The organism is Stenotrophomonas sp. YJH_SMC_12-1, assembly GCF_059370935.1.
Window position 1 is genome coordinate 1 of record NZ_JCAFUD010000008.1, and the last position, 56,558, is coordinate 56,558.

Here is a 56,558-nt window from a genome sequence, read left to right on the forward strand (position 1 = left end):
ACTGTCGAAGGCGGGGTGGGTCCGGTTGCGGGAGTGTCCGCGGCATGGATGCCGCGGCCAAGCCCCCAAGGACGGGTTTACGGCGTCTCCCGCAACCGGACCCACCCCGCCATCCCTCAGGAAACCAGCTTCTGCTGTTGCAGTTGCTGTTGCTGTTGCTCTGGATCGTAGCGGGTGCAGGGCGCAGCCCTGCCGTACACCTACCCCCTGGCCATTGCCTGCCACCACTGCGACAGCAGCTCCGGCCTGCGCAGGCGCTCGCGCCACCAGCGCAGTGCGGCGCCATCCTCTCCGGTGCGCCAGGCCAGCCAGAAGGTCTCTTCCGGCTTGTGTTCCTCCACCTCGCGGATCACCAGCTGGCCACGCGCCACCGCAGCGCGTGCGCACGGCTCGGGCAGGAAGCCGAATCCCACGCCTTCGCACTGCAACTTCAATTTGCTGGCCATGTCCGGCACCGTCAGCATCTCCTGCCCCATCAACAAGCCGACCGTGCGCGGCAGCAGCCTGCGCGCGGAATCAGAGACCGCGATCGCGCAGTGCTCGACCAGCTGCTCGCGACCCAGCACACCCGGCACTGCGGCCAACGGATGACCGGGCGCGACCGCGAACACGAACTCCACCGTGCCCAGCGGCTCGACCACGTAACCACCGCCACTGGGGCCCTCGCCCGGCGCGCCGACCAGCAGGTCGGCACGGCGGTCCAGCAGGGCCTCCCAGGTGCCGGACAGGGCCTCGCCGATCAATCGCAGCCGGGTCGGTGCCTCGGCCTCGCGAAACGCGGCGATGTCCGGCCCGAGCAGCCAGGTCGGGAACACCGAATCCACCGCCAGCGTCAGTTCGGTCTCCCAGCCCGACGCCACCCGGCGCACCCGCAGTTCCAGCTCGCGGGCGGCGCGCAGCAGGTGCCGGCCTTCGTCCAGCAGCGCGCGGCCAGCATCGGTCGGCTCGGCGCGCGGACCGACCCGGTCGAACAGCTGAACGCCCAGGTCCTCCTCCAGCTTGGCCACGGTGTAGGAGATGGTCGAGGGCACCTTGTGCAGGGCTTTGCCGGCGCCGGCAAAGGAGCCGCGGCGGTCGATGGCATCCAGGATCTGCAGGGCATCGAGGCTGAGCTTGAGCATTCGAATTTTTCGATGATGGCTGTCAAAACTATCCGTTTTTCAAACCCAAGGCGCAAGCGGATACTTCTCTCCAACGGGGAAACAAAGCGGCTGCCAGCCCACCCCGCCCCATCGAAACCATCGAACAAGGAGATTCCATCATGCTGCAGATCCGCAAGAGCGCTACCCGTGGCCTGGCCGAGCATGGCTGGCTGTCCTCGCGCCATACCTTCTCCTTCGCCAACTACTACGACCCGCGCTACGTCAGCTTCGGCCCGCTGCGGGTGATCAACGAAGACAAGGTGATCGGCGGCCAGGGCTTCGGCACCCACGGCCACAGCAACATGGAAATCATCTCCTACGTGCTGGGCGGTGCGCTGGAACACAAGGACTCGATGGGCACCGGCTCAGTGCTGCGCTACGGCGACGTGCAGCGCATGAGCGCCGGCAGCGGCGTCACCCACAGCGAGTTCAACCACTCGGCCGACGAGACCGTGCACTTCCTGCAGATCTGGATCTTCCCGGACACCGAGAACATCACGCCGTCCTACGAGGAGACCCACTTCGCACCGGAGACCAAGCGCGGCCAGCTGCGCCTGATCGCTTCGCCGGACGGCGCCGACGGTTCGCTGCGCATCCACCAGGATGCCCGCATCTTCGCCACCATCCTCGACGGCGGCCAGAAGCTGCACCATGCCCTTGGCAACGGTCGTGGCGCCTATGTGCAGGTGGCCCGTGGGCAGCTGCAGGTCAACGGCATCACCCTGGAAGCCGGTGATGCGCTGCAGGTCAGCGACGAAGCCCAGCTGACGCTGGAAAACGGCAACGATGCCGAAGTGCTGGTGTTCGACCTGCCGCTGTAACCACATCGCCCGCGATGCTGCAGAGCATCGCGGGCGCATCTGCGTCAGAACCTGTAATTCAAGCTCAACCGCACGTTGCGCGGCTCGCCCCAGGCGTAGGTGCTGTACCAGTTGAAGATCGTGTAGTAACGCTTGTCGAGCAGGTTGTTGACGTTGACCGTGGCCGACAGGCGATCGTTGAACTGGTAGCGCGCCATCGCATCGAGCAACCAGTACGGCTGCGTGCGATGCACCACCTTGGCCCGCGTGGCCGGGTTGGTAATCTCGCCGAAAGTCGAATCCTGCCAGCGTGCGCCACCACCCAGCGTCAGCCCCTGCCAGGCGCCACGCAGGCGGTAGCGGGTGTGCAGGCTGAACTGGTTCTCCGGTTCCAGCGTGGTCACCTTGGTGCCCGCCTGGCGGGCGATCTTGTGGGAGAACCCACCCTGCACCTGCCAGCCCTCGGCCAGCTGACCCGACATTTCAAGCTCGAAACCCTTGGTGCGCACGCCCATCAAGGTGCGGTAGGCATCCTGGCCATCCGGTGTCTTGCCGCCGGTGGGCTGAGCGAAGTTGTCCTGATCAAGCTGGAACAGCGCCGCACTGGCATTGAGGCGTCCATCGAAGAACTCGGCCTTCAGCCCCATCTCGTAGCTGCGGCCTTCGAGCGGATCCAGCGCCTTGCCCTGCTCGTCACGCTCGCCCTGCGGCTTGAAGATGGTGCTGTAGCTGGCATACACCGAGTAATGCTCGCCGAGGTCGTAGACCACGCCGGCATAGGGCACATGGACGCCGGTCTCGCGCGTGTCCGGCGAGCGGTAGCTGGCCAGGCGGCTGCCGACGATCAGCTTCAACGGATCGGCCACGTCGAAGCGGCCAACCACGTACAGCCCGTTCTCACGGGTCATTTCATTGTTGTCATAGGTGCGCTGCCACTGCGGTTCGGCAATGTCGCCATTCCAGCTGCGGTAGTCCGGCACGGTATCCGGGAAACCCGCCTGAGGGCCGTAGCCGGTATTGGTCCAGCGCTTGCGCGAGGCACTGCCACCAACCACCAGCTCATGCTCGCGGCCGAACAGGCCGAAATGCCCACTCACATAGAAGTCGGCGGCATTGCTGACGGTCTTGCCGACGTACTTGCCGAGCCACAGGCTGACGCCCTCGCCGGTCAACGGATCGGGATTGCCGGCGGCGGCACCGGCCAGTGCGGCGTCATAGCCGTTGACCTGATGATTGAGCTGCAGCTTGGCAATCCAATCGTTGGCGAACGTGTGCTCCAACGTGGCGAAACCGGTACGCACGTACTGGCGCCAGCCGGCCCATTGCGCACCATTGTTGAACGAGCGCGGCATGCGGTTGAAGTTGCCGGCGCTGTCCAGCAGCGGAATGCCGCCCCACGTGGAGCCTTTCGGGTCGCTGTCCATCACGTCGCCACCGATCGACAACAGCGTGCGTTCGCCCAGATCGGCTTCCAGCACGGCATAGCCGACCTTGCTAGTGCGCTGGTAGTTGTCCAGGTTGGAGCGCTTGTCTTCCCAGGCACCCACGGCACGGCCACGCACGCGGCCATCGGCAGTCAGCGGGCCACCCACATCGAGCTCGGCGCGGTAGTCGTCCCAGCGGCCGACACCCAGCGAGGCACTGCCGGCGAAGTCCTTGCCCGGCTTCTTGCGCACCAGGTTGATGGTCGCACCCGGATCGCCCATGCCGGTCAGCAGGCCGGTCGCGCCCTTGAGCACCTCGATGCGGTCGTAGATGGCGGTATCGCTGAGCGTGTTGCCGGCGGAGTACGCCGAGTTGCGCGACATCGGAATGCCGTCGTACTGGAAGTTCTGGATCGCGAAACCGCGCGCGTAGTACTCGGTGCGTTCGCTGTCGTAGGTGACGATGCTGATGCCGGGGGTCACCCGCATCACGTCGTCGATGCCGTGCAGGCCGAAGTCATCCATCTGTGCGCGGGTGATCACGCTGATGGTCTGCGGGGTCTGCCGTGGCGTCAGCACCAGGCGGGTCGCGGTGGCAATGGTGCCGGGCGTATAGGCGTCGCTGCCCTCGGTGATGGTACCGAGCAGGTTGGCGGTGACCTGTACGGTCTGCAGGGTCTGTGATGCAGGCGCCTGCGAATCCTTGGCTGGATCCGTACTGGACTGCGCAACAGCAATACCGCTGCTGCCCAGAGCAGCGATCAGCACCCCACGGGCCAGCGCCTGCGGCAACGCGCGGCGACGCGGCAAGGGGGACGGCGTATGGACAACAGGCACAGGCAGCACGACGGGACCTCCACGATAGGGTGGGATCCTCTGGCGGCGGCTGGAGGGAAGAGAGGGACGCGGCCGGACAGCCGCGGCGCAGGAGTGTACTCCCCTGCGCCGCGGCTGTCGTGCGGAGTGCTGGCGCGGGATCAGCCGCCGATGGCGGCGCAGGCCTCCAGGATCAGCGCGGTCACTTCCTTCGGCTGCGAAGCCAGCGAGGCATGGCTGGCATCCAGCTCCAGCAGGCGCCTGGGCTGCATCCTTGCGGCCATGGCCTTCTGGTTTTCCGGCGCGATCATGTGGTCGTGGCGGGACAGCTGGTACCAGCTCGGCATGTGCTTCCACGCCGGGTCGCTGACCGCATCACCGAAGGTGCTGGCCAGCGGTGCCTTCTGGGTAACGGCCATCACCCGGCCTTCGTCCTCGCTCAGATCCTGGCAGAAGCTCTCATGGAACTTGTCCGCACGCAGCCACAGGTAGCCATCACTGTCAGGTGCCAGGTTCGGCGCCGCCTCCGGCAGGTGCTGCTGGGTGATCCCACCGGGACTCTCGCCGGCATCAGGCGCGAACGCGGCGATGTAGACCAGGCCCTTCACGTTGGGCTCGTTACCGGCCTGGCTGATCACCGCGCCGCCATAGGAGTGGCCGACCAGCAGCACCGGCCCGTCGATCTGCCGGATCATTTTCCGGGTGCGCCCTGCGTCGTCGGCCAGCGAGGTCAGCGGCAGTTCCACCGCCTGCACACGGTCGTGGCCGTTGCGATGCAGTTCCAGGATCACCTTGGCCCAGTGTGCGGCCCCGCCCCAGAAGCCATGGACGAGGAGGATGGTCGGTGTCGTGCTCATGTAGAGGTCTCCGGCAGCGGCCGGCGGAATGCAGACCGTGCAGCCACTGTCCGTGCGTCGCGTTAATCGCTGGTGACGCAATCGGGTCACTGCAATCGTATGCGTCGCCCGATGTCACGCATGGCACTTGCCGAGTCAGTCTGAAATCGTTTTCATGGCTGTTCCCTGGAGCTTCGCATCGCGCATGACGCCTTCATCCCCCCGTGCCCAGCAGCACGCCACCCGCGCCGCCTTCTTCATTCCCGGATTCGCCACCGCCGCATGGGCGCCGATGGTGCCCTACGCCAAGGCCAAGGCCGGGCTGTCCGACGCCAGCCTCGGCGCCGTGCTGCTGTGCCTTGGACTCGGCTCGCTGCTGGCGATGCCGTTGGCGGGCGCGCTGACCGGGCGGCTGGGCTGCCGCCGGGTGATGGTGATCACCTGCGCGATGATGCTGTGCGCCCTGCCCTTGCTGGTGCTGGCGCCCTCGCCGGTGGCGCTGGGTGCGGCGCTGTTCGTGTTCGGCGCCGGCGTCGGTGCGCTGGATTGTGCGATGAACATGCAGGCGGTCGCGGTCGAGCGCGACGCCGGGCGCGCGATGATGTCCGGCTTCCACGCCTTCTACAGCATCGGTGGCTTCGTCGGCGCCGGCTGCATGACCGGCCTGCTGATCCTGGGTACACCGCTGTGGCTGGCCGCGCTGGTTTCGGTGACGGCACTGCTGCTGGTCGCGGTGCTGTCGGCGCCGCACTGGCGCCCGCAACGGATCCTGCACGACGGCCCACTGCTGGCGCTGCCGCACGGCGTGGTGCTGTTCATCGGCGTGCTGGCCTTCGTGGTGTTCCTCGCCGAGGGCTCGATGCTGGACTGGAGCGCGGTGTTCCTGGCCGAAGTGCGGCAGGTGCCGCGTGACCAGGCCGGCGCCGGCTTCGCGCTGTTCACCCTGGCGATGACCGCGATGCGCCTGTTCGGCGACGGCATCGTCGAGCGCCTCGGCCGCACCCGCACCCTGGTCTTCGGCGGCATCACCGCCGCAGCAGGCTTCACCCTGTCCACGCTGGTGCCCTCGTTCCCGGTGGCGCTGGCGGGGTATGTACTGGTCGGGCTGGGCTGCGCCAACATCGTGCCGGCACTGTTCTCGATGGCCGGCCAGCAGCGGGTGATGCCGGAGAGCATCGCCATCACCGCAGTCACCACGCTGGGTTACGCCGGCATCCTCGCCGGCCCGGCAGCGATCGGTGCACTGGCACACGGCACCAGCCTCGGCTTCGCCTTCCTGTGCGTGGCCGCGCTGCTGCTGGGCGTCGCGGCGTCTGCCCGCTCGCTGGCACGACGGGTGGCCTGACAGAAAAAGGGGACGGAGGGGATCAAGTCGTTTATGGCCCAGCTGTGCGGGAAACGACTTAATCCCCTCCGTCCCCTTTTTTTCAGCGGTGGGCCAGCCACTCGGCCTGGGCCGGCAGCTGTGGGGCCGGACAGGCGCTCTTCGGGTGGTGCTCATCGCGCGCCATCCAGTCATCGACCACTCCGGCCAGCAGGTCCAGCCGCAGCGGCAGTGTAATGTGGTCCTCGCCGCGCATCTCGATGTAATGCGCGCGCGGGTTGGCCTGGGCCAGTTCGCGGCCCTGGCTGACCGGAATGTGCTGGTCGCCCTGGCCGTGCAGCAGCAGCACGCAGGCGCGGGTATCGGCCAGCGCGCGCGCTACATCCACGCGGTCCAGATCGACGTCGATACGGCGGCTGGCGGCGGCGATCACCTGGTTGATGTCCTGGCCGCCGTAGCGCCAGCGCGCGTACGACGCCATCGCCTGCGCCTTCAGGCCTTCCGGCTGCAGTCCCATCAGGTGCGGAATCATCGTGCGGATCGCCACACCGGCATTGGCGAACGATTCCATCGCCACCACCCCTTCCACCTGGTCGCCGAGTTTGTCGGCGGTGAATACCGCTGTGGCGGCGCCATAGGACACGCCGAACAGGTACAGCGGGCCGGTTACTTCACCACGGGCGCGCAGCTCGCCGATCACATCCACCACATCGTCGGATTCATAGGTGCCATAACCCGACGGCCCGGTACCGGACTGTCCATGATTACGCAGGTCGAGCGTGACCACGCGGTAGCCGGATTCGGCCAACTGCAACGACCACGGCAGCATCGAATCACCGTTCATCATCCAGCCGTGCAGCAGCACCACGGTACCGCGCGGTGCCTGCGCGCGGAACGGCTGCGGTACTGCCAGGCTCAGGCCGGTATCCAGCGGCAGGCCGTTCTCGTGGCGCTGCGGCAGGTAGTGGTAACGCGCGCCGTAATCGCCAGGATCGAACACACGCCAGAAGATCGGCACGCCATCGCGGCCCGGCGCGAAGCCGTGGCGATTGGGCAGTTCGGCGATGGCCGCAGCAATGCGCGGACGATCGAGCAGGGTCGATACGCCACCCGGCGCGATCAGCCGATCGGCGAGCGAGGTGGACGAGGCATTGATCGAGGACGAGCATGCAGCCAGCCACAGGCCGGCGCACGCCAGCAACAACAGCAGCAGGCGCTTCATGGGCAATCGGGGAAAAGGTGCGACAGCGTGGCAGGTTAGCGACGCGCGCGTGGGCCATCTATCGCGCATGGATGACGGCTTGATGACAACGCAGGAACGATTCAGCTTGGTGTACAAGCTGTATCTGTTCAGTCATTGATCCGGATCAATGAACGCGCGCGCGGGATTGCCCACAGTGCCGCCATGCGCACCTCGTTCAAGCTCGCCATTGCCCTGGCCGCCACGCTGGCCGCCGCCTACGGCGTCGCCCGCACCACGCCCTACTGGTTCGCACCGCGACAGGCCGCGCAGGTCGACATCCACGATCCGGCATTGATCGCGCAGGGACAATACCTGTCGCGCGCGGCCGACTGCGCGGCCTGCCACACCGCGCCCGGCGGCAAGCCGTTCGCCGGTGGCCTCGGCATGCAGACGCCGATGGGCACGATCTACTCGACCAACATCACGCCCGATCCGGACACCGGCATTGGCGCCTACGACTACGCCGACTTCGAGCGCGCGGTGCGTCGCGGCATCCGCCATGATGGGCAGCCGTTGTATCCGGCCATGCCGTACGCCTCGTACGTGATCGCCAGCGACGCCGAGATCAAGGCGCTGTACGCCTACTTCATGGGCTCGGTGCAACCGGTGGAGCAGAACAACGCCGACAGCACGATCCCGTGGCCGGCCAACATGCGCTGGCCACTGGCCTGGTGGCAGCTGCTGTTCGCACGCCCGCGCACGTTCAACCCGGATCCGTCGCTGGATGCCAGCCAGCAGCGCGGTGCCGAACTGGTGGAAGGCCTGGCCCACTGCGGCGCCTGCCACACACCACGTGGCCTGGCGTTCCAGGAAAAGGCGATGGCCGATGATGGCAGCCGCCAGTTCCTGTCCGGCTCGGTGCTGGAAGGCTGGTACGCGAAGAACCTGCGCAATGAATCGACCGGCCTGGCCAGCTGGAGCGAGGGCGAGATCGTCGATTTCCTGCGTACCGGCCGCACCGATCGATCGGCGGCCTTCGGCGGCATGGCCGACGTGGTCGAGCACAGCACGCAGTACCTGTCCGACACCGACCTGCTGGCGATGGCCCGCTACCTGAAGCAGCTGCCCGCCCGCGAAGGACGCAGCGCACAGTGGTCGCCCGGTACCGACACCACCACCGCCGCACTGCGCAGCGGCGACTACCGCGTGGCAGGTTCGCTGGCCTATGCCGAGCACTGCCAGGCCTGCCACCGCGCCGACGGGCGCGGCATGCCGCGCGTCTATCCAGCCCTGGCCGGCAACTCGATCGTGTTCGCCGATGACCCCAGCTCGCTGGTGCAGGTGACCCTGATCGGCGGCCGCACGCCGCATACCCCGCATGACCGCATGGCCTTCACCATGCCCGGCTTCGAGCAGCTGCCAAACGCGCAGCTGGCACAGATCCTGACCTTCATCCGCAGCAGCTGGGGCAACCAGGCCAGTGCCGTGAGCGAGGTCGACGTGGCGCGCATGCGCCAGGTGGTGCCCGACAAGCCGGTGCACTACGTTCCGCAGGAGGCCGCACGATGAAACGTTCGCGCAAACGCTCCCGCCTGCTGATCGGCAGTGCGATCACCCTCGTGATGCTCGCCGGGGCCGGTACCCTCGCTTACCGTCATCTGTATCCGGACCTGGATGCCGCCGTGGCCAGCACGATCGATATCCTCGATGCGAAGGGCAAGGTGGTCGGGCACTACCATGCGCCCAGCGCCGAAGAAATCGCCGGGCTCGGCAATGCCGAATCGGTGATGCTCGGCCGCCGTATCCTAAACGAGACCGCACGGCTGCTGCCGGACAATGTCGGCAACGATCTGAACTGCAACTCGTGCCACATGGCCGAGGGCAAGCGGCCTTTCGGCAATCACTACTTCAATACCGGCGGCGGCGCCTATCCGCGCTACATGCCGCGTCCGGGCAAGGTGATCGGGCTGACCGAGCGCATCAACGGCTGCCTGCAGCGTTCGATGAACGGCAAGCCGCTGCCGGAGGACTCGCCGCAGATGCGCGCGATGCTCGATTACATGGCGTGGCTGAGCAGTCCGGTGCCAGAGGGTGCAAAGGTGGCCGCCCCCAGTGAGGGGCCGATCGACAGCACGCTGACCCCGGACCCGGTCCGCGGCCAGGCGCTGTACGCCGTGCAGTGCGCCGCCTGCCATGGCGACAACGGCGAAGGACGGCGCGACGCCGGCGGTGACATCGCCTTCCCGCCGCTATGGGGCGACCACAGCTTCAACATCGGCGCCGGCATGGCGCGCCTGTACAAGGCCGCCGGCTTCGTCAAGCACAACATGCCACCGGCGGTGACCCGCGAGCCGCCACTGGGCCAGCAGGCGATGCCCGACCAGGATGCGGTGGACATCGCCAGCTACTTCATCAACCAGCCCCGGCCGGACTTCGCCAACAAGGCCAAGGACTGGCCGCGCGACCCGAAACCCAAGGACGCGCGGTACTGACAGGCAGGCGGCCGGGGGCGTCGGCCGTCACAACACGGTTCCTGCATCTCTACGTCATGTCGATGTCATTGGTGCTGTCGACACTCGGGGGCTTCTCTCCCCCCAAGGTCCGGTATCGATGCGAACGATTGCGCGCTTTCCCCGTGTTTCGCTGCTTGCCCTGCTGATCGCCCCCGCGCTGGACGCCCTCGCAGAAGCACCGCAGGGCGATACGGGCGAAGCGCGCAGCAGCGATGCCCGCACCCTCGACCAGGTGCAGGTGATCGGCCAGGCCACCAGCTACGCCAAGACGTCGGTGCGCGCAGAAACACTGAACCGGCAGACGGTGATGAGCAGCGTCAACGACGCGCTGAACGAAGTACCCGGCGTGGTGGTCAGCGAGGCCGACGCCACCGGCTCGTCGGTGTGGGGCACGCAGATCAGCATGCGCGGGTTCGTCACCAATCGTGATACCCAGCAGATCGGCACCACCATCGACGGTCTGCCCAACGGCGGCTCCGGCTACGGCGGCGGCTCGCTGGCCAACCGCTACATCGACACCCTGGACCTGGAAACGGTGGAAGTCAGCCAGGGCACCGCTGACATCTCCTCGCGCTCGAACGAAGCCCTCGGCGGCACGCTCAACTTCCTCACCAGCGACCCGATGCAGGACAGCCGCCTGCGCTTCGTGGTCGGTGCCGGTGACAACGAGGCGCGCAAGTACTACGTGCGCTACGACACCGGCCTGCTCGGCGGCCACACCCGCGCGTGGATCAGCGCCTCCTCGTCGAAGGTGCACGACTGGATCGACGGCACCGGCCACGCCAGCAACGACCACATCGCCGGCAAGTTCATCACCGAACTGGATCGCTGGACGCTGACCGGCTACCTGTCCTACAACGACGCCGACGAGCCCGAATACACCAGCGTTTCGCCGACGGGCTTTGCCACCAATCCGGATCGCGACAACCTGGTCGGCACCCTCACCGGCATTCCGTATCTGGACCAGAACTACCGTTCCGGCTCGCGTGCGCTGCGCGAGAACACCTTCGGCTACCTGCGCGCAGCCTTTGACGGCGGCAATGGTTTCAAAGCGTCGGTGGCCGCCTATGGGCATCGCATGCAGGGCCGCGGTGACTGGCTGCCGCCGTACCTGGCGCAGGTCAGCGACGATGGCGCGGGCCGCCCCGAGTCGGAGTACCTCGGTGGCGAGACCGTGTACGGCGGCAGCAACCGCGGCCAGATCTTCTTCGTCAATCCTGATGGCAGCGCGGCACAGCGGCTGGCCAGCTGCACGCCACGGTTGGGCTTCACCGCCGAGTACGATCCGAACTGCTACGCGGGCAACGTGCTGGGCGCGCAGTCCTACCGCCACACCCACTACGACAACGACCGCATGGGCGTGACCGCCGACGTCGAATGGCGGCAGACCTTCGGTGCGATCGACAACACGATCCGTGGCGGCCTGTGGGTGGAGAAGCTGGACCGTTCGGCACGCCGTGACTGGCACCGCCTGCTCAACGTCGGCCAGGACATCGCCTTCGACCATCAGCCGTACTGGGTGCAGTTCGAGGACAAGTACAAGGTTGACGAGCAGATGTACTACGTCGAGGACGTGGCCCGCTTCGGCCCGTTCAGTGCCCGCCTGGGCGTGAAGCAGTTCTTCGTCGACCAGTCGCGCCGCCGCGTGATCGGTGCCAGCGAGCAGGTGAAATCCGATTCCAGGTCCGATCCGCTGCTGTCGACCGGCTTCACCTGGGCACCGGGCGTGGAAGGCATGGAGCTGTTCGCCGGCTTCTCGCAGAACTTCGCCGCCATTCCCTCCGGCGTGCTCGGCGAGACCGACCCGCAGCGCTTCCGCAACGTCGAACCGGAGACCGCCGACAACATCGAAGTGGGCATGCGCATCAGCCGCTGGCCGCTGACCGCCTCGGTGACCCTGTACAACATCAAGTTCGACAACCGCATCGTCTACCTTCCGGCAGGTTTCGTCAGTGGCATCGACTACCTGGGCGAGACCGACGGTGTCTACGAGAACTTCGGCGGCGTGGAAAGCAACGGCCTGGAAGCGGCGTTCGGCTACGGTTGGGACAACGGCTGGCGCCTCAACGCCGCCTATACCTACAACCGCTCCAAGTACCTGGGCAGCGGCGATGCCGCGCGCGACACCCAGCTGGGCATCGTCGATGGCGCCAAGGTGATCGGCCAGCCCGAACAGACCCTGGTGCTGTCGGCGGACTGGCAGGGCGAGAACTGGAACTTCGGCCTGTCCGGCCGTTACCTGGGCACGCGCTATCTCGACGCCGCCAACGTCAACAAGCTGCCCTCGGCCACCGTGTTCAACGCCAACATCGGCTTCGACCTGCAGGGGCTGTCGCCGCGCCTGAAGGGCATGGGTGCCAACCTGGTGGTGAGCAACCTCACCGATAAGCGGTATCTTGCGGGGGTGGACGGCCGCGACAACGCCTTCATCGGCGCCCCGCGCACCGTCGGCATCTCCTTCCGTGTGGACCTGTGAGTGAGCCCGTGACCGATATCGGCCGACGCCGGTTGTTGCAGGCCGGCGTTGCCGCCGGCCTTTCCCCGCTGCTGCCCAGCATCGCCCGGGCCGCAGCGATCGCGCCTGCGGCGCAGACGCGCAGCCTCGAAGACCTGCAGCACATCGTGGTGTTCATGCAGGAGAACCGTTCGTTCGACCACTACTTCGGCACGCTGCCTGGGGTACGTGGTTTCGGTGATCGCTTCGTGGCCCCTGCCGCGGCCCTGCAGGCCGGTGGCCGCACCCGCAGCCTGTGGCTGCAGCCCGACGCGAGCGGCGCGCGCGCGATCGCGCCGTTCCCGCTGGATACCGCCGCGCACTTCGGCTACATGCGGGTGGAAGGCACACCGCACACCTGGCCGGACGCACAGCGTGCCTGGGACCACGGGCGCATGGGGCACTGGCCGAAGGCCAAGCAGAACCACTCCATGGGCTACTTCCAGCGCAGCGACATGCCGTTCCAGTTCGCGCTGGCCGATGCGTTCACGATCTGCGACGCCTACCACTGCGCGATGCAGGCCGGCACCAACCCGAACCGGGTGTTCCTGTGGACTGGCCACAATGATGCACACGCGCGTGCAGGTGGCCCTGTGATCGCCAACTCGCACGACAACTTCCCGGAACAGGGCGGGCATCCGGCGTCGTACCGATGGACCAGCCATGTCGAGCGCCTGCAGAAGGCCGGCGTGTCCTGGCAGATCTACCAGGACATGGCCGACAACTTCACCGACAACCCGCTGGCCGGTTTCGAGGTATTCCGCCAGGCCCATCGCGCCGCGCCGGGGCATGACCCGCAGTTGCGCGCACGCGGCGTCAGCACCCGTGGCCTGGCGCAGCTGCGCCAGGACGTGATCGGTGGGCGCCTGCCGCAGGTCAGCTTCATCATTGCCGACGCGGCCGGCAGCGAGCATCCCGGCCCCTCCAGCCCCGCCCAGGGCGCGGCCTATACCGCGCGCGTGCTGGACGCGCTGACCGCCGATCCAGAGGTGTGGAGCCGCACCGCGCTGTTGCTGATGTTCGACGAGAACGACGGCTTCTTCGACCACATGCCGCCACCGGCACCGCCTTCACCGCTGGGCACCGGCTGGGCCGGTGCGTCTTCGGTCAGTACCGAGGGTGAGTACCACCGCCATCCGGCACCGGGCGACGAGAAGTACGACCTCGCCGAACTGCGTGGCCGCCCATATGGGCTGGGTCCGCGCGTGCCGCTGTATGTGATCTCGCCGTGGAGCCGCGGTGGCTGGGTCGATTCGCAGGTGTACGACCACACCTCGGTCATTCGGTTGATCGAACGTCGCTTCGGTGTGGCCGCACCGGACATCACGCCGTGGCGCCGGGCGGTCTGCGGCGACCTCAGCAACGCGTTCGACTTCGCCCAGCGCGATACCCGCCCGTTCGTACGCGGCCTGCCGGACGTGAGCGCGGTGGCCGCGCGCGCCGCCGCCCTGCCGGGACGCACCGTGCCCGCGTTGCCCGAGGGACTGAAGCCGGCGAAACAGGAAAGCGGCGTGCGCCCGGCGCGTGCCCTGCCCTACCGGCCGCAGGCATCGATTGCCGCTGTCGACGCCTCGGGTGTGGATCTGGCGCTGTCCTGCGAAGGCGCAGCAGCAGTGCTGCATGTTTACGACCGGCTGCGGCTGGATGCGGTGCCACGCCGCTACACGCTGCTGCCGGGCATGCCGCTGCGCGAGCGCTGGCCGCTTGATGCCCAGGGCCGCTATGACCTGTGGCTGCTGGGCCCGAACGGCTTCCACCGCCACTTCCAGGGGGCGGCCAAGGATCCTGCGCTGCAGGCTTCAATTGATCGCACGGATGGCCAACTGCGGCTGCGGCTGCGCAACCTGGGTGACGGCGCGCAGCAGGTGCGTGTGCAGCCTGGTGCCTATGCCGGGCACATGCCCGATCAGGCGCTGGTACTACCCGCACACGCAGAAACCGCGTTGGCGTGGGACGCAACGCCCACGGCGGGCTGGTATGACCTGCAGATCGGCGCGGGCGAGAGCATGCTGCGCCTGGCCGGTCGTGCCGAGGATGGGCGCCCCGGCACAAGTGACCCGGCGATGGGCAGCGAGCCATTGCGGTTCGAGCAGGATTGAAGGATCTCTGTAGAGCGGTAGATTCAGGCCTCCTGCAGCCCCGGCCGGCCGTGCTCCACCGCATAGCGCTTCCAGCTCTGCACCGCGCCATTCGGCTGCATCACGGTATCCAGCGTCTTCATATCGCCGATCCACGCATCGCGGGTGACATCGCACAGCACGTAGCCACGCTTGTCGGTGGTCGCTTTCAGATAGGGGCTGTGCGCAATCTGGTTGCTGGCATACGCGTCCACACCCTGGCCATCGGCGCCGGAAGTGATCGACGTGGCGAGGAACTCGCTGGAGATCACGCCCGAGTCACGGTGGTCCTGCACCAGATCACTCGCATAGTGGCGATGCGCGTCGCCGCAGGCAGTCACTACGTTGCCGAAGCCCACCTTCTGGATGTGGTCAAGCAGGCGCCGGCGGCTGTCCAGATAGCCCGACCACTGGTCGTCGGACGACTGCACCACCCCATCCTTCTCGCGCATGTAGTTGCCCAGCGCCACCTGGTGGGCGATGGTGTGCCAGCGCGGTGCGGCATCGGCCAGGCCGTCGAACAGCCAGCGCTCCTGCTTCGCCCCCACAATGCTGCGCTCCGGCGATTCCACCTCCTCACGCAACGCCATGTTCACCTGCTTGCTGCGGTACTGGCGGGTATCGAGCAGGTGCAGGTCCATCAGCGTGCCGTAGCGTGCGCGCCGGTACATCTGCATGTGGCCATCGCGCGGGAATGCAGAGCGGCGCAGTGGCATGTTCTCGTAGTAGGCCTGGAACGCCTGTGCGCGACGCAGCAGGAACACTTCGCTGGGCGTGTCATCCTGGTCCTCGGCACCGGCCCAGTTGTTGTCCACTTCATGGTCGTCAAAGGTGACGAACCACGGTGCCGCCGCATGCGCGGCCTGCAGGTCGGCATCGCTCTTGTACTGGGCGTAGCGGCGGCGGTAATCATCCAGCGTGTAGATCTGCGGGCCGACGTGGTTGCGCAGGTTGGTGAACGGCTGGCCGTTCATCTTCCGCAGACCCGGCTGGCTTTCGCCTTCGTAGATGTAGTCACCATAGTGGAAGACGAAATCAAGCGGTTCCTCGGCAATGCGCCGCCACGCAGTGTAGTGGCCTTCTTCGTAGTGCTGGCAACCGGCCACCGCAAAGCGCACGCGATCCACCGCGGCCGTGGCTGCGGGCAGCGTGCGGGTGCAACCGACCGCACTGGCGTGGCTACCGACGCTGAAGCGGTACCAGTAGGGCCGTCCGGGCGCCAACCCGTCCAGCTCCACGTGCACGGCGTGGCCGAGTTCGGGATGCGCCATCGCCGCCCCCTGGCGTACCACCCTGCGCATGCCTTCGTCTGCGGCCAGTTGCCACTCGACCAGCATCGGCCGGGTCGGCATGCCGCCGCCGAACACCAGCGGTTCGGTCGCCAGGCGCGTCCACAGCACCATGCCATCGGCCGAGGGATCACCCGAGGCCACGCCCAGGGTGAAGGGTGTGCTGGCAAAGCGCGGCTTGGCCAGCAGGTTGCGCGGGTTCAGCGCGGTGGCATCGGCCTGCGCGGCCAGCGCGTGTGCCGTGCCCATCCAGGCACCGGCAGCGGACAGGCCGGCCATGGCCAGGAATCGCCTGCGATTGATCGTCTCCACGGCTGTGCCCTCAGTTGTAGATGATGTGGAAGTAGAAGAAGCGGCCGTAGTCGTCGATCTCGGTACGGAAGCGCCCGTTCGGGCCGGTGCTGTAGGTCGGCTGGGTGTTGAACAGGTTCTTGGCTTCGTACTTCAGCGTCACGTGCCTGCTGACCTTGTGGCTGAAGGCCATGTTGAAGGTCATGTACGGGTCGTAGTACGAATCCAGCCATTCGGTGTCACCGAAGTCGACCAGCATCTGGCTGCGGTAGGTGCCGGACAGGCGCAGCTGCGCGCTTTTCCAGGGCATGCGCCAGATCACCGAACCGTTGAGCGACCAGTCCGGCTGGTACAGCAGGCGATCCAGGCGGCGCTCGGTGCCATCGCTGATGCGGTAGTTGGTCTGGCCTTCCAGCCGTGTAGCGTTGAAGTACATGTCGAAGCGCTGGCGTCCCCACTGCAGGTTGCGGTTGGCCACCGCGAACTCGACACCGCGCAGCGTGGACTCATCGGTGTTCATCGGCTGGGTGACCCGGTAGCGGGCATCACCCACGTTCTCGAAGGTGGTCAGGGTGTAGATGTCGTCCTTGATCACCTTGTCGAACAGCGCCACCGAGACCAGGCCGTTGTTTCCGTTGAAGTACAGGTCCCACGCCAGGTCGATGTTGGTGGAACGTCGCGGCTGCAGATCGGCATTGCCCTGCTTGATGCTGCAGAAGCCCCTGCCCTCCTCGTCATCGCCACAGCTGGTGCTGGTGGCCTGGGCGATGTTGCTCGGCGTCGGCCGGCCCAGCGTGCGGCTGGCGGAGAAGCGCAGGCGCTGGTCCTCGGTGAGCTTGAAGGTTGCGTTCAACGAGGGCAGCAGATTGTTGTAGCCACCGCTCGTGTTGCGGAACGCAGAGGTATAGGTAGTGCCGCCATCATCGCTGAACGGACTATAGGCATCGAAGCGGGTGTGGTCGTAGCGCAGGCCGCCGATCAGCAGCAGCCGGTCCCAGGCGTAGTGCGCGGACACATAGGCATTGGTGATGTCCTCCACGTACTTGTAGTCACTGGTGAAGTTGGCATTCGGATACGCCGCATTGTTGTTGCCCAGTTTCGGCAGCAGTTGCTCGTTCCACTTGCGGTTGTCGATCAGCGGGAAGCCCGGCACGCTGCCCAGCAGCGTCGAACCCGGATACAGGTAGTCGTTGAGCGTGGCACTGCTCTTGAAATAGTCGAAGTCGATGTCCTGCCAGATCTTCAGGTGGCGGTACTCGGCGCCGGCGGCCAGTCCGAAACCTCTCGCATCGGCGTCGATGTTGTAGCTGAAGTCGGCGCGCAGGTTGTCGATGCTCTCCTTGGCATCGCGCGGGGAGACGTAGGCTTGCGCCGGATTGAGCTTGAATGCGGAACTGGTCAGCAGACTGGAATCGGAAACGGCCACCGCGTTGGGGAATCCGTGGCTGTCGTTCTCGTAGTCGACGAACAGGTTGCTCGGGTAGGCGCGTACCCCCCAGTAGACCTGGCTGTTGTGGAAGGTCTCTTCGGTATGGCCACCGCGCAGGGTCAGCCGCGAACGGTCACCCATGTCCCAGTTGAAGCTGGCGATGGCGCCACGGTTGCTGCGGTCCCAGCGGTCGTGGCGGTTCTTGATGTAGATGCTGTTGATCTGGGTGGTGCCGCTGTCTTCGGTCTGGTTGCGGACCGGAAACTTGGCGTTGCCGTACAGATCCGTCTTGTTCATCGTCGAGTTCTCGTAGAACCGGTACGAATACAGCAGCAGCGATGCGTAGAACGGATCATCCGAGGGCTTCCACTCAAGCTTGGCGGAGCCACCGAAGTTGGTGATGAAGTTGGTATAGGTGCCAGTGCTGAAGTTGCCAGGCGCACGCAGCCCGTTCCAGCCCTTGGCCTGGTCCGGGCCCGTGGTACCGTCGGTGAGGTATTTGCCAGCGTCGTTGTAGTAGTAGTTCGACTCCACCCAGCGCTTGACGCTGTTGCGCGAACGCTGCTCGTAGCGTGCCACCGCAACGATGCCGAACTGCTGGTCGACACCAAACTGGTTGGAGAACACCATCTTGGCGCTCTTGCCGAAGTGGCCCAGGGTCTCGTGGTTGCCACCAGCGCTGCGCTCGACGTTGGTCTCGGCGGTGGAATAGATGCCTGCCACATCGGCAAACACGTACTTGCCGGACCGGTCGAAGGCACTGCGGCTGATGATGTCGATCACGCCGCCGATCGCATCCGGTGCCTGCTCGGCACTGAAGCTCTTGTAGATGTCGGTACGGGTGCCGATGTCGCTGGGAATCAGCTGCAGGTTGTTCATGCGCTCGCCGGAGCCACTGCCCCCCACGCTGGCAATCGCAATGCCATCGATGGTGGTGTAGTTGAGGTTGGCCTGTACGCCGCGCACGGTCACGTAACGTGGCTCGCCGGCATCCTCCACCGCACTCAGCCCTGGAGCGGCCATCAGGCTCTCGGCCAGGGTCTCGTCGCCGTAGCTGTCCATCTCGTCATACACCACCGAATCCTTGATCACCGGCGACGACTTCTTCTGGTCGATGACCTCATGTGCGGCAATCACCTTCACCGTGTCCAGGGTCGGCGCCACCATTGCCTCGGCCTCGCGCAGCTTCGGCGCGGCCGGCTTCGGTTGGTTGCGAGCTGGCGCCGGATCGATGGCGATGACATTGCCATCCACCACGGTGTACCCCAGGCCGGTACCGGCCAGCAGCGCCTCCAGCGCCTGCCTGACGGTGGCACCGCGCGGCACCGCACCGGCCATGCGGGCATCACCGCCGGCCGAGTACAGGAACTGCACCCCGGAACCGCGCGACAGCTGCTCCAGCGCACGCGCCAACGGCTGCGCCGCGATCGGCGTGGATACACGCGCCTCCAGGCCATCGGCACCGGCGGCGAAGGCCAGCGGCACGCTGCAGGGAGACAGGGCGAGGATGATCGACAGGTAGAGCGTGTTGCGCATCACGGGTCCTTGGAAGAGAGAAGGCAGCAGGCGCCGCTGCGTGGCTCGGCAGCGGCTTCTCCCAAGTAAGAGCCCGCATCCGCCGAAGTGGAGAACGCGGATTCGATGAATTTTTTCTGACAGTCCACGACCACGTCGGCCTCAGCGACTGCCAACCCGCACGGTGTCGCCTTCGCGCCTCACCACGAAACGCGGGTCGCGTTCGAGGAAGGCCTGCAGCGCACCGATGCGATGCGCATCGAGACTGCCCGACAACCGTGCCGATGCCGCGCCTTCGTCCAGCACGCGCACCTGCACCTGGTTGTGCCGGTTGAAGGCAGCGGCCACCTCGTCCAGCCGCTCATCCAGGAAGGACACCTTGCGCTGCTGCCAATCCAGCAGCATCGACAATGGCAGGTCCAATGACTCGACCACATGGCTGCGCGCGTCGACCTGCACCACCCGGCCTTCGCCCAGTTGCGCAAGACGCCGGGCGTCCGCACCCCGGCTCCATACCTCCACCTCGCCGGAGACCACGCCGATGCGCGTGCTCTGCAGCCGTCGCGATACATCGAACACCGTGCCGATGTCGCGGATCTCCAGGCCGTTCACCGCCACCTCGAACGGACGGCGGTCGCGGGCGATGTCGAATGTCGCCTCACCCTGCAGCAGCTCCACCTTGCGGCTGAACCAGCCCATGCGTACCCGCAGGCGGCTGTCCGCATTGAGCCGCACCTGGGTCTGGTCAGGCAGCACCAGGTCGCGAAGTTCACCCTGTCCGGCACTGTAAAGCTGCTCGGTGGGCATCACCTGCGGAACCAGGCCCACGCCGAGCAGGGTGATACAGGCTGCGGCAGCCGCCACCCACCAGCGCGCACGACCGCGACGCGGCACAGCGCGCGGCGGCGCGTGCACGCTACCAAACAGCGGCACCACCTTGGCGGCGACCTGCCGCGGTGGAACCGCCGCGTCGTCAGGCAACGGCGACTGCAGCGCCTCGCCCACCTGCCGATGCAACGCGAGGGCGTGCATGTAGGCGCGCACGTGCTCCGGCGAGCGCTTCATCCAGTCCAGGAACGCGAGGCGCCCGGCCTCATCCAGCGGCCCCTCGCGATTGCGCAGGAACCAGTCCATGGCCTCGCAGGCTATCGTGTCGTCGGCCACGGGCGATGAGGTCCGGTTCATGTGAGCTCCCTGGCGCCCAGCGCCTTCCTGCAGGCCTCCAGCCCCTTGCCGATGTGCTTGCGCACCATATGCACCGACACCTGCAGCTGCTGGCTGATTGCCGGGCAGTCCAGCCCGTCGCGGTAGTGCAGCTCCATCACCCGCCGCGTGGTCGCCGGCAGTCGTGCGATGGTGCTGCGGATATCGTTCCAGCGCTGCGCGCGCTCGAATTCACCTTCGATGTCTTCTTCGCTTTTCAGCACTTCGGCCAGCAGGTCGACGTCTTCCAGCGGCGGCAGCGACGACCGCGCGCGCGCATGCTCGCGCGCCAGGTTGGCCGCCACGGTGAACAGGTAGGCTTCCGGGTTCTCGACCGCATCGGCATCCTCGCCGGTGCTGCGCAGCAGGCGCAGGTAGACCTCCTGCGCCAGGTCTTCGGCATCCTCGCTGGCCGAACCGCGACGCAGGAAGAAGCCACGCAGCAGCCGGCGCCGCAGCGCGTAGCTCTTCTCCCAGATCCTCACGCTGTTCACGGCCGGCCAACCACCCCGAGGCTGGAAAGCCCCGCAGGGTGACCGCCATCGATGACAGTGGCGTTTCAACGACCGGCAGGCAGCCGCTAGAATGCGGCCCCTGCAATGTCCCGGCAGCCCGCACAAGGAGTGCTCCCATCAACGCACGCACCGCCATCAACACCCTCAGCAGCCTGCTGTTCCTGCTGCTGGTCGCCCACACCACCGCCTACCAGCAGCAGATGTGGCCGCCCAGCCGGGTCATCCATGTGCATCCGGTGATCGTCGTCCTCGCCTATGCGCTGGCTGTGCTCACGCTGCTGTTGTGGATCGGCGGTCGTCGTGCACCGGAACCCGCCCAACGCCTGGCGCGCTGGTTGCCCATCGTCGCCTGGTGCCTGCTGGGCGTCGGCGTGGCGATCATCCCGGTGTTCCTGCCGGGGCTGTCCCCGGCCTGATCAGCGGCCGCGCCCAGCGCATCGGCCCATGATACGGCGCGCGGCACCAACCCTTGCTTGCCAGAGACCCAAGCCCCGCCCGCCTACCGAAGCGTGGGGGGCAGGCCTACGCTTGTCTTCTCGGTGGCCGCCACGGTCGCCCTTCGCGTCACGGCGCCCGCCGTTGCGACCCCGCTCCAGTGCTGTGCGCCCTGCCGGTGTTGTCGCCCAGGCAGACGTCCGACCGGCGCCCTCTGGAGACAGCCATGAACCAAGCCCTCATTCCCTTCGATACCGATCCACTGGAAACCCAGGAGTGGCGTGAATCGCTGGAGGCGGTGATGCAGGCCGGCGGCCGGCCGCGCGCGCACTACCTGATCGACCAGCTGAGCGATCTGGACGCCCGGCAGCACGGCGACCTGCATACCCGTGCCTGGACCGCCTACGTCAACACCATCCCACCCGAGCGCCAGCCGGCCTACCCGGGTGACCTGGCCATCGAGCACCGCCTGAACGCGATGATCCGCTGGAACGCGATGGTGATGGTGCTGCGTGCCGGCAAGCACTCCAACGTCGGCGGCCACATCGCCACCTACCAGTCAGCGGCAGTGCTGTACGACGTGGGCTTCGATCATTTCTTCCGTGGCCGTACCGACACCTTCGACGGCGACATGATCTACATCCAGGGCCACTCCGCGCCGGGGATCTACGGCCGCGCGTACGTGGAAGGCCGCATCGATCCGGCACGGATGGACAACTTCCGCCGCGAAGCCGGCCGCGAAGGCCTGTCCTCGTATCCGCACCCGCGCCTGATGCCGGAGTTCTGGCAGTTCCCCACCGTGTCGATGGGACTGGGCCCGCTGACCGCCGCCTACCAGGCGCGCTACATGCGCTACCTGGAATACCGCGGCCTGAAAGAACACCAGGGCCGCAAGGTCTGGGCCTTCCTCGGCGACGGCGAGATGGACCAGCCCGAATCGCTGGCGGCAATTTCCCTGGCCGGCCGCGAGCGGCTGGACAACATCGTGTTCGTGGTCAACTGCAACCTGCAGCGCCTGGACGGTCCGGTACGCGGCAACGCCAAGGTCATCCAGGAACTGGAAGGCACCTTCCGCGCGGCCGGATGGAACGTGATCAAGCTGATCTGGGGCAGTGGCTGGGACGACCTGCTGGCCCGCGACCACAGCGGCCTGCTGCGCCAGCGCATGATGGAATGCGTGGACGGCGACTACCAGACCTTCAAGTCGCAGAGCGGCGCCTACGTGCGCGAGCATTTCTTCGGCCGCTACCCGGAGCTGCTGGAGCTGGTCGCGCACATGAGCGACGACGACATCTGGGCGCTGGCACGTGGTGGCCACGATCCGCAGAAGGTGTACGCCGCCTACCAGCAGGCGGTGAACACCAGCGGCCGGCCGACGGTGATCCTGGCCAAGACGGTCAAGGGTTTCGGCATGGGCGAAGCCGGCGAAGGCCAGAACATCAACCACCAGCTGAAGAAGATGAGCGCCGACGCGGTGCGCGCTTTCCGCGACCGCTTCAACCTGCCGGTCAGCGACGACCAGCTGGAGGAGATGCCCTATCTGCGCCCGGAACCGGGCAGCGCCGAAGCGGCCTACTTCGCCGAGCGCCGCCGCATCCAGGGTGGGCAGCTGCCGGCGCGCCTGGCCAAGGTCGATCCGCTACCGCTGCCGCCGCTGTCGATCTTCAACACCCAGCTGCAGGGCAGCGGCGATCGCGGCCAATCCACCACCATGGGCTTCGTGCGCATCCTCACCAGCCTGCTGAAGGACCCGGTGCTGGGCAAGCTGGTGATTCCGATCGTGCCCGATGAATCGCGCACCTTCGGCATGGAAGGCCTGTTCCGCCAGATCGGCATCCACTCCTACCTGGGCCAGCTGTACACCCCGCAGGACGCCGGCCAGCTGAGCTATTACAAGGAAGCCAAGGACGGCCAGATCCTGCAGGAAGGCATCAATGAATCCGGTGCGATCTGTTCGTGGATCGCCGCCGGTACCGCCTACAGCAACCACGGCCTGGCCACGATCCCCTTCTACATCTTCTATTCGATGTTCGGCCTGCAGCGCGTCGGTGACCTGGCCTGGGCCGCTGCCGATGCGCGTACCCGCGGCTTCCTGCTCGGTGCCACGTCGGGCCGCACCACGCTGATGGGCGAAGGCCTGCAGCACGATGACGGCCACAGCCACGTGCTGTCGTCGGTGATTCCCAGCTGCGTGTCCTACGACCCGACCTACAACTACGAGCTGGCGGTGATCATCCATGACGGCCTGCGCCGCATGTATGTCGACCAGGAAGACATCTACTACTACATCACCGTACTCAACGAGAACTACCCGCAGCCGGCACTGCCCGAAGGCGCCGAGGCCGGCATCCTGAAGGGCCTCCACCTGCTGCGTCCGGCAGCCGCCGATGCCGCCTCGCAGCCACGCGTGCAGCTGATGGGCGCAGGCTCGATCCTGCGCGAGGTGGAAGCTGCGGCAGAACTGCTGCAGCAGGACTTCGGCATCGCCAGCGATGTGTGGAGCGCGACCAGCCTGACCGAACTGCGCCGCGATGGCCTGGCCACCGAACGCTGGAACCTGCTGCACCCGGCTGAGGAACCGCGCGTACCCTACGTGCAGGAGTGCCTGCAGGGCCATGACGGCCCGGTGGTGGTGGCCACCGACTACATGAAGATCGTCGGCGACCAGATCCGTCCCTTCATCAACGACCGCCGCTTCATCGCACTCGGTACCGATGGCTTCGGCCGTTCCGACACGCGTGAGTCGCTGCGCACGTTCTTCGAAGTGGATCGCCACTTCATCGTGCTGGCCGCCCTGAAGTCGCTGGCCGACGAAGGCCGCATCGAGCGCTCGCGGATGCAGGAGGCCATCGACAAGTACGGCATCGACACCGCCAAGCGCGACCCGGCCGCGTTGTGAGGCTGCCGGTGCCATGCCCGCGGAATCCCTCCCCGTGGGCATGGCGCAGGCGGCGCCGCTACGGTATCCGCTTGAACAGGTTGGTCTGCAGGATCGGCGTGCCGTCGTGGCCGTAGAACGCCTTGGTCTCGGTCATCGTCGTACGGTCGGCCGCCACGGTATAGATGCGGGTGGAGGCCGGCGTACCATGGTCCACCAGCTGCATCACCAGGGTATTCGGCGCCGGCAGTTTCAGGTTGGCTTTGTCCGCGCCGTAGGTGCCGGACAAGGGCCCCGGCGTACCGTCGAGCGCCAACGTGCCGTCGGATTTCATGGTCTTGCCGTCGTGCAGGACGATGTCAACGTGTGAACTCCACCGACCCGCACCGGCGTCCTTGAACTCCAGCACCACCTGCTTCGGGCGCTGTGCTTCGGGTAACGCAGACGTGGCGATATCCAGCGACCAGCGCCCCAGCAGCGGTGAGGGCGAAGCTTCCACCGCCAGCGCCGGAACGGCGGAGAGCGAAAGCGCAGACAACAACACAGCGGACAACAGCTTCATACGGGGCTCCGTTTGAATGAGGAAGCTCTGCGTGGGGCGTTGCGGGGCAGTGCCCAGATCGTGCCGGTCGCCAGCAGCACGCGCAAGGCGGTGCGCTGAACGAGGGAGACTCCGTCCCATTCCGAGAAGCCAAAGCACCCTGCCCCATTGAATCGAGGCGGTTTCCGCTCTTGTTGACCCGAAGAGTTACGTTATAACATTTCACGTCAATTTCACGGACCGTGCCATGCGTCGCCATCTCCTTGCTACCGCCATTCTGTTCGTCGTCCACAGCGCCCAGGCCGCGGACGAACCCACCCTCCCCACCCTCCAGGTCCAGGCCAGCCAGCCCTCCCGTATCGACAGCCGGGTCACCGTCGACAACCCACAGGCGCAGAACCGCACCCTGGGCGGCCTGCTCGAACACGTCTCCGGCGTGCAGAACAGTGCTTTCGGGCCGAACGCGGGTGCCCCGGTCATCCGCAGCCTCAGTGGCAACCGCGTGCAGATCCTGCAGGACGGCCAGTCCATCCTCGGGATGAACGCGATCAGCGGCGACATCAACATCCCGTTCGATCCGCTGTTCGTACGCAGTGTCACCGTCAACAAGTCTTCCGACACCGTGCGCTACGGCGGCAATGCGATCGGTGGCAGCGTGGAGATCGATTCGGGCCTGATCTCGCGCCGCATGGAAGACAAGGACCAGTCGATGGAGCTGGTCCTGCGCAAGGGCTTCAATGCAGCCGACGCGCAGGGCTTCCGGATGAACTTCAACAACCAGCGCAACCTCTCGACAAACCTGCAGGTTTCGCGCCAGCGCATCTCGCACTTCGACATCCCCGGCAACAGCAAGGCCGCCGTCTGCAACACCCACCTGTTCCCGGCCTCCGGTGGTGTCAACTCGGCCCTCGCCGACAGCTGCCAGAAGGAAGCGCGCGTGCAGCAGATCTACAACAAGGCCTCGCAGCCTTACATCGACCAGTTCATGACCGAGAACCCGGACTGGGCCGACGGTGATTTCTCGTTCTACACCAACAACCCGACTTCGGTCTGGCAGCGCCGCACCTACATCAATCCGGTCAACCCGGCCTACGTACCCGGCACGCCTTCGTACGTGCAGAAGCAGATCAACAACGACGTGACGCCCGATTACCATCACCGGTTGGGCAACAGCTACGCGAGAAATTCGCAGGTGGCGCTCGGGTCGACCCTGTTCTTCGACCGTGGTTACGTGGGTATCAGCATCGATGCCAAGGACAGCGAGTACGGCGTGCCGGGGTTCTCGATGCAGAACCTGTCGTTCGGTTCCAACTATGCCAACGGGCTGCCGGTGGGGGTGGTGATCAAGCAGGAACGCTATGCACTGGAAGCCCTGCTGCGCGATCCGCTGCCGTGGTTCGAGCGCGCCGAACTGCGCGTTTCCAAGCTGGACAACACCTCGGGCGAGCGGCTGGGTGCCACCCGTGCCAACGACTACGATTTCGAGAGCACCCAGGCCGAGCTGCTGCTCAGCCATCAGCGCGTCGGTCCGCTCAGCGGCATGCTGGGTTTCAGCCACCAGTCGCGTGATGTCACCGGCAGTGGCTCGCTGCGCTACCTGCCTGACGTCGACACCCGCAGCAACGCGGTGTTCCTGAAGGAGACGCTGGACTTCGGCTGGGCCAGTTTCGACGCTGGCGTGCGCCACGAGCGGGTTGACCATGACCTGCAACCAAGCCGCTTCAAGACCGCGCGCAATGCCGCCAACGCGAAACTGCAGGACCGCGACTACCGGCTCAACAGCTACAGCCTGGGATCGTATGTCGAGCTCGGTCCGTTGTTCGCCGCCAAGGTGCGCTACTCGTCCTCGCAGCGCGCACCTGAGATCAACGAGTTGTACGCGAGCAATGCTCACTATTCGGTGATGACCCAGGAAGAAGGCAACCAGAACCTCAAGCCGGAACGCGCGAAGAACCTGGAACTGACCGGCCTGTTCCACCTCGGTGGTTTCGAACTGTTGGCCACCGCGTACCGGATGAAGTACGAGAACTACCTGTACCTGGGTTACTCGGGCATGCAGACCGCCAACCGCCTGCCGCTGAAGTACTGGAAGCAGACCGACACCACGGTGAAGGGCTTCGAGATCGATGCCTCGCAGGCATTGGACCTGGGCCGCTACGGCACGTTGAACGTGTCCGCCTTCGCCGACCTGGTGAAGAACAAGGCCGACCGCCCCGATTCGCTGCGTGCCCACAATGACGGCGAGTACCTGCCGAACATGCCGACCAACCGCTACGGCGCCACCCTGCAGTGGCAGCGCGAGGGCTGGAAGGCGCGGCTGTCCAGCACCTACTACGACACGCAGAAGTACCTCGGCCGCAACGTGAGCGAGGAAGTGCCGCTGGATGCATTCAACCTGGTCGACCTGCAGGTCAGCCGTGAGCTGCCGGTACGCAACAGCTACATCGCCGGCATGGAGGTGTTCGTCAACGGCAGCAACCTGCTCAATCAAGAAGCACGGCCGCACAACTCGCCGCTGAAGTACATCGCGCCGCTGCCCGGGCGCGGTTTCCAGGTGGGCGTGACGGTGAAGCTCTGAGGATCGAACGCATCGGTACGCGCCTGCGGGCAAATGGCCTGCAGGCGTTCTGCCCCGCCCCCCCTGCGTGGTTGCGCCACACGCGCCGGTTGATTCACCATCGGCAAAAGAGGAGAGCGTGATGAACTGGAAGCATGCGGTTTCACTGGCGCTGTTGTTGTCCGTTTCATCAGCCGCAAGTGCTGCGTCTGCGATCACCTACGACAAGGATGGCCGCTACGGCTATTCGATGAACCAGTCTTCCCTCACCACTGCGATGCAGCAGTCGCTGCACTACTGCGCAGCGCGATCGCGCAATTGCGGTCAGTCCGCCAGCACCACCAGCGAAGGCTATTCGGCCATAGCTACCGGCACGATCGCGTTGGGCTTTGCACTGGGTGAGAAGACCGCGGACGCCGCGCAGCGGAAGGCCGAAAGAATGTGCAGGGAACGTGCCAACGACTGCACGCTTGCGTTGCTGTGGCGGGAAATTCCACCTCGCCACATTGAACCGCCACAGCTGCCGCGTACACCCGCTGCGGCACCAGCGATGACACCCACGCCCATGCCAACGCCTGCCTCCCGCACCGATCTGCCAGGATAGTCAGCTCCACGCTGCGAGTGTCGGATAAAGAAAAACGCCTGCAGATCGAGGATCTGCAGGCGCTTCTTTGTATCTGGCGGAGTGAGAGGGATTCGAACCCTCGATAGAGCTTTTGACCCTATACTCCCTTAGCAGGGGAGCCCCTTCGGCCACTCGGGCATCACTCCGGGGTTTTCTCCGCGTCTGGTGCGTTGCACCTCAGCGGGGCGTGAATCATAACGTTAATCGAGTGCGAAGGTAAAGCGTTATTCGGCAGAATTTTCGCTACCGGTGCCACCGGCTTCGTCACCGCGCTGGATGCGCTGATAGATCTCTTCGCGATGCACAGCAACGTCCTTCGGCGCGGTGATGCCGATACGCACCTGGTTACCCTTGACGCCAAGCACGGTGACGCTCACCGAGTCTCCGATCATCAGGGTTTCGCCGACGCGGCGAGTCAGGATCAACATTTTTGTAAGTCTCCATGGAACCGTGTGGAAGGGTATCCCCCACCGGCTTGACGCTCCGTCAAGAAGCGCTACCACGACAAAGGGAAAAGATTCGCAATGGTACCGTCAGCCGTCCCGCTCCTACAAGGAGGGGGACGGCCAGGTTCATCACAGGCGGGGGCTGACCCATTCGACGACTGCAGCCAGCGCAGTGGCAAGGGCGGGCCCGTCCTCGCCACCACCCTGGGCGAGGTCCGGGCGTCCGCCGCCCTTGCCCCCGATCTGACTGGCGATATGGGACAACAGTTCCCCGGCCTTGACCTTGCCCATTGCACTGCCGTTCACACCCGCGACCAGGGCGGCCTTGCCGTCCTGGGCGCCGGCCAGCACGATCACCGCGTCGCCCAGCTGCTGCTTGAGGCGGTCCATGGCGTCACGCAGGGCCTTGGCGTCGAAGCCCTCCAGGCGGGCAGCCAGTACCTTCACGCCAGCAACCTCGACGGCCTGGCCGGACAGATCGGCCGTGGCACCGGCGGCGACCTTGGCCTTCACGGCCTCCAGTTCGCGCTCCAGCTGCTTCTGGCGCTGACCGAGGGCACGGATCTTCTCGACCACGTCGGCAGCGCTGCCACCGAGCAGTTCAGCGGCCTCGGCCAGGCGGGCCTCTTCGGCGTCCACGTAATCCAGCGCACCCTGGCCGGTAACAGCCTCGATGCGGCGCACGCCCGCGGAGACGCCGCCCTCGGAGGTGATCTTGAACAGGCCGATGTCGCCGGTACGGTTGACGTGGGTACCACCGCACAGCTCGGTGGAGTAGTCACCCATCTTCAACACGCGCACGTGCTCGCCGTACTTCTCGCCGAACAGGGCCATCGCGCCGAAGTCCAGCGCTTCCTGCATGCCCATGTTGTGTACTTCAGCGGCGTTGTTGGCGCGCACCTGCTGGTTGACCTTGCGCTCGATCACGGCAAGCTCTTCCGCGCTGATCGGCTGGAAGTGCGAGAAGTCGAAACGCAGGCGGTCCGGAGCGACCAGCGAGCCCTTCTGCTGCACGTGGGTGCCCAGCACTTCGCGCAGGGCGGCGTGCAGCAGGTGGGTGGCCGAGTGGTTGAGGATGGTGGCGCCACGGCGCTCGCCATCGACCTGGCCGGAGAGCACGTCGCCGACCTTCAGGCCGCCTTCGGACAGGGTGCCGACATGGCCATGGAACTGGCCGGCGAACTTCTGGGTGTCGTCCACCGCCAGGCGCACGCCGTTGCCGGTCAGTACGCCGGTGTCACCGACCTGGCCGCCGGACTCGGCGTAGAACGGGGTCTGGTTGGTGATGACGATGACTGCGTCACCGGCATCGGCCGACTGCACCGGACGGCCGTCCTTGAGCAGGGCCAGCACGGTCAGGCCGTCAGCCTGCAGGCGGTCGTAGCCCAGGAACAGGGTCGGGCTCAGGGTCGCCACCAGCTCGGCGGGCAGGGTCACGCCACCACCGAACTTGCCGGCCGCGCGCGCGGTCTCGCGCTGCTGCTCCATCGCGGCATCGAAGCCGGCAATGTCGACGGTCAGGTCGCGCTCGCGGGCGATGTCCTGGGTCAGGTCGAGCGGGAAACCATAGGTGTCGTACAGGCGGAAGGCGTCAACGCCCGGGATCACGCCATTGCTGGCCTTCCCCGCGACGTCCTCGAAGATCTTCATGCCGGCGTCGAGGGTTTCGGCGAAACGCTCTTCTTCGGCCTGCAGCGCACGGGTGACGGTGTCCACCGCAGCCGGCAGTTCCGGATAGGCTTCGCCCATCTGCTCGACCAGGGTCGGCACCAGCTTGCTGAAGAACGGCTGGCGCACGCCCAGCATCCAGCCGTGGCGCAGTGCGCGGCGGATGATACGGCGCAGCACGTAACCGCGGCCTTCGTTGGACGGCAGCACGCCATCGACGATCAGGAACGAACAGGCACGGATGTGGTCGGCGATCACGCGCAGCGACTTGTTTTCCAGGTCGGCGGTGCCGGTCAGCTCGGAGGCCTTGCGGATCAGGGCCTGGAACAGGTCGATCTCATAGTTGGTGTGCACGTGCTGCAGGATCGCCGCCAGGCGCTCCAGGCCCATGCCGGTATCCACGCACGGCGCCGGCAGTGGCACCAGGGTGCCGTCGGGCTGGCGGTCGAACTGCATGAACACCAGGTTCCAGATTTCGATGAAGCGGTCGCCGTCTTCATCCGGGGAACCCGGGGGGCCACCGGCGATATGGTCACCGTGGTCGTAGAAGATTTCGGTGCACGGGCCGCACGGGCCGGTGTCGGCCATCTGCCAGAAGTTGTCCGAAGCGAACGGTGCGCCCTTGTTGTCGCCGATGCGCACGATGCGCTCTTCCGGCACGCCGACCATGTCGCGCCACAGCGCGTAGGCTTCGTCATCGGTCTGGTAGACGGTGACCAGCAGGCGTTCGGCCGGCAGCTTCCAGACCTGGGTCAGCAGTTCCCAGGCCCAGGCGATCGCGTCCTTCTTGAAGTAGTCGCCGAACGACCAGTTGCCCAGCATTTCGAAGAAAGTGTGGTGGCGCGCGGTGTAGCCGACCTGGTCGAGGTCGTTGTGCTTGCCGCCCGCGCGCAGGCAGCGCTGGACGTCGGCCGCGCGCACGTAGCTGCGCTTTTCCGCGCCAAGGAACACGTCCTTGAACTGCACCATGCCGGAGTTGGTGAACAGCAGGGTCGGATCATTGCCCGGCACCAGCGGCGCCGACGGCACGATGGTGTGGCCTTTGCCCTTGAAGAATTCAAGGAAGTCGCTGCGGATCTGGGAAGTCGTGAATTTGGCGGATGCGTTCATTGGGGGCTGGCAGTCTGCGGGCCGGCGGACCCGGACCACCGGCCGCGTTGGCCAGGGTCGCGAGGGACCGCCGAAAACCTAAAGGGTATCAGGCCCGGCGCCGCCAGTCTCAGTCATCCGGGTCGTAGCGGGTCGCGCGGCGGATGCTGTCGCCGTCGAAGCCCCGTCGGGCCAGCAGATCGGCAGCCTTGCGCCGCTGTGTCAGGTCCTGCGGACCGGCCTCGCCAAAGCGCCGGCGGACCAGATCACGGGCGTTTTCCTGCCAGTCGCCTTCGTAGCTGTCCATCGCTGCGGCAATCGCGGCACTGTCCAGGCCGTGGGTCCCCAGCTCGGCGCGGACATGGATCGGCCCATAACCGGTGTTGGCGCGCATCCTCACCAGGTTCTCGGCAAAACGGGTGTCGTCCTGCCAGCCGGCCTCGGTCAACTTGGCGACAGCGGCCTGCGCGGCTTCGTCTTCGATGCCACGGGCGGTCAGCTTGCGGGTGAGTTCCTTGCGCGAGTGCTCGCGGCGGACCAGCAGGCCCAGTGCCCGTTGCACGGGGGTCTGCTCACGCGGCCGGCGCTTGCGGCCGGTCGGAATGTCTTCGGCGTCGGACATGGGTACTCCAAGGGTGGCGCCATCCGTGGCGCCCAGCCCATCCCTGGGCGATTCGAACCTGCGGGACAGGGCGACGTCACTGACGGCGCCACCCTGCCCCACAGCAAGCCTTATTCGTCTTCGCCTTCGTCGTCGCCTTCCTCGCGGGCCGCTTCGGCCGGCTGGAATTTCTCGCGCAGCTCGGCCTCGAGCTTGGCGGCGACAGTCGGGTTGTCGCGCAGGTAGCCGCGGGCGTTGTCCTTGCCCTGGCCAATGCGTTCTTCACCGTAGCTGTACCAGGCGCCAGCCTTCTCGACCAGCTTGGCATCCACACCCATGTCGATCAGCTCGCCTTCACGGCTGATGCCTTCGCCATACAGGATCTCGGTGATGACCTGCTTGAACGGAGGTGCCAGCTTGTTCTTGACGACCTTGATCTTGGTCTGGTTACCGATGATCTCGTCACCCTTCTTGATCGCGCCGATACGGCGGATGTCCAGGCGGACCGAGGCGTAGAACTTCAGCGCGTTGCCACCCGTGGTGGTTTCCGGGCTCTGGCCCGGCATCATCACGCCGATCTTCATGCGCAGCTGGTTGATGAAGATCACCAGGGTGTTGGAGCGCTTGATGTTGCCGGTCAGCTTGCGCAGCGCCTGGCTCATCAGGCGGGCCTGCAGGCCGGGCAGCTGGTCGCCCATCTCGCCTTCGATTTCGGCCTTCGGGGTCAGCGCGGCAACCGAGTCGATCACCAGGATGTCGACCGAACCCGAACGGACCAGCATGTCGGCGATTTCCAGCGCCTGCTCACCGGTGTCCGGCTGCGACAGCAGCAGGTCGTCCACGTTCACGCCCAGTTTGGCGGCGTAGATCGGGTCCAGCGCGTGCTCGGCGTCGATGAAGGCCGCGGTACCGCCCATCTTCTGGCATTCGGCGATGGCCTGCAGGGTCAAGGTGGTCTTGCCCGAGGATTCCGGCCCGTAGATCTCAACGACACGGCCCTTCGGCAGACCACCAATGCCCAGCGCGATGTCGAGCATCAGCGAACCGGTCGGGATGGCTTCGACGGGTTCGACCACACGGTCGCCCATGCGCATCACCGAGCCCTTGCCGAACTGCTTTTCGATCTGGCCCAGAGCTGCAGCGAGGGCGCGCTTCTTGTTCTCGTCCATCGGATTGGTCCTTGCAGAGGTCGTGTCGTTGGAGGTGCTGTCTTTGTGGGTCTTCTTTGCCATGGGTTCACTTTAAGTCGGACGTATCGCACAGGCTGAGATTCTGCCCGGCGCTCTGAAAAGAATTATCGGACATCCGTACCAACCTCAGTGGAACCAGAGAATCGCCACAAAAGACCGCGGGGTAATGCGCTATGGAACGGGTCAACGGTTGGGCCGCAGCAGGCCGCAATAGAGGCCCTCGATCGCGAAGTCCTGATCCGGCAGTACCTCGATCGGCTTGTAATCGGGATTGCGCGGCAGCAGGCGGATGCGATCCTTGGCGATCTTCAGCAGCTTGACCGTGATCTCGTCATCGATGCGGGCCACCACGATCTGCCCGGAATGGGCGTCGCGGGTGCGATGCACGCCGATCAGGTCACCGTCGAAGATGCCCTCGTCGATCATCGAATCGCCCTGCACCTTCAGCAGGTAGTCCGGCGCTGGCGAGAAAAACACCCGGTCCAGCACCACGAAATCGTCCGAGCCGATGTCGGCGCCGATCGGGAGGCCGGCCGCAACCCGGCCCAGCACCGGCAGGCGCAGCACACTGTCGGGCAGGCCCGGCTCGGCCAGCTTCTCGACCGGCGGTGCCTGTACCAGGCGGATGCCGCGGGCCTGACCGGGGATGCGACGGATCGCACCGGCCTGCTCCAGGGCTTCCAGGTGGTACTGGGCCGCGCGCACGCCCTTGAAGCCGAACGCACGTGCGATTTCAGTCTGCGAGGGCGGCGCGCCTTCGCTCTCGATACGCTCGGCGATCAACTGCAGGATCGCCTGCTGGGTGTCGGTCAGGTCCATGGTTAGTAGTATTACTACTAATATCCGGGACTGCAAGTGCCGGGGGCGACACGGCAACATCTGTAGTGCGAGCCATACTCGGCAGTCGGGCGAATGGCCGGGCGGCAAAGGCGAATGCAAGGGCGAAAGCAGCCGACCAGCGGTCGGCTCTACAGGAATCGTTGCGCGATTCCGCGGTTCCCGCTGGGAACCGCTGCGGTAAACACACTCAGGTGTGTTTACCGCTTCTCCATATCGAGAACAGGATCCACACGCCGCAGAAGCCGGCGCCGATGAAGCCGCAGACGCCCAGCGCCAGCAGCCAGCGGCTGGAGACGCCGCCGACGCTGTGCATCACGATCGAGGAACCGATGATCAGCGCAGCAGTGACGATGCCCATCACCAACCGGTTCGCTGCGCGGTTCACCTGTTCGCCAAAGCCTTGCAGCGCCGTGGTTTCCACCTTCAACTGCAGGCGTCCCCGGCGCGCCGCCTGCACCAGCTTGCGCAGGTCGCGGGGAAGCTCACCGGCGAAGTCGACCAGGCCCAGCAGGCTGCGGCGGCCGCGCTTGAACAGCGCCTTGGGCGCGTAGCGCTGCAGCACCACCCGCTCCAGGAACGGGCGCGCGGCACTGGCCATGTCGAAATCCGGGTCCAGCTGCCGGCCCATGCCCTCCAGGGTCAGGAACGCCTTGATCATCAGCGCCAGGTCAGCCGGCAGGGTCAGGCTGTAGCTGCGCAGCAGCTGGGTGATGTCGCCCAGCATCAGGCCGATGCGCAGGTCCTTCAGCGGCACGCCACGGTATTGATCTACGAACTGGCTGATGTCGTGCTGCAGCCGGTTCTCGTCCACCTCAACACCGCCGGCCCAGTCCAGCAGCACGTCGGCCACGCCCTGCGGATCCTGCTCGACCAGCCCGTGCAGCAGCTGCGCCACCTGGAAACGCCGGACTTCCGACAAGGCGCCGACCATGCCGAAATCAATCACGCCGATGCGGCCATCACGTAGATAGATGATGTTGCCCGGGTGCGGATCGGCGTGGAAGCTGCCGTCCTCCAGCACCATTTTCAGCACAATGCCGGCGCCACGCCGTGCCAGCTCGCGCCGGTCCAAGCCCGCCGCATCGACGCCGGCCAGGTCTCGGCCAGGAATGCCGTCGACGAAGTCCTGCACGTTCAGGCTCTCGCAGGTCCACTGCCAGTGCACCTGCGGAATCAGTATGTCGTCACGGCCGCTGAAGTTGCGCGCGATGCGCTCGGCATTGCGGCATTCGGCAGCGAAATCCAGCTCGCGGCGCAGCGACACGGTGAACTGCTGCACGACTTCGGCCGGGCGGTAACGACGCAGGTCCGGCAGTCGCGCTTCAACGATCTCGGCCAGGCGGGCCAGCAGACGCAGGTCGGCCTCGACCACATCGCGGATGCCGGGGCGCCGCACCTTCAGCACCACCTCGCGACCATCATGCAGGCGTGCGCGATGGGCCTGCGCCAGCGAGGCGGCAGCCATCGGGGTTTCATCGAGGAACGCGAACACCTCTGCAGGCGGTGCGCCAAGGTCGGCCTCGAGCTGCTCACGGATGTCCGCGTACGGCAGCGCAGGTACCGCGTTCTGCAGTTCGGACAGCTCAGCGATCCATTCCGGCGGCAGCAGGTCAACGCGCGTCGCCAGCACCTGCCCGAGCTTGACGAAAGTGGGACCGAGATCCTGCATCGCGCTGCGCACGCGCACCGGTGCGGTCATCCGCAGCAGTTCCTGCCGCTCCTCGTTCCAGTGCAGAAGGCGCCCTGCCCGCTCCAATGTGCTGGCCAGGCCGATGCGCCGCACCACGTCGCCGAAGCCATAGCGGATCAGGACGACGGCAATTTCCTGCAGTCGGCCCAGGTCACGGACCGTGCCCAGCGTTTCCCACATCATGCGTGCTCCGGACGATTACCGGAGCAGCATGTCACAGCTGGGCGTCGATACCGCGCAATGCCGCCGCCACGGTTTGCCGGCGGATGGCTTCGCGGTCGCCATCGAACTGGAACAGCTCGGCGCGGGCATAGCCGCCCCGGCGTTTCCAGCCGATCCAGACACTGCCGACCGGCTTGTCCGGGCTGCCACCGCCAGGACCCGCGATGCCGGTCACCGCCACGGCGATGCCGGCACCGGAATTGACCAGTGCGCCGGACACCATCTCCAGTACGGTTTCGCGGCTGACCGCACCGAACTGCTCCAGGGTCTGCGCGCGCACACCCAGCAGGCGCTGCTTGGCCTCGTAGCTGTAGACCACCATGCCACAGTCGAAGAACGCCGAGGAACCGGCGATATCGGTCATGCACTTGGCGATCCAGCCGCCACTGCAGCTTTCAGCGGTCACCAGCTGCAGCGAAGCCTGCTGCAGGCGCTGCCCGAGCGCGGCGGACTGGGCGTTGAGGTCGGCGTCGGTGGGGATGGACATCGGCATGACGGTGGGGTGAAGAACCTGCACGTTGTACCGCAGATGACAGGCGGATGTCGCGCCCCTCCAGCACGGTGGTTGCCGGCCAGCGGCCGGCACTACCGGGGATTGGCCGCTACCTCACCACTCCGGCAGCTTCTCCGGCAGCAGCGCCCGGATCGGCGCGCCGTCGGCACTGGCAGCCAGCTTTTCGGCTTCGGCTATCGGCAGGTCGACCTGCAGCAGCCAGCCGTCTTCATCGGCCTGCTCGCTGCGGATCACTTCCAGCTGGTGCAGGCGCGCGCGCAGGCGGCCGGCATCCGGCGGCAGGCGCAGTTCGCCGGTGACATGCTGCAGGCCCAGGCGCTTGCCCAGTACCGCCTGCAACAGCTCCAGGCCCTGCCCGTCACGCGCGGAGATCCACACCCGCTCGCGACGCGACTCATCCGGGATACCGTCCTGGCCATCGTGGCGGACGTCGGCACCATCGATGCGGTCGATCTTGTTGAACACCAGCAGCTGCGGCAGGTCACCGGCACCGACCGCGGTCAGTACCTCGTCGACCTGTGCGATGCGCTCCTCGCGGTGCGGATCGGCAGCGTCGACCACGTGCAGCAGGAAATCCGCCTCGCGCGCCTCGGACAGGGTCGAGCGGAACGCCGCAACCAGGTCATGTGGCAGGTCGCGGACGAAGCCGACGGTGTCGGCCAGGACCACGTTGCCACCCGGAACCGCAATGCGGCGCACGGTCGGATCCAGCGTTGCAAACAGCTGGTCGGCGGCATAGGCCTCGGCGCCGGTCATGGCGTTGAACAGGGTCGACTTGCCGGCGTTGGTGTAGCCCACCAGGGCCACGCGCGGCAGCTCGCTGCGCACACGCGCACGGCGCATCTGGGTGCGCTGCACTTCGACCTTTTCCAGGCGTTTCTGCAGCTGCTCCACGCGCTTCTGCAGCAGGCGGCGGTCGGTTTCCAGCTGGGTTTCACCCGGGCCGCGCAGGCCGATCGAACCGCCGCGCTGGCGCTCCAGATGGGTCCAGCCGCGCACCAGCCGCGTGGCCAGGTGACGCAGCTGCGCCAGTTCGACCTGCAGCTTGCCTTCGTGGCTGTGCGCACGCTGGGCGAAGATGTCCAGGATCAGGCCGGTACGGTCGATCACCCGGCGCTCGAGGAAACGTTCCAGGTTGCGTTCCTGGCCCGGGCTCAACGCATGGTTGACCAGGATCAGGTCGGCACCGCTGGCATCTGCCGCAGCCTTGATCTCGTCCAGCTTGCCGCTGCCGATCAGGGTCGACGGATTCGGTCGGTCCAGGCGCGCAGTGATCGTCGCGGCGATGCTGGCCCCAGCCGAGCGGGCCAGATCACCGAATTCTTCCAGCACATCGTCTTCCAGCTTGCCGAAATGGGGCTGGATCAACAGGGCGTGTTCGCCCTTTTTCGAGCGGTCAAACATTCACCGCTCCGGTCTTACTCGTCTGCTTCATCACCTGCCTGACCACCTTCACCCGACTGCACGTAACCACCGCCCGGGCCAACCTTCACGTTGCGTGCCGGAACGACCGTGGAAATGGCGTGCTTGTAGACCATCTGACTGACCGTGTTGCGCAGCAGGACCACGAACTGGTCGAACGACTCGATCGTGCCCTGCAGCTTGATGCCGTTCACCAGGTACACCGAAACCGGCACGCGTTCGCGCCGCAGTGCGTTCAAGAAAGGATCCTGCAGCGATTGCCCCTTGGACATTGCACACTCCTGATTATTGTTCTTATTGGGTTGCCGACGGTTGCCACGGCCCCCGAGCCGCCCGCCGACCGATGATGTTACACGGCTGGCGGGGGTTCAGCGTGCGACGAAGGTCGACACCGCGCCGGCCAGGCGCTCCCCATCGACATGGGGGTCGAACCAGCGCGCATCAAGCTCGCCGCGCAGCCAGGTCAGCTGGCGCTTGGCCAGCTGCCGGGTGGCGAAGATCGCCTTGTCACGGAAACGGGCGGCATCACCCTCCCCGTCCAGGTATTCCCAGGCCTGGCGATAGCCAACCGCGCGCACCGCCGGCAGGTCCAGCGGCGCCGTCACGGCGGCCATTTCCGGCATTGCACGCAGTGCCCGCACCTCGTCCAGGAAGCCCTGCGCCAGCATGGCGTCGAAGCGCGCCTCGATGCGCTGGTGCAGTACCGCGCGGTCACGCGGGGCGAGGATCAGCTTGAGGGTGCGCACCGGCAATGGCGCGACGCCCGGCCGGCGCTGCCATTCACTGATCGGCGTGCCGGTGAGGCGATAGACCTCCAACGCCCGCTGGATGCGTTGCGGGTCGGTGGCATGGATACGTGCGGCTGCGGCTGGATCGACCATGGCCAGTTCTGCGTGCAGTGCCGCCCAGCCCCGCTCGGCCGCCTCGGTGCTGAGTGCTTCGCGCATCACCGGGTCGGCCTCCGGCATCGGCGACAGGCCCTGCAGCAGGGCCCGGAAGTACAGCCCCGTGCCACCTGCCAGGATCGGCGTTTTGCCGCGTGCCACGATGTCGGCCACGACGCGGCCGGCATCGGCGGCGAACTCGGCCGCCGAATAGGTCTGCCACGGATCGCGCAGGTCCAGCAGATGGTGCGGCGCCTGCGCCCGCTCGGCCGCATCCGGCTTGGCCGAGCCGATATCCAGATGCCGGTAGACCAGCGCCGAATCGACGCTGACGATCTCGCCATCCAGCTGCTTCGCCAGGGCGATCGCGGTGGCGGTCTTGCCACTGGCGGTCGGCCCCATCACGGCGATTGCCAGTGGCCGCCGGTCGATGCCCATCAGTCTTCGTCCGGCCAGCGGATCGTCGGCGTGGCGTCGGCGCGCGGCGTTGGCACGGCCTCGACTGCCTGCCAGATCTTCAGCGCATCGATGGTGGCGGCCACGTCATGCACGCGCACGATGCGTGCGCCGCGCTGCACCGCGATCAGGTGCGCGGCCACCGAGGCGGCCACGCGCTCGGACGGCGTGTCGCGACCGGTCAGTTCGCCCAGGCTGCGCTTGCGCGACAGGCCAGCCAGCATCGGCAGGCCCAACTCCAGGAACCGCTCGGAGCGTGCCAGCAGGGTCATGTTGTGGGCAGTGGTCTTGCCGAAACCGAAACCGAGATCGATCAGCAGGTTCTTCTTCGCAATGCCCGCCATCTCGGCAGCGAACAGGCGCTGGACCAGGAAGCCGTGCACCTCGGCGACCACGTCGTCGTAATGTGGATCGGCCTGCATGTGGCCTGGCTCGCCCTGCATGTGCATCAGCACCACCGGCACGCCGGTTGCAGCGGCGGCGTCCAGCGCCCCTTCCTGACGCAGGCCGTAGATGTCATTGATCATGCCGGCGCCAGCCGCCACCGCCGCGCGCATCACTTCCGGCTTGAAGGTGTCGATGCTGATCGGCACCCGGGTGCGCGCGGCCAGCTGCTCGATCACCGGAATCACCCGGCGCAGTTCCTCCTCCACCGATACCGGCGCAGCGCCCGGCCGGGTCGATTCGCCGCCGATGTCCAGCAGGTCCGCGCCCTCCTCGACCAGCTTCAGGCCATGGCCGACCGCAGCCTCGGTGGTGTCGTGCGCGCCGCCATCGGAGAACGAGTCCGGGGTGACGTTGACGATGCCCATGACCTGGGCACGATCGAGGCGCAGGATGCGGCCGGCGCAATCGAGCTGGGGCGAGGTATCGAACATGGGCAATCCTGCAGGGACAACGGCGGGTAGTTTAGTTCGGCAGGGCGGCGCCCTGCACCCGCAGAGGCAACGGCCAAAGCTAATGCGGCTCTGGATTGCTGATGGTCTGGCGGGACGGTGTGGGGCTGCAGGACACGCCGTAAACCCGTCCTTGGGGGCTCGATGGCGCCATCCATGGCGCCAACGGTCCTGCAGCCCCACACCGCCCCACCTCCGACAGATTCCCGGTGACGGTTGGATGGGGACCGGTAGATCCACGCCATGCGTGGATGCTCTTCGTTCAATTCTCGAGATACTCGAGTTCGATGGAGATTCATCCACGCATGGCGTGGATCTACGTGTCGACCAAGGTCGACACCTACCAACAGCAGCAGGAATCTGTCAGAGGTGGGGCGGTGTCGGAGTGCGGGGTGTCAGCCGCATGGATGCGGCTGCCAAGCTTACAGGGACGTACTTGCAGCGTCCCCGCCCTCCGACACCGCCCCGCCATCCTACGGAAAGCCCGCTGTTGCTGTTGCTGTTGAGGTTGTCGGCCAGCGGCCGGCACTACCGCGGGTGCAGGGCGCAGCCCTGCCGACAACCCCTCAACGGCGGCGGCGCTTGCGGTCCACGTACAGGGTCCTGGCGATGCTCAGCACGATGCCAACGGCGATACCCACCACGCAGCCCAGCAGCAGGTTGTCGGCCCCCAAGCCCACACCGACGCCGACCACGGTGGCGATCACCATCTCGGCGGTGTGGGAAATCGGTTCGGGCTTCGGGGCGGACATGCGGGCTCCAGCGTCAGATCGGTTCTTCGGGATGGGCCAGTGGCCCGGAAACGACGAAGCCGGGTTGCCCCGGCCTCGTCTGGTGTCACCTGCAGCGGGCCGTCAGTGCGATTCGGCCGGGCCTGCGATCGGCGGCAGCGGACGGGCGTCGCCGCCCTTGTCGTTGCCGCCATCCTTGTTCGACTTGCTCCAGCCCGCCGGCGGCGGCGGATCGCGGCCTTCCATGATCGCGTCGATCTGCGGCGCGTCGATGGTCTCGTACTGCAGCAGCAGCTGCGACATCGCGTGCAGCTTGTCGATGTTCTCGGTCAGCAGCTGGGTCGTGCGGGCGTAGGCCTTATCGAGGATGTTGCGCACTTCCTCGTCGATCCGGCGCGCCGTGTCGTTGGACACGCTCTTGTGCTGGGTGACCGAACGGCCCAGGAACACCTCGTCGTCCTCTTCGCCATAGGCGATCGGGCCGAGCTGCTCGGACAGGCCCCACTTGGTGACCATGTTGCGGGCCATCTTTGTGGCACGCTCGATGTCGTTGGAGGCGCCGGTGGTGACCTTGTCCTCGCCGAAGATCAGTTCTTCAGCGACGCGGCCGCCGTACAGCGAGCACAGCTGCGACTGGATCGCCACGCGGTTCATCGAGTACTTGTCGCCTTCCGGCAGGTACATGGTCACACCCAGCGCACGGCCGCGCGGAATGATGGTCACCTTGTAGACCGGGTCGTGCTCGGGCACCAGGCGGCCGACGATGGCGTGGCCGGCCTCGTGGTACGCGGTCAGGGTCTTCTCGTCCTCGCTCATGGCCATCGAGCGGCGCTCGGCACCCATCAGGATCTTGTCGCGGGCACGGTCGAAGTGGTCCATGCGGACTTCCTTCTCGTTGCCACGCGCGGCAAACAGGGCCGCCTCGTTGCAGAGGTTGGCCAGGTCCGCACCGGAGAAGCCCGGGGTACCACGCGCGATCACCATCGGCTCGACGTCGTCAGCCAGCGGCAGCTTGCGCATGTGGACCTTGAGGATGTGCTCGCGGCCCTTCACGTCCGGCAGGCCGACCACGACCTGGCGGTCGAAACGGCCCGGGCGCAGCAGCGCCGGGTCCAGCACGTCCGGACGGTTGGTCGCAGCGATCACGATCACGCCTTCGCCGCCTTCAAAACCGTCCATCTCGACCAGCAGCTGGTTCAGGGTCTGCTCGCGCTCGTCGTGACCGCCGCCCAGGCCGGCGCCACGGTGGCGGCCGACGGCGTCGATTTCGTCGATGAAGATGATGCACGGCGCGTGCTTCTTGGCCTGCTCGAACATGTCACGCACGCGGCTGGCGCCGACGCCGACGAACATTTCCACGAAGTCCGAACCGGAGATCGAGAAGAACGGCACCTTGGCTTCGCCGGCGATGGCCTTGGCCAGCAGCGTCTTGCCGGTACCCGGCGGGCCCACCATCAGCACGCCGCGCGGAATCTTGCCACCCAGCTTGGTGAACTTGGACGGGTCGCGCAGGAAGTCGACCAGTTCGCCCACTTCTTCCTTGGCCTCGTCACAGCCGGCGACGTCGGCGAAGGTGACCTTGATCTGGTCTTCGCCCTGCAGCTTGGCGCGCGACTTGCCGAAGGACATCGCGCCCTTGGCACCGCCGCCACCGCCCTGCATCTGGCGCATGATGAACAACCAGAAGCCGATGATCAGGATGACCGGAAGGAAATTCATCAGGATCGCGCCGAGGGAAATGCCGCTGGACGGCTCCTCCTGCACGATCTCCACGTTCTTGGTACGCAGCACGTTGATCAGGTCACGATCGAACGGCGCGGTGATGGTGGACGACTGCCCACCGCGGGTGGTGTAGGTCAGCTGGCTGGTACCGCCGCGCATGTCGCCGCCAAAGGCGACCTTCTGCACGTTGCCGCTGTCCACCTGGTCCAGGAACTGCGAGTAAGACGCGCCCTGCGCGCCGGCCCCGGAGGACTTCGGCGAGAAGCTCTGGAAGACCACCATCAGCACGACGGCGACGACCACCCATAGCAGGAGGTTCTTGGTCAAGTCGTTCATCCTCATTGGCTCCGGTGTTCCTCTCAGTGCTGGCGTTGCGTTGGGGTCGAACTTGCGTACGTTGCGAGCTTACTTCATGTGGGCGCGTTTTCCCTGACCCAAGGCATACACCTCGGGAGAGCGCTTGCGCGAAGCTTCCGGCTTGCGGATGGAGACCTTGTCGTACCGGCGACGCATGTCGCGCACGTAGTCGTCAAAGCCTTCACCCTGGAACAGCTTGATCAGGAACGCCCCACCGGTCTTCAGGTGGTTGTCGGCAAAATCCAGGGCCAGCTCCGCCAGGTGCATCATCCGCGGCTGGTCGACCGCGCCTACACCACTCTTATTGGGGGCCATGTCCGACAGCACAAGGTCTACCGGCTGATCCCCGAGCATGGCTTCAAACTGCGATAGAACGGCTTCTTCCCTGAAGTCACCATGAAGGAACTCCACGCCGGCCAGCGGCGGCATGTCCAGGATGTCCAGCGCCAGCACGCGACCGGTGTCGCCGATCTGTCTCCGCACCTGCTGAGACCAGCCGCCCGGGGCGGCACCGAGGTCGACCACCACCATGTGCGGCTTCAGCAACCGGTCACGTTCCAGCAGCTCTTCGAGCTTGTAGGCGGCGCGCGAGCGCATGCCTTCGGCCTGGGCCTTCTTCACGAAGGGGTCGGAGAAGTGTTCCTTGAGCCAGCGCTGGCTGCTTTTGCTGCGGGTAGCCATTGAAAATAGGGGCTGATGGGGTCCTCATGATACCCTGATCGCCCCATTCAACCGTGTTTTCCTGCATGTCCATCGCCCTGACCGCCTCCCAGACCCGTTTCCTGCGCGGCCAAGCCCACGACCTGAAGGCCCTGCTGCAGACCGGCGGCAAGGGTGTGACCCCGGCCTTCATCGCTGAGCTGAACGAAGTGCTGGAGCGCCACGAGCTGGTCAAGGTGAAGGTCGCTGCCGAAGACCGCGACGCCCGTGACGTGATGATCGGCGAGATCGTCGAAGCCACCGAAAGCGCGCTGGTGCAGCGCATCGGCCACGTCGCCGTGTTGTACCGCCCGAGCAAGGAACAGCGCCAGATCGTGCTGCCGCGCGGCTGATCGCCCTACTGCCATGCAGCTGAACCACGAACCGCCGGATTACGCCTATAGCCTCCGTGCCGCCGATGGCCGCTCGGCCAAGGTGAATGACCAGGCTCTGGGCAGCAGTTTCTTCCTGACCCCGGACCAGCTGGTCACGCAATGGCCGGTGGTGAGCGCCACTGCGCTGCAGGTGGCTGACCTGGAGCCGATCCTGGCGCTGAATCCGGCGCTGATCGTGCTCGGCACGGGTGACCGTCAGGTGTTCCCGCCGGCGGTGGTGATGGCCGCCTGCCTGTCACGCGGCATCGGCCTGGAAGTGATGAACAATCCAGCCGCCGCGCGCACCTTCAACATCCTGGCCAGCGAAGGCCGCAAGGTCGCCGCCGCCTTCATTCTGGAAGGCTGAGGTCGAGTCACCGGGTGGCTCCTGGCCAGCTGCCCGAAGGTGTGCAGCGGAATGCCGAGAACGCCTTGAGCCGGCCAATCAGGTTGCCGCCCTGCCCCCAGCGGATATCCATGACCTTCCAGTCCCGGTCCTGCCGCTGCAGCAGGACCCGGTCGGTCCAGCGGTAGTCGCCCACGGCCATGTCGACATGGATCCAAGTGGCGTCACCGCTCGATCCGGGCATTCCCACGGATATCGTTTCCGGTCGATCCGGCGCCAGCAGATACGGGCTCCGGTCCAGCATGTGCGGCTTTTCATCAGGCGCCGCCAGTACGGTGCAGGCCTGTTCATATGCACGCTGCCCAGCGATGGCTGAGCGGAGGGCCTCACCCAGCAGTGGGGAAACGGTCGTTTCGTTCGACGTCGGTGCCTGGATGGCGTCGTAGAGCCGGGTGACCACGTCACGTGGATCGCTGCTGGCGGCGGCCGCCAATGGCGCGACGATGAGCAGCACGAAAAGGGCTGTTGGGCGAGACATGCGGCACCGGATTGGGGGGCCGTTGAAGCATGCCGCTTCCCTGGCTCGCCGGGAAGCTTGAGATGCGCCTCTCATGGTCGCAAATGGCCACCCACGGCGGCCAGCGTACAGCGAGTCGAGCATGGCTCGGCGCTGCAGGTCGGGAACGCCGGGCGTGGCCCGGCGCCCCCCGATCCAACGACGATCAGCGTGCCGGCAGGTACTGCTGCGGATCCACCGGCTTGCCGTTGTAACGGATCTCGAAGTGGACCATGTCGCGGTTCGCACCGGTGCGGCCCATCTCGGCGATCTGCTCACCGGCCTTCACACTCTGCCCTTCATTCACCAGGCGCTTGCGGTTGTGGCCATAGGCCGACAGCCACTGGTCGCTGTGCTTGATGATGATCAGCTCGCCGTAGCCGACCAGGCCGGCGCCGGAGTACACCACCACACCGTTGGCGGTGGCCTTGACCGGCTGGCCGCTGGTACCGGCGATGTCCACGCCCTGCTTGGTCGCGTCACCGGCCACGTAGCGGCCGACGATCGCGCCATCGGCCGGCCAGCGCCAGGCGATGTTGCTCTTCACCGGACCCACCGGCGCCGGGGCCGGGACCGATGTGGTGCTGCCGCCGCTGCTGCCACCCGAGCGCGGCGGGGTGACCACCGTGGTCGGCGCGCGGCCGCCGCTGGCACCGGCCGGATACAGTCGGATCACCTGCCCCGGATGGATGGTCGAGGGGTTGTCCAGACTGTTCCAGGCAATCAGGTCGGCCGGGGTGATGTCATGGATGCGGGCCAGCGCATAGATGGTATCGCCCTTGCGCACCACCACAGTCTGCCCGGGCTTGGGCACCGAGGTCTTCGGCGTGGTCACACCACCGCCGGTGCTGCCACCACCAGGACGAACCACGGTTGCGGTGCCGCAGGCGGCCAGGGTGGAAACCAGCAACGCCAGCGCGCCGATGCGCACTCCCTTGCTCAGACGATCAGGATTCATGCGAACTTCGACCTCCATACAAGCCAGGCGATCAGCACCACCACCAACGCGGTGGCGATCCAGCCCAGCGGTTCAATCCAGCGACGCAGTGCCGCTTCAGCACGCGCACCACCGATACGGATGACCGCAGCCAGCACGAACACGCGCTTGCCGCGACCGATCAGCATGCTCAACAGGTACTGCGGCATCGGCACGCCGACGATACCCGATGCCCACGTGAAGACCTTCATCGGGATGGGCATGAAGCCGCCCAGCACCAGGAAGGTGAACACCGCCCACGGCGACTCGGCCATCTTCGCCTGCACGGTGGTGATGCCCTGCTCGATTGCCGGCAGCATGCCCAGCGCTTCGAACAGCGGCTTGATCGCCTCGAAGGCGTAATGGCCCAGTGCATACCCAAGCAGTGCGCCGACCATCGAGCCGGCCAGGCTGAGGGTGGCGAACCACCAGCCGCGTTTCGGCTGGGCCACGCACATCGGCGCCAGCATCACTTCCGGCATCACCGGAAAGATGATCGCCTCGAAGAAGCTCAACACCGTCAGGTAGGTCGGCGCGCGTTCGTGCGCCGCCCACTTCATCGCCCGCTCGTACAGCGGCCCGAAAATCTTCATGCAACCCTGCTCCGTGGATTAGTCGAGCATGCCGGACAGCAGCGGCACGAAGGTGACCGGCGCCAGCACGCGTTGTTCGATGCTGCCGTCAGCCCTGCGGTCCAGCTGCACCAGCGACTGCCCAGCCGGCCCGCCGACCGGCGCCACCAGGCGGCCGCCCTCGGCCAGCTGCTCGACCAGTTCATCGACCAGTGCAGGCGCCGCGGCGGTGACGACGATGGCATCGAACGGGCCGTGCTCGACCCAGCCGGCGCGACCATCATCATGCTTGGTGCGGATGTTCATGCCCAGCGCACGGAAGCGCTTGCGCGCCTGTCGCAGCAGGTCGCCGATGCGTTCGACGGTGTAGATCTCCAGGCCAAGCGCGCCGAGCACGGCGGCCTGGTAGCCGGAGCCGGTACCGACTTCCAGCACTTTCTTTGGCGAGACCTGCAGCACGGCTTCGGTCATGCGCGCCACCACCCACGGCTGGGAGATGGTCTGGCCGTGGCCGATCGGCAGGGCGGTGTCTTCGTAGGCGCGTGACGCCAGCGCTTCGTCGATGAACAGATGGCGCGGCACTACCCGGATCGCATTCAAGGTCGACTCGTCGACGATGCCAGCCTCGCGCAGGCGATCGACCAGGCGGTCGCGCACACGCTGCGAGGTCATGCCGATGCCGACGGCTTCCGGTTGCAGGCGCAGGCGTGGGCTCATGCCGGCTGGTCCAGCGCGGCGCTGAGGCCGCCGACCCAGCTGGCCACTTTCTCCAGTGCCTGGTAGCGGGTCAGGTCGACCTGGATCGGGGTAATCGAGATGTGGCCGGTGCGTACCGCGTGGAAATCGGTGCCGGGGCCGGAGTCCTGCTCACGACCGGCCGGGCCGATCCAGTACACCTCGTTGCCGCGCGGGTCCTTCTGCGCGATGCAGCCTTCTGCACGATGGCGGTTGCCCAGGCGGGTGACCTCGAAGCCCTTGACCTCGTTCCACGGCAGGTCCGGCACGTTGACGTTGAGGATGGTGTCAGCCGGCAACGGATCGGCCTTGAGCCGGGCGACGATCTCCACCGCAGCGCGCGCGGCGGTCTCGAAGTGTTTCGGATCGTGGTTGCGGGTGACCAGCGAGACCGCCACCGCCGGCAGGCCGAGGAAGCGACCTTCCATCGCCGCCGAGACGGTGCCGGAATAGATCACGTCATCGCCGAGGTTGGCGGCGTTGTTGATGCCGGACACGACAATGTCGGGTTCGAACTCGAGCAGCCCGGTCAGCGCCAGGTGCACGCAGTCGGTCGGGGTACCGGCCACCGAGACGGTGTAATGGTCGATGCGCTTGAGGCGGATCGGCAGGTCCAGGGTCAGCGAATTGCTGGCGCCGGAGCGATCGCGGTCGGGCGCGACCACCGTGACTTCGTGACCGGCCTCACGCAGCACCGAAGCAAGCATCCGGATGCCTGCGGCGTCGACGCCATCGTCGTTACTGACCAGGATTCGCATCTTCGATTTAACCGCTTGATTTTCCAAGAATTCGATTCCATCACCGTGCAGTGTGGGCGGGACCGTCGTACTCCCCTGCGGAAGCCGTCGACCGTGCAAGGGCATCGTCTATTGTGCCGCATGCGAGCCGCCGGTCCTACCCTGCCGGCGGTCACGGCCGACATCGAACCGTCATAGGCAGACCTGCGCCAGCGGTTTACCCTGTGCGCATGTCGCACCCTGAAGACGAAGATCCGGCCGCGTTGTTCCGCGCGGCCATCGGCGAAGTGACGCCGCTGCGCAAGGATGCCGAGCCGGCACCGGCTGCGCCCCGGCCGAAGCCGCGCGCGCGCATGGCCGAACGTGACGAGGCCGAAGCCGCCGGCGAGTTCGCCCGGCTGCTGCGCGACAGCACGCCACTGGAAGCCGGCGACGTGGCCAGCTATCGCCGCGACAACCTGCCACCTCGCCTGTTCCAGCGCCTCAAGCGTGGCCAGTATTCGGTGCAGGACGAACTGGACCTGCATGGCGCCACCGCCGCGCAGGCCGAGACGCTGCTGCGCCAGTTCCTGCTGGAAGCGCATGCACACGAGTATGGCTGCGTGCGCATCATCCACGGCAAGGGATTGCAGTCCGACGGCGGCGCGCCGGTACTGAAGAACCTGGTCGACCGCCTGCTGCGGCTGCGCAACGACGTACTGGCATTCCATTCGGCGCCGACCGGGCAAGGCGGCACCGGCGCGGTGCTGGTGCTGCTGGCGCGGCGCTGAAAAAGGGGGACGCCATGAGTCCAGGTAGAGTCGACTGTCAGTCGACTGCTCTTCCAGCGGCAAGCGAATACCCCGCGCTGCGCGCGCAAGTCGACTGACAGTCGACTCTGCCGCGCGCCCTGCTCAGGCCTGCGAGGCGTCTTCGACCGGGCCGAGCTCGTGCAGCACGGCGGTGGCGTAGCAGCCCGGCGGCAGCGCGAACGATAGCTCCAGCACGTCATCGCCAAGCCACTGGTGCTGCAACAACGCGGGGCGCAGGCGCAGCGCGCGGCGCTCCTGCTTCAGGCGCGCGTCTTCCAGGCCGGCCCGCAGTGCCTTCGCTTCCTCGTCGTCGAGCGCGGCCAGCTCCAGCTCGCGTGCCGCTTCGGTGCTGCGCAGCTCGCCTTCACCCCACAGCGGTGCGCTGGGATGGATGTCGAACCGCGCGAGGCGCTCGGCCAGCACGTCGGTGTACGGCTCCGGGCCGAACACGCTGCGGCTGCCGTCCAGCATCCACACCTCGCCGTCCAGTGGCTGATCCCAGTTGCCCTGCTCCACGCGCGCAGCCAGCACGCGGTTGAACAGCGCCGATCGGGCGGCAGACAGCAGCAGTGAACGCTGGTCCTTGCGCATGCGGCGGCCACCGAACATCGCCAGTGCCGCGGGCACGTTGCCGCCGTCGCGGCCAAAGCGCTGCTCGCCAAACCAGTTCGGCAGGCCGCGCCCGGCAATCTGCTGCAGGCGTTCGCTGATCGCTGCGGCATCGCCCTGCACCTCGCGCAGGACCAGCTTGAAGCGGTTGCCGGCCAGTGCGCCACGCTGCAGCTTGCGGTTATGCCAGGTCGCTTCGAGCACTTCGATCTCGTCACTGGCCAGCTCGGCCAGGTCCGGCGCAATGCGCTTGGGCAGGTGCACGCTGAAACGCTGGGTGGTGACCGCGTGGCGGTCTTTCATGCCGGCGTAACTCACCGCCATTTCCGGCAGGCCCGCCCACTTGGCCAGCACCTTGGCCACATGCACGGTGTTGGCACCGCGCTTTCGGATGTGCAGCAGCAGGTGCTCGCCTTCGCCGGTGGCCTCGAAGGCCGGCAGCTCGTCAACCTGGAAATCGTCTGGCGTGGTGCGGATGCGCGCCGTCAACAACGGCGCACCAAATGCCAACGGCAGCGGAATCATGCCGCCACCAGCAACACGACCGCCTGTGCGGCAATGCCTTCACCACGGCCGGTGAAGCCCAGTTTTTCCGAGGTGGTGGCCTTGACGCTGACTGCATCCAGCGGCAACTGCAGCAGGCCGCCGATGCGCTCACGCATCGCCAGCGCATGCGGGCCAACCTTCGGCCGCTCGCAGATCACGGTGATGTCGGTGTTGCCGACGCGCCAGCCGCGCTCGCGCAGCAGGCTGTCGCAATGACGCACGAAGTCGCTGCTGTCGGCGCCCTTCCAGCGGTTGTCACTGGGTGGGAAATGCTGGCCGATGTCGCCCAGCGCCAGCGCACCGAGCATCGCATCGCACAAGGCGTGCAGGATCACGTCGCCATCGCTGTGCGCAAGCACGCCACAGCTGTGTGGAACGTTCACGCCGCCAAGCATGATGTGATCGCCTTCGCCGAAGGCATGGACGTCGTAGCCCTGGCCGATGCGGACGGGCGGGAACGGTGCGGTGCTCATGGATGCAACCCTTGCAGCAGGACCACGCGGACGGTCAGCCGGCGCGGCGGGAAAGTACGAATTCGAACCGGTCCAGATCGGCCGGGGTGGTGACCTTGAAGTTGTCCTCGCTGCCTTCCACCAGCAGCGGGCGCTGGCCCTGGCGCTCCATGGCCATCGCCTCGTCGGTGACTTCAACACCGGCGGCAGCGGCGTCGGACAGCGCGCGGCTGAGCTGGTGGCGGCGGAACAGCTGCGGGGTCAGTGCACGCCACAGGCGCTCACGCGGCTCGGTGCCATCGATGCCACCGTCGTCGCCTGCACGCTTGAGCGTGTCACGTACCGGTGCGGCCAGGATCGCCCCCACCGGGTCGGTACGACCGACTTCAAGCAGGCGACCGAGATCGGCCGGCGACAGGTTCGGTCGCGCGGCATCGTGGACCAGTACGAACTCATCAGCGCGCACCGTCTCCGGCAGCGCCTGCAGGCCAGCCAGCACCGAAGCGGCACGGGTCGCGCCACCGATGCAGGTCAGCACCGGCTTGCCCGCCCACTCGTTCCAGCCGGGCCAGTCGGCGTCGTCCTGGCCGATCACCACCATCGCCCCGGCCACGGCCGGGTGCGCCAGCAGGGCGTCCAGGGTATGGGCAAGCAGGATCTGTCCCCCTGCCTGCAGGTATTGCTTGGGCAACGGCGCGCCGAAGCGGGTGCCACGACCCGCAGCCGGAACCACGACCCAGATGGCCGCACTCATGGCACGTCCGCCGGGTGGTCGCCAACCTGCGCACTGACACCTGCCGCAGGCTGCGCCGGATGGACCGGCGCATCCTCGACCACACGATAGAACTTCTCGCCGGGCTTGATCATGCCCAGCTCGCTGCGTGCGCGCTCCTCGATGGCGGACTGGCCTTCCTTGAGGTCCTTCACTTCGGCAGCGAGCGCGTCGTTGCGCTGCTGCAGACCCTCATTGTCCCGCTCCTGGTTGGCGACCTGGGCTTCGAGCATCATCACTTCGCCCGAATTGCCCGGACCGAACCAGAAGCGGTACTGCAGCCAGCCCAGCAGCAGGGCCAGCACCAGCAGCATCCAGCGCCAGTCGCGCATCGGCTCAGCGCTTCAGCGAAACGAACGCGTCACGACCGGCGTAACGCGCGCCGGCGCCGAGGGCTTCCTCGATGCGCAGCAGCTGGTTGTACTTGGCCACGCGATCGCTGCGGCACAGCGAACCGGTCTTGATCTGGGTGGCGGTGGTAGCCACTGCGATATCGGCGATGGTGGTGTCTTCGGTTTCGCCCGAACGGTGCGAGACCACGGCGGCATAACCGGCGCGGTCGGCCATGGCGATCGCTTCCAGGGTTTCGCTCAGGGTGCCGATCTGGTTGACCTTGATCAGGATCGCGTTGGCGGTGCCCGAGTCGATGCCTTCCTGGAAGATCTTCGGGTTGGTCACGAACAGGTCGTCACCGACCAGCTGCACCCTCTTGCCGATGCGGTCGGTCAGCAGCTTCCAGCCGGCCCAGTCGTTCTCGGCCAGGCCGTCTTCGATCGTGATGATCGGGTACTGCGCGGCCCAGTCGGCGAGGAAGTCGACGAACTGCTCGGAGGTCAGGCGCTTGTTCTCGCCCACCAGGTTGTACTTGCCGTTCTCGAAGAATTCGCTGGACGCCACGTCCAGGCCCAGCAGCACGTCTTCACCGGCGGTGTAGCCGGCCTTGCCGATCGCTTCAAGGATGGTGTCCAGCGCTTCGACGTTGCTGCGGAAGTCCGGAGCAAAGCCGCCTTCGTCGCCGACCGCCGTGCTCAGGCCGTGGCCCTTCAGCACCGACTTCAGCGAATGGAAGATTTCGGTACCGGCACGCAGCGCTTCGGAGAACGAGGTGAAGCCGACCGGCAGCACCATGAATTCCTGGAAGTCGACGTTGTTGTCGGCGTGCGCGCCGCCGTTGATGATGTTCATCATCGGCACCGGCAGCGACGGGGTCACGCCGGTCCTGGCGGCCAGGTACTGCCACAGCGCCTGCTTGTTCGATGCGGCGGCGGCGTGCGCAGCGGCCATCGAAACACCCAACAGTGCGTTGGCGCCCAGGCGGCCCTTGTTCTCGGTGCCGTCGAGGTCGATCAGGCGACGGTCGAGGCCGGCCTGGTCGGTGGCTTCAAAACCCTTCAGCGCGGCGGCAATCGTGGTGTTGACGTTGTCGACGGCCTTGCGCACGCCCTTGCCCAGGTAACGGGTCTTGTCGCCGTCACGCAGCTCGACCGCTTCCTTGGTGCCGGTCGAGGCACCGGAGGGAACCGCGGCGCGACCGAACGAACCGTCCTCCAGGATGACTTCGGCTTCCAGCGTGGGGTTGCCACGACTGTCGAGGATTTCACGGGCGTGGATGCTGCGGATCGTGCTCATGGTCGGACCGGTTACCTGTCTGGAGAGGGGGCGACAAAACGAATGCCGCGTGATTATCCCCGGCTGCCCGCCACTTGCCAAATGGCGTGGGCGGCTTCAGCCCCAGCTGGACCCGATCACGACCAGGACCATCGACACCAGCATCACCAGCAATGCACCAGCAAGCGCCGCCAGGATGGGGCCACGCCGCCGTCGCCAGGCCAGCACCATCGCCACCGGACTGCCCAGGAAGCACAGCACCATCGTGACCAATGCGCCCAGCAGCCACCACTGCGTGGCCTGCACGCCGTTGTTTCCGTCCCCCGGCGGCCGGAAACCGGCGGTGAAGGCCAGTACGCCCACCACCAGGGCGATCCAGGTCAACACGGACAGCCCCAAGGCGATCAGGCCCCAGGGCCAGCCTCGCGCCGATGTGGTCGCATTCATCAAAGCACTCCGTAGAACAGGGCGCCGAGCCACAGAGAGAGCAGGATGATCGCCAGGCCGGCGGCCACCTTGCCGCGATTCAGCCTCCAGGCCTGCACAGCAGCAGCGACGCATCCCACTGCACCGAGCAGCTCTGCCACCATAAGCGCGATGTAGTACGCGCGCAGATCGAGTGCGCTGCTGCCATCACCCGGCGGCCGCACGGACGCGGCACCGATCAGCACCAGCCCGAACATGCCCGCAGTGAACAGCACGGCCAGGCCCAGTGCGATCAGGCCCCACGGCCACTGTTTCCAGTGCCGGCGGCGGCGCTGGGTTTCCAGCGCCAGCCACGGGTCACGACTCACGCAAAGCGCGAGAAGCCGTGCTTCTTGGTCACTGCATCGAGTTCCATCAAGGTCTCAAGCAATGCTTCCATCTGGTCCAGCGGCCACGCATTGGGGCCATCGGACAGCGCCTTGGACGGATCCGGATGGGTCTCGGCGAACAGGCCGGAGATGCCCACCGCCACGGCGGCACGGGCCAGTACCGGCACGTGCTCACGCTGGCCACCGGAACTGGTGCCCTGCCCGCCCGGCAGCTGCACCGAATGGGTGGCGTCGAACACCACCGGGCAACCGGTGTCGCGCATCACCGCCAGCGAGCGCATGTCGCTGACCAGGTTGTTGTAGCCGAAGCTGGCACCACGTTCGCAGACCATGATCTGCTCGTTGCCGGTGGCCTTGGCCTTCTCCACGACCGGCTTCATGTCCCACGGCGCCAGGAACTGGCCCTTCTTGATGTTGACCGGCTTGCCGGCCGAGCACACCTTGCGGATGAAGTCGGTCTGGCGGACCAGGAACGCCGGGGTCTGCAGCACGTCCACCACCGAGGCCACTTCGTCCATCGGGGTGTATTCGTGGACGTCGGTCAGCACCGGCACGCCGATCTGCTTCCTGACCTCGGCCAGGACCTTCAGGCCCTCTTCCATGCCCGGGCCACGGAACGCGGTGCCCGAAGTACGGTTGGCCTTGTCGAAGCTGGACTTGAAGATGAAGTTGACGCCGAGCCTGTCGGTGACTTCCTTCAACTTGCCGGCGGTATCGAGCTGCAGCTGCATCGACTCGATCACGCAGGGGCCGGCGATCAGGAACAGGGGCTGGTCCAGCCCGACCTCGAATCCACACAGTTTCATGGCGTTTCCTTGTTGTCCGCAGCACCGGCCGGGCCGGTGCGCTGGGGGTTGAAGCATGCAGGATGGGGGCCGAAGCCCCCATTCACAAGTCAGGCGCGCGCTTCGGAAAGCAGCTTGCCGCCGGCCTTGCGCTCGCGTGCGGCGCGGATGAAACCGATGAACAGCGGATGGCCGTCACGCGGCGTGGACAGGAATTCCGGGTGCGCCTGGCAGGCCAGGAACCACGGGTGCGCGTCGCGCGGCAGTTCGACCACTTCCACCAGGGTGTCGTCCATCGACTTGCCGGCGATCACCAGGCCGGCATCTTCCAGCTGGGTGCGGTAACGGTTGTTGAACTCGTAACGGTGGCGGTGACGCTCGGCGACGACGTCCTTGCCATACAGCTCGCGGGCCAGCGTGCCCGGCTTCAGGCGCTGTTCCTGCAGGCCCAGGCGCATGGTGCCGCCGAGGTCGCTCTTGTCGTCGCGCTTTTCCACGTCACCGGTCGCGGTGCGCCATTCGGTGATCAGGCCGATCACCGGGTTCGGCGACTGGCGGTCGTTCTCGGTGCTGTTGGCACCTTCCAGGCCGACCACGTTGCGCGCGTAGTCGACCACGGCCGCCTGCATGCCGTAGCAGATGCCGAAGTACGGCACCTGCTGCTCGCGGGCGAACTTCGAGGTCAGCACCTTGCCTTCGAAACCACGGTCACCGAAACCACCCGGCACCAGGATGCCGTCGACATCGGCCAGTGCGGCCATGTCGGTGCCTTCCAGGTCCTGTGCTTCCAGCCACTTCAGGTTGACCTTGGTGCGCTGGCGCAGGCCACCGTGCTTGAGGGCTTCGCCGACCGACTTGTAGGCATCCTGGTGATCGACGTACTTGCCAACCACGGCGATGGTCACTTCGTCCAGCGGATGCAGGGTCGCGTCGACCGCGTCTTCCCACATCGACAGGTCGACCGGGCCGGCCTTGTCGGCCAGCTTCAGCTGGTTGACCACGATCTCGTCCAGGCCCTGCGCGTGCAGGCCCGACGGAATGCGGTACAGCACGTCCACGTCCGGCACGCTGATCACCGCGCGTTCGGAGACATTGGTGAACTGGGCGATCTTGCGGCGCTCCGAATCCGGCACCGCCTGCTCGGAGCGGCACAGCAGCACGTCCGGCTGGATGCCGATCGAGCGCAGCTCCTTCACCGAATGCTGGGTCGGCTTGGTCTTCAGCTCGCCGGCGGCGCCGATGTACGGCACCAGGGTAAGGTGCATGAACAGCGCCTTCTCCGGGCCACGCTCGGTGCGCACCTGGCGGATCGCTTCCAGGAACGGCAGCGACTCGATGTCGCCGACAGTACCGCCGATCTCGACCAGCGCCACGTCGTAGCCTTCGGTGGCTTCATCGATGCATCGGCGGATCTCGTCGGTGATGTGCGGGATGACCTGCACCGTCGCGCCCAGATAGTCGCCACGGCGCTCCTTGCGGATCACGTTCTCGTAGATGCGGCCGGTGGTGACCGAGTTCTTGCGGCTCAGGCGGGTGCGCACGAAGCGCTCGTAGTGGCCCAGGTCGAGGTCGGTCTCGGCGCCGTCGTCGGTGACGTAGACCTCACCGTGCTGGAACGGGCTCATGGTGCCCGGGTCGACGTTGATGTACGGGTCGAGCTTCATCATCGTGACCTTCAGGCCACGGGCTTCGAGAATGGCGGCCAGTGACGCAGCGGCAATGCCTTTGCCGAGCGAGGACACCACGCCGCCGGTTACGAAAATCAAGGGAGTCATGGCTGCAAGCATCCTGTCTGGAAATGGAAAACGGCAGCACCACGCGCACCCGGAGGGCGGGCATGGAGCTTGAAGGGGGTTTTCCGGTTCGCTGGGGCAGCGAGGGAGGTGCTGGGCCGTGCGGCGGCAGGCGCCGGACGGGGACCACCCTGCGAGGTCGGGGCGGCCGTGCCGGTCAAATCGACCGTCACCTGCGACCCGCATTGCTGGCGACCACGCATGGCCGTGCCAGCCCATTCGCAAAGGGTGGACACGCACTTACTCCCGGAAAGCCATAGTTTACAGATTGATGGCCGCCAACCCAAGGGGCAGTTGCGGCCATCGCCCAAAAGAAACGCCCCGCTGGGCGGGGCGTCGGGGGGCGAATCCCTTGCGGCAAGGGCTTCGGAGGGCGGAAGAACTACTTCTTCTTCCGCGCCTCTTCTTCCTCTTCCTGCTGCGGGGCCGGCTGGCCCTGCGCCTTCATTTCGGCATTGGCCTGGGCGCGGCGCTTGGCCTTGGCATCGGCTTCGGCCTGCGCCTTGTCGGCCTGGCCACCCTGCTGCGGGGCCGGCTGGCCGGCGTTCTGCGCCACCACCAGCGGCACTGCAACGGCGGCAGCGGCCAGGATCGCAATGGTCAGCAACTTCTTCATGAGGTCCTCCTCGCGGTATGGCTTGGATGTTTCGACCCAACGGGGGTCGCCGGCATTCAGATTCCAGCGGCTGCCATTTTACCCCCTCTGCGTCGCCGAGACTGAACCGCAGGCGTGCAAA

Annotated in this window: 51 protein-coding genes and 1 tRNA gene; 13 read left to right on the plus strand and 39 right to left on the minus strand. The window is 66.4% G+C overall.

Annotation, left to right across the window (positions count from 1 at the left end; translation table 11 throughout):
• Window positions 1-200 precede the first annotated feature (200 nt).
• A complete protein-coding gene (locus AC5P8Y_RS15095; protein WP_049402565.1) occupies window positions 201-1,121 on the minus strand; it encodes a LysR family transcriptional regulator in 921 nt (306 codons plus the stop codon).
• Window positions 1,122-1,261: 140 nt separating this feature from the next.
• Here AC5P8Y_RS15095 and AC5P8Y_RS15100 point away from each other — a divergent pair, with 140 nt between their 5' ends.
• Window positions 1,262-1,963 carry a pirin family protein gene (locus tag AC5P8Y_RS15100; RefSeq protein ID WP_005409043.1) on the plus strand — a complete coding sequence of 234 codons (702 nt, stop codon included), beginning with the start codon at window positions 1,262-1,264 and terminating at the stop codon, window positions 1,961-1,963.
• 44 nt (window positions 1,964-2,007) lie between these two features.
• On the opposite strand, the gene AC5P8Y_RS15105 is transcribed toward AC5P8Y_RS15100, so the two are convergent.
• Both AC5P8Y_RS15105 and AC5P8Y_RS15110 read right to left on the minus strand, forming a co-directional pair.
• On the minus strand, window positions 2,008-4,212 hold the full coding sequence (locus tag AC5P8Y_RS15105; protein WP_049402566.1) for a TonB-dependent siderophore receptor: 2,205 nt from the start codon (window positions 4,210-4,212) through the stop codon (window positions 2,008-2,010).
• A gap of 131 nt (window positions 4,213-4,343) precedes the next feature.
• Window positions 4,344-5,039 carry an alpha/beta hydrolase gene (locus tag AC5P8Y_RS15110; RefSeq protein ID WP_024957582.1) on the minus strand — a complete coding sequence of 232 codons (696 nt, stop codon included), beginning with the start codon at window positions 5,037-5,039 and terminating at the stop codon, window positions 4,344-4,346.
• A gap of 184 nt (window positions 5,040-5,223) precedes the next feature.
• Between AC5P8Y_RS15110 and AC5P8Y_RS15115 the strand changes: the two genes are divergently transcribed.
• Window positions 5,224-6,363 (plus strand): MFS transporter, encoded by a 1,140-nt coding sequence (locus AC5P8Y_RS15115; RefSeq protein ID WP_164133532.1) that lies wholly within the window; start codon window positions 5,224-5,226, stop codon window positions 6,361-6,363.
• An 82-nt stretch (window positions 6,364-6,445) separates the two neighbouring features.
• Here the strand turns inward: AC5P8Y_RS15115 and AC5P8Y_RS15120 are convergent, their stop codons facing one another.
• Window positions 6,446-7,564: an alpha/beta fold hydrolase gene (locus tag AC5P8Y_RS15120; RefSeq protein ID WP_005409039.1), complete on the minus strand. Its 1,119-nt coding sequence runs from the start codon at window positions 7,562-7,564 to the stop codon at window positions 6,446-6,448.
• Window positions 7,565-7,747: 183 nt separating this feature from the next.
• On the opposite strand from AC5P8Y_RS15120, the gene AC5P8Y_RS15125 reads away from it, so the two are divergent.
• The 4 genes from AC5P8Y_RS15125 (at window position 7,748) to AC5P8Y_RS15140 (ending at window position 14,631) form a co-directional block, all read left to right on the plus strand.
• On the plus strand, window positions 7,748-9,094 hold the full coding sequence (locus AC5P8Y_RS15125) for a c-type cytochrome (protein ID WP_111188620.1): 1,347 nt from the start codon (window positions 7,748-7,750) through the stop codon (window positions 9,092-9,094).
• On the plus strand, window positions 9,091-10,017 hold the full coding sequence (locus AC5P8Y_RS15130; protein ID WP_049433267.1) for a c-type cytochrome: 927 nt from the start codon (window positions 9,091-9,093) through the stop codon (window positions 10,015-10,017). Before AC5P8Y_RS15125 ends, AC5P8Y_RS15130 begins: the two co-directional genes overlap by 4 nt.
• A gap of 118 nt (window positions 10,018-10,135) precedes the next feature.
• Window positions 10,136-12,514: a TonB-dependent receptor domain-containing protein gene (locus AC5P8Y_RS15135; protein WP_049433268.1), complete on the plus strand. Its 2,379-nt coding sequence runs from the start codon at window positions 10,136-10,138 to the stop codon at window positions 12,512-12,514.
• An 8-nt stretch (window positions 12,515-12,522) separates the two neighbouring features.
• Window positions 12,523-14,631, plus strand: a complete 2,109-nt coding sequence (locus AC5P8Y_RS15140; protein ID WP_033834147.1) for a phosphocholine-specific phospholipase C — start codon at window positions 12,523-12,525, stop codon at window positions 14,629-14,631.
• 23 nt (window positions 14,632-14,654) lie between these two features.
• On the opposite strand, the gene AC5P8Y_RS15145 is transcribed toward AC5P8Y_RS15140, so the two are convergent.
• From AC5P8Y_RS15145 to AC5P8Y_RS15160, 4 genes are all read right to left on the minus strand, one after another.
• Complete coding sequence (locus tag AC5P8Y_RS15145; protein ID WP_049454895.1) at window positions 14,655-16,250, minus strand: alkaline phosphatase D family protein; 1,596 nt, start codon at window positions 16,248-16,250, stop codon at window positions 14,655-14,657.
• Window positions 16,251-16,260: 10 nt separating this feature from the next.
• Complete coding sequence (locus AC5P8Y_RS15150) at window positions 16,261-19,194, minus strand: TonB-dependent receptor (protein WP_111188618.1); 2,934 nt, start codon at window positions 19,192-19,194, stop codon at window positions 16,261-16,263.
• Window positions 19,195-19,335: 141 nt separating this feature from the next.
• Window positions 19,336-20,358, minus strand: a complete 1,023-nt coding sequence (locus AC5P8Y_RS15155) for a FecR family protein (RefSeq protein ID WP_033834143.1) — start codon at window positions 20,356-20,358, stop codon at window positions 19,336-19,338.
• Window positions 20,355-20,870: an RNA polymerase sigma factor gene (locus tag AC5P8Y_RS15160; RefSeq protein ID WP_033834142.1), complete on the minus strand. Its 516-nt coding sequence runs from the start codon at window positions 20,868-20,870 to the stop codon at window positions 20,355-20,357. Before AC5P8Y_RS15160 ends, AC5P8Y_RS15155 begins: the two co-directional genes overlap by 4 nt.
• A 38-nt stretch (window positions 20,871-20,908) precedes the next feature.
• On the opposite strand from AC5P8Y_RS15160, the gene AC5P8Y_RS15165 reads away from it, so the two are divergent.
• Together AC5P8Y_RS15165 and aceE are read left to right on the plus strand one after the other, a co-directional pair.
• On the plus strand, window positions 20,909-21,307 hold the full coding sequence (locus AC5P8Y_RS15165; RefSeq protein ID WP_033834141.1) for a hypothetical protein: 399 nt from the start codon (window positions 20,909-20,911) through the stop codon (window positions 21,305-21,307).
• A gap of 245 nt (window positions 21,308-21,552) precedes the next feature.
• Entirely contained in the window at window positions 21,553-24,225 is a 2,673-nt protein-coding gene (gene aceE, locus AC5P8Y_RS15170) for a pyruvate dehydrogenase (acetyl-transferring), homodimeric type (protein WP_049403892.1), read from the plus strand.
• 58 nt (window positions 24,226-24,283) lie between these two features.
• Here aceE and AC5P8Y_RS15175 read toward each other — a convergent pair whose 3' ends face one another.
• On the minus strand, window positions 24,284-24,766 hold the full coding sequence (locus AC5P8Y_RS15175; RefSeq protein ID WP_033834139.1) for a hypothetical protein: 483 nt from the start codon (window positions 24,764-24,766) through the stop codon (window positions 24,284-24,286).
• Window positions 24,767-24,992: 226 nt separating this feature from the next.
• On the opposite strand from AC5P8Y_RS15175, the gene AC5P8Y_RS15180 reads away from it, so the two are divergent.
• A complete protein-coding gene (locus tag AC5P8Y_RS15180; protein ID WP_164135193.1) occupies window positions 24,993-27,323 on the plus strand; it encodes a TonB-dependent receptor in 2,331 nt (776 codons plus the stop codon).
• Between the two features lie 121 nt (window positions 27,324-27,444).
• Complete coding sequence (locus AC5P8Y_RS15185) at window positions 27,445-27,906, plus strand: DUF4189 domain-containing protein (RefSeq protein ID WP_080356468.1); 462 nt, start codon at window positions 27,445-27,447, stop codon at window positions 27,904-27,906.
• A gap of 74 nt (window positions 27,907-27,980) precedes the next feature.
• On the opposite strand, the gene AC5P8Y_RS15190 is transcribed toward AC5P8Y_RS15185, so the two are convergent.
• The 15 genes from AC5P8Y_RS15190 to rlmE form a co-directional block, all read right to left on the minus strand.
• A tRNA-Ser gene (locus tag AC5P8Y_RS15190) sits at window positions 27,981-28,073 on the minus strand.
• A gap of 78 nt (window positions 28,074-28,151) precedes the next feature.
• The gene (gene csrA / locus AC5P8Y_RS15195; protein WP_004152909.1) at window positions 28,152-28,355 is read right to left on the minus strand and encodes a carbon storage regulator CsrA; all 204 of its coding nucleotides are present in this window, start codon (window positions 28,353-28,355) and stop codon (window positions 28,152-28,154) included.
• A gap of 147 nt (window positions 28,356-28,502) precedes the next feature.
• Window positions 28,503-31,151: an alanine--tRNA ligase gene (alaS, locus tag AC5P8Y_RS15200; protein ID WP_033834136.1), complete on the minus strand. Its 2,649-nt coding sequence runs from the start codon at window positions 31,149-31,151 to the stop codon at window positions 28,503-28,505.
• A gap of 109 nt (window positions 31,152-31,260) precedes the next feature.
• Window positions 31,261-31,752, minus strand: a complete 492-nt coding sequence (recX, locus tag AC5P8Y_RS15205) for a recombination regulator RecX (protein WP_005409024.1) — start codon at window positions 31,750-31,752, stop codon at window positions 31,261-31,263.
• A gap of 110 nt (window positions 31,753-31,862) precedes the next feature.
• Window positions 31,863-32,900 carry a recombinase RecA gene (gene recA, locus AC5P8Y_RS15210; protein WP_005412937.1) on the minus strand — a complete coding sequence of 346 codons (1,038 nt, stop codon included), beginning with the start codon at window positions 32,898-32,900 and terminating at the stop codon, window positions 31,863-31,865.
• A 204-nt stretch (window positions 32,901-33,104) separates the two neighbouring features.
• A complete protein-coding gene (lexA, locus tag AC5P8Y_RS15215) occupies window positions 33,105-33,740 on the minus strand; it encodes a transcriptional repressor LexA (protein WP_005412936.1) in 636 nt (211 codons plus the stop codon).
• Between the two features lie 208 nt (window positions 33,741-33,948).
• Complete coding sequence (ubiB, locus tag AC5P8Y_RS15220) at window positions 33,949-35,631, minus strand: 2-polyprenylphenol 6-hydroxylase (protein WP_049403899.1); 1,683 nt, start codon at window positions 35,629-35,631, stop codon at window positions 33,949-33,951.
• A gap of 34 nt (window positions 35,632-35,665) precedes the next feature.
• Window positions 35,666-36,160 (minus strand): CinA family protein, encoded by a 495-nt coding sequence (locus AC5P8Y_RS15225; protein ID WP_005409020.1) that lies wholly within the window; start codon window positions 36,158-36,160, stop codon window positions 35,666-35,668.
• 120 nt (window positions 36,161-36,280) lie between these two features.
• Entirely contained in the window at window positions 36,281-37,591 is a 1,311-nt protein-coding gene (hflX, locus tag AC5P8Y_RS15230) for a ribosome rescue GTPase HflX (RefSeq protein WP_005412934.1), read from the minus strand.
• A gap of 14 nt (window positions 37,592-37,605) precedes the next feature.
• Window positions 37,606-37,881, minus strand: a complete 276-nt coding sequence (hfq, locus tag AC5P8Y_RS15235) for an RNA chaperone Hfq (RefSeq protein ID WP_004152891.1) — start codon at window positions 37,879-37,881, stop codon at window positions 37,606-37,608.
• A 96-nt stretch (window positions 37,882-37,977) separates the two neighbouring features.
• Window positions 37,978-38,931: a tRNA (adenosine(37)-N6)-dimethylallyltransferase MiaA gene (gene miaA / locus AC5P8Y_RS15240; protein ID WP_005412933.1), complete on the minus strand. Its 954-nt coding sequence runs from the start codon at window positions 38,929-38,931 to the stop codon at window positions 37,978-37,980.
• Entirely contained in the window at window positions 38,931-39,827 is an 897-nt protein-coding gene (folP, locus tag AC5P8Y_RS15245; protein ID WP_049403889.1) for a dihydropteroate synthase, read from the minus strand. Before folP ends, miaA begins: the two co-directional genes overlap by 1 nt.
• Window positions 39,828-40,411: 584 nt before the next feature.
• Entirely contained in the window at window positions 40,412-40,597 is a 186-nt protein-coding gene (locus AC5P8Y_RS15250; protein ID WP_005416039.1) for a hypothetical protein, read from the minus strand.
• A 102-nt stretch (window positions 40,598-40,699) separates the two neighbouring features.
• The gene (gene ftsH / locus AC5P8Y_RS15255; RefSeq protein WP_005409015.1) at window positions 40,700-42,634 is read right to left on the minus strand and encodes an ATP-dependent zinc metalloprotease FtsH; all 1,935 of its coding nucleotides are present in this window, start codon (window positions 42,632-42,634) and stop codon (window positions 40,700-40,702) included.
• Window positions 42,635-42,703: 69 nt separating this feature from the next.
• Complete coding sequence (rlmE, locus tag AC5P8Y_RS15260) at window positions 42,704-43,336, minus strand: 23S rRNA (uridine(2552)-2'-O)-methyltransferase RlmE (protein ID WP_005409014.1); 633 nt, start codon at window positions 43,334-43,336, stop codon at window positions 42,704-42,706.
• A gap of 65 nt (window positions 43,337-43,401) precedes the next feature.
• Between rlmE and yhbY the strand changes: the two genes are divergently transcribed.
• Both yhbY and AC5P8Y_RS15270 read left to right on the plus strand, forming a co-directional pair.
• The gene (yhbY, locus tag AC5P8Y_RS15265) at window positions 43,402-43,707 is read left to right on the plus strand and encodes a ribosome assembly RNA-binding protein YhbY (protein WP_004152868.1); all 306 of its coding nucleotides are present in this window, start codon (window positions 43,402-43,404) and stop codon (window positions 43,705-43,707) included.
• Between the two features lie 13 nt (window positions 43,708-43,720).
• Window positions 43,721-44,095, plus strand: a complete 375-nt coding sequence (locus AC5P8Y_RS15270) for an Mth938-like domain-containing protein (protein WP_049404309.1) — start codon at window positions 43,721-43,723, stop codon at window positions 44,093-44,095.
• 7 nt (window positions 44,096-44,102) lie between these two features.
• On the opposite strand, the gene AC5P8Y_RS15275 is transcribed toward AC5P8Y_RS15270, so the two are convergent.
• The 5 genes from AC5P8Y_RS15275 to surE all read right to left on the minus strand — a co-directional run bounded on the left by AC5P8Y_RS15275 (window position 44,103) and on the right by surE (window position 47,671).
• Window positions 44,103-44,612 carry a hypothetical protein gene (locus AC5P8Y_RS15275; RefSeq protein WP_049404307.1) on the minus strand — a complete coding sequence of 170 codons (510 nt, stop codon included), beginning with the start codon at window positions 44,610-44,612 and terminating at the stop codon, window positions 44,103-44,105.
• 184 nt (window positions 44,613-44,796) lie between these two features.
• A complete protein-coding gene (locus AC5P8Y_RS15280; RefSeq protein WP_005412928.1) occupies window positions 44,797-45,588 on the minus strand; it encodes a peptidoglycan DD-metalloendopeptidase family protein in 792 nt (263 codons plus the stop codon).
• Window positions 45,585-46,199, minus strand: a complete 615-nt coding sequence (locus AC5P8Y_RS15285) for a YqaA family protein (RefSeq protein ID WP_049404306.1) — start codon at window positions 46,197-46,199, stop codon at window positions 45,585-45,587. The genes AC5P8Y_RS15280 and AC5P8Y_RS15285 overlap by 4 nt, the downstream gene beginning before the upstream one ends.
• A gap of 18 nt (window positions 46,200-46,217) precedes the next feature.
• Window positions 46,218-46,895 carry a protein-L-isoaspartate(D-aspartate) O-methyltransferase gene (locus AC5P8Y_RS15290; protein WP_049404305.1) on the minus strand — a complete coding sequence of 226 codons (678 nt, stop codon included), beginning with the start codon at window positions 46,893-46,895 and terminating at the stop codon, window positions 46,218-46,220.
• Window positions 46,892-47,671: a 5'/3'-nucleotidase SurE gene (gene surE, locus AC5P8Y_RS15295; protein WP_005409008.1), complete on the minus strand. Its 780-nt coding sequence runs from the start codon at window positions 47,669-47,671 to the stop codon at window positions 46,892-46,894. The genes AC5P8Y_RS15290 and surE overlap by 4 nt, the downstream gene beginning before the upstream one ends.
• Before the next feature lie 209 nt (window positions 47,672-47,880).
• Between surE and AC5P8Y_RS15300 the strand changes: the two genes are divergently transcribed.
• Window positions 47,881-48,420 (plus strand): Smr/MutS family protein, encoded by a 540-nt coding sequence (locus AC5P8Y_RS15300; protein ID WP_005409007.1) that lies wholly within the window; start codon window positions 47,881-47,883, stop codon window positions 48,418-48,420.
• Between the two features lie 123 nt (window positions 48,421-48,543).
• Here AC5P8Y_RS15300 and truD read toward each other — a convergent pair whose 3' ends face one another.
• The 10 genes from truD to AC5P8Y_RS15350 form a co-directional block, all read right to left on the minus strand.
• Entirely contained in the window at window positions 48,544-49,575 is a 1,032-nt protein-coding gene (truD, locus tag AC5P8Y_RS15305) for a tRNA pseudouridine(13) synthase TruD (protein WP_088470134.1), read from the minus strand.
• Window positions 49,572-50,069, minus strand: coding sequence for a 2-C-methyl-D-erythritol 2,4-cyclodiphosphate synthase (gene ispF / locus AC5P8Y_RS15310; protein ID WP_024956349.1), 498 nt, complete (start codon window positions 50,067-50,069; stop codon window positions 49,572-49,574). Before ispF ends, truD begins: the two co-directional genes overlap by 4 nt.
• A gap of 34 nt (window positions 50,070-50,103) precedes the next feature.
• Window positions 50,104-50,802, minus strand: coding sequence for a 2-C-methyl-D-erythritol 4-phosphate cytidylyltransferase (gene ispD, locus AC5P8Y_RS15315; RefSeq protein WP_005409004.1), 699 nt, complete (start codon window positions 50,800-50,802; stop codon window positions 50,104-50,106).
• The gene (gene ftsB / locus AC5P8Y_RS15320; protein ID WP_005412924.1) at window positions 50,799-51,152 is read right to left on the minus strand and encodes a cell division protein FtsB; all 354 of its coding nucleotides are present in this window, start codon (window positions 51,150-51,152) and stop codon (window positions 50,799-50,801) included. Before ftsB ends, ispD begins: the two co-directional genes overlap by 4 nt.
• Window positions 51,153-51,156: 4 nt before the next feature.
• Window positions 51,157-52,449: a phosphopyruvate hydratase gene (gene eno, locus AC5P8Y_RS15325; protein ID WP_049430304.1), complete on the minus strand. Its 1,293-nt coding sequence runs from the start codon at window positions 52,447-52,449 to the stop codon at window positions 51,157-51,159.
• A 96-nt stretch (window positions 52,450-52,545) separates the two neighbouring features.
• On the minus strand, window positions 52,546-52,875 hold the full coding sequence (locus AC5P8Y_RS15330) for a hypothetical protein (protein ID WP_111109111.1): 330 nt from the start codon (window positions 52,873-52,875) through the stop codon (window positions 52,546-52,548).
• A complete protein-coding gene (locus AC5P8Y_RS15335) occupies window positions 52,875-53,222 on the minus strand; it encodes a hypothetical protein (RefSeq protein ID WP_111109110.1) in 348 nt (115 codons plus the stop codon). The genes AC5P8Y_RS15330 and AC5P8Y_RS15335 overlap by 1 nt, the downstream gene beginning before the upstream one ends.
• On the minus strand, window positions 53,219-54,049 hold the full coding sequence (gene kdsA / locus AC5P8Y_RS15340) for a 3-deoxy-8-phosphooctulonate synthase (RefSeq protein ID WP_049404300.1): 831 nt from the start codon (window positions 54,047-54,049) through the stop codon (window positions 53,219-53,221). Before kdsA ends, AC5P8Y_RS15335 begins: the two co-directional genes overlap by 4 nt.
• 89 nt (window positions 54,050-54,138) lie before the next feature.
• Window positions 54,139-55,803 carry a CTP synthase gene (gene pyrG / locus AC5P8Y_RS15345; protein ID WP_005408998.1) on the minus strand — a complete coding sequence of 555 codons (1,665 nt, stop codon included), beginning with the start codon at window positions 55,801-55,803 and terminating at the stop codon, window positions 54,139-54,141.
• A 400-nt stretch (window positions 55,804-56,203) separates the two neighbouring features.
• On the minus strand, window positions 56,204-56,437 hold the full coding sequence (locus tag AC5P8Y_RS15350) for a hypothetical protein (protein WP_005408997.1): 234 nt from the start codon (window positions 56,435-56,437) through the stop codon (window positions 56,204-56,206).
• Window positions 56,438-56,558 lie beyond the last annotated feature (121 nt).

Coding starts and splice junctions, on each gene's coding strand:
- truD (WP_088470134.1), bottom strand. CDS start 49,575: ATGATTCCGCTGCCGTTGGCATTTGGTGCGCCGTTGTTGACGGCGCGC.
- AC5P8Y_RS15120 (WP_005409039.1), bottom strand. CDS start 7,564: ATGAAGCGCCTGCTGCTGTTGTTGCTGGCGTGCGCCGGCCTGTGGCTG.
- AC5P8Y_RS15095 (WP_049402565.1), bottom strand. CDS start 1,121: ATGCTCAAGCTCAGCCTCGATGCCCTGCAGATCCTGGATGCCATCGAC.
- miaA (WP_005412933.1), bottom strand. CDS start 38,931: ATGGGCATCGACCGGCGGCCACTGGCAATCGCCGTGATGGGGCCGACC.
- AC5P8Y_RS15270 (WP_049404309.1), top strand. CDS start 43,721: ATGCAGCTGAACCACGAACCGCCGGATTACGCCTATAGCCTCCGTGCC.
- AC5P8Y_RS15155 (WP_033834143.1), bottom strand. CDS start 20,358: ATGAACCGGACCTCATCGCCCGTGGCCGACGACACGATAGCCTGCGAG.
- yhbY (WP_004152868.1), top strand. CDS start 43,402: ATGTCCATCGCCCTGACCGCCTCCCAGACCCGTTTCCTGCGCGGCCAA.
- AC5P8Y_RS15175 (WP_033834139.1), bottom strand. CDS start 24,766: ATGAAGCTGTTGTCCGCTGTGTTGTTGTCTGCGCTTTCGCTCTCCGCC.
- alaS (WP_033834136.1), bottom strand. CDS start 31,151: ATGAACGCATCCGCCAAATTCACGACTTCCCAGATCCGCAGCGACTTC.
- recX (WP_005409024.1), bottom strand. CDS start 31,752: ATGTCCGACGCCGAAGACATTCCGACCGGCCGCAAGCGCCGGCCGCGT.
- csrA (WP_004152909.1), bottom strand. CDS start 28,355: ATGTTGATCCTGACTCGCCGCGTCGGCGAAACCCTGATGATCGGAGAC.
- pyrG (WP_005408998.1), bottom strand. CDS start 55,803: ATGACTCCCTTGATTTTCGTAACCGGCGGCGTGGTGTCCTCGCTCGGC.
- AC5P8Y_RS15285 (WP_049404306.1), bottom strand. CDS start 46,199: ATGAAGATTTTCGGGCCGCTGTACGAGCGGGCGATGAAGTGGGCGGCG.
- kdsA (WP_049404300.1), bottom strand. CDS start 54,049: ATGAAACTGTGTGGATTCGAGGTCGGGCTGGACCAGCCCCTGTTCCTG.
- AC5P8Y_RS15135 (WP_049433268.1), top strand. CDS start 10,136: ATGCGAACGATTGCGCGCTTTCCCCGTGTTTCGCTGCTTGCCCTGCTG.
- AC5P8Y_RS15125 (WP_111188620.1), top strand. CDS start 7,748: ATGCGCACCTCGTTCAAGCTCGCCATTGCCCTGGCCGCCACGCTGGCC.
- rlmE (WP_005409014.1), bottom strand. CDS start 43,336: ATGGCTACCCGCAGCAAAAGCAGCCAGCGCTGGCTCAAGGAACACTTC.
- lexA (WP_005412936.1), bottom strand. CDS start 33,740: ATGGACCTGACCGACACCCAGCAGGCGATCCTGCAGTTGATCGCCGAG.
- AC5P8Y_RS15110 (WP_024957582.1), bottom strand. CDS start 5,039: ATGAGCACGACACCGACCATCCTCCTCGTCCATGGCTTCTGGGGCGGG.
- surE (WP_005409008.1), bottom strand. CDS start 47,671: ATGCGAATCCTGGTCAGTAACGACGATGGCGTCGACGCCGCAGGCATC.
- ftsH (WP_005409015.1), bottom strand. CDS start 42,634: ATGAACGACTTGACCAAGAACCTCCTGCTATGGGTGGTCGTCGCCGTC.
- ubiB (WP_049403899.1), bottom strand. CDS start 35,631: ATGTGGGAAACGCTGGGCACGGTCCGTGACCTGGGCCGACTGCAGGAA.
- recA (WP_005412937.1), bottom strand. CDS start 32,900: ATGGACGAGAACAAGAAGCGCGCCCTCGCTGCAGCTCTGGGCCAGATC.
- AC5P8Y_RS15130 (WP_049433267.1), top strand. CDS start 9,091: ATGAAACGTTCGCGCAAACGCTCCCGCCTGCTGATCGGCAGTGCGATC.
- AC5P8Y_RS15185 (WP_080356468.1), top strand. CDS start 27,445: ATGAACTGGAAGCATGCGGTTTCACTGGCGCTGTTGTTGTCCGTTTCA.
- folP (WP_049403889.1), bottom strand. CDS start 39,827: ATGTTCGATACCTCGCCCCAGCTCGATTGCGCCGGCCGCATCCTGCGC.
- AC5P8Y_RS15330 (WP_111109111.1), bottom strand. CDS start 52,875: ATGAATGCGACCACATCGGCGCGAGGCTGGCCCTGGGGCCTGATCGCC.
- AC5P8Y_RS15290 (WP_049404305.1), bottom strand. CDS start 46,895: ATGAGCCCACGCCTGCGCCTGCAACCGGAAGCCGTCGGCATCGGCATG.
- AC5P8Y_RS15275 (WP_049404307.1), bottom strand. CDS start 44,612: ATGTCTCGCCCAACAGCCCTTTTCGTGCTGCTCATCGTCGCGCCATTG.
- AC5P8Y_RS15300 (WP_005409007.1), top strand. CDS start 47,881: ATGTCGCACCCTGAAGACGAAGATCCGGCCGCGTTGTTCCGCGCGGCC.
- AC5P8Y_RS15115 (WP_164133532.1), top strand. CDS start 5,224: ATGACGCCTTCATCCCCCCGTGCCCAGCAGCACGCCACCCGCGCCGCC.
- ftsB (WP_005412924.1), bottom strand. CDS start 51,152: ATGCGCGACTGGCGCTGGATGCTGCTGGTGCTGGCCCTGCTGCTGGGC.
- AC5P8Y_RS15225 (WP_005409020.1), bottom strand. CDS start 36,160: ATGTCCATCCCCACCGACGCCGACCTCAACGCCCAGTCCGCCGCGCTC.
- ispF (WP_024956349.1), bottom strand. CDS start 50,069: ATGAGCACCGCACCGTTCCCGCCCGTCCGCATCGGCCAGGGCTACGAC.
- AC5P8Y_RS15100 (WP_005409043.1), top strand. CDS start 1,262: ATGCTGCAGATCCGCAAGAGCGCTACCCGTGGCCTGGCCGAGCATGGC.
- ispD (WP_005409004.1), bottom strand. CDS start 50,802: ATGAGTGCGGCCATCTGGGTCGTGGTTCCGGCTGCGGGTCGTGGCACC.
- hfq (WP_004152891.1), bottom strand. CDS start 37,881: ATGTCCAAGGGGCAATCGCTGCAGGATCCTTTCTTGAACGCACTGCGG.
- AC5P8Y_RS15280 (WP_005412928.1), bottom strand. CDS start 45,588: ATGAATCCTGATCGTCTGAGCAAGGGAGTGCGCATCGGCGCGCTGGCG.
- aceE (WP_049403892.1), top strand. CDS start 21,553: ATGAACCAAGCCCTCATTCCCTTCGATACCGATCCACTGGAAACCCAG.
- AC5P8Y_RS15250 (WP_005416039.1), bottom strand. CDS start 40,597: ATGTCCGCCCCGAAGCCCGAACCGATTTCCCACACCGCCGAGATGGTG.
- hflX (WP_005412934.1), bottom strand. CDS start 37,591: ATGTTTGACCGCTCGAAAAAGGGCGAACACGCCCTGTTGATCCAGCCC.
- eno (WP_049430304.1), bottom strand. CDS start 52,449: ATGAGCACGATCCGCAGCATCCACGCCCGTGAAATCCTCGACAGTCGT.
- AC5P8Y_RS15180 (WP_164135193.1), top strand. CDS start 24,993: ATGCGTCGCCATCTCCTTGCTACCGCCATTCTGTTCGTCGTCCACAGC.
- AC5P8Y_RS15350 (WP_005408997.1), bottom strand. CDS start 56,437: ATGAAGAAGTTGCTGACCATTGCGATCCTGGCCGCTGCCGCCGTTGCA.
- AC5P8Y_RS15150 (WP_111188618.1), bottom strand. CDS start 19,194: ATGCGCAACACGCTCTACCTGTCGATCATCCTCGCCCTGTCTCCCTGC.